Genomic DNA, 57671 nt, shown 5'->3' with positions numbered 1-57671 from the left:
CCTGTAAAATTATATTTGCCGTCGACGATGGCCCGCCACATTTCCGTATGATTGAGGCTGTCGTCCACAGGGTTCTCCACGGAAGGCAGTCCATCTTTACCTGCGGTCACCAAGCCCGGTCCGCCATTGCTGGAGCCTGTGTGGCAGCTTACTCCGCACATATGCCCGGATTTTCCCATATGCCCGGTCATGGCTCCGATGGTCATCACCAGTTGGGGAAGGCTATCGGCATTCTGAGTTCTTGCTGACGCCCAGCCAAAGATAATGGCTACTTTCTTGTTTTTACTCATGGCTCTGGCCAGGTAACGAATGCGTTGGGGTTCCACTCCACAGATTTCAGAGGCCCATTCGGCATTTTTAGGTGTGCCATCATAGGTTCCCAGGACATAATCTTTGAAATTATCCTTAGGATCGGCACCTTCCGGCATGCTGTCGGCATCAAAGCCGATGGTATTATTCTTCAGGTACTCCCAGTCAATCAGGGGATTGGTAGCAGGATCATCTTCCACAATCAGAGTATGGGCAACTCCCAGAAGCAGGGCGGTATCTTCCGAAGGGCGTGAGGGAATCCAATCCGCTTCCAGTAAAGCATAGGTATCATTGTAGTATGGGTCTACGGCAATGAACTCCGCACCGGCCTTTTTAACCTGCATGAAATTGTAGGCTGGGTTGCCCGCCGAGCTCCAAGCCGGATTCATGCTGAACATGATCACGGTTTCGCAGTTTCTCATATCAATCCGGTCATTGATCCCTTCAACAGCGGAAGGTCCAATACCCACAGGGCCATTGGTTCCATGCCAGGTTCCGCGGGATGTGGTGCCCCAATTGCTTACATAGCCGCCATACAAGGCCAGCACTTTGGAAGCATCTCCGCCATCGGCAAAGATAGCACGATTGCCATGCTCTTCTTTAATCCTTTTCAGCTCACCGGCAATCGACTCAAAGGCTTCCTCCCAAGAAATTCTTACCCATTCATCTTGACCACGGAGTTCTTTTTGCCCGCCTCCTGGTGCCCAATTCTTCCTGCGCATTGGGTATTTCAAACGATCGGCGCCAAATACCTGTTGTCTTTGGGAACGCCCACGGAGGCAAGCTCTTTGCTGGGGAAAATCAGGACTGTCCGGATGAGTGTCGTCTGTTTTTTGGCGGACAACCACACCGTCAACGACCAAAGCCTTATTTAAACATCGGCTGCCACAGTTATGCCAACAGGCCGCTGTTCTCCACTCACCTTCCCCATTGGCCATCTGATCAGGGCTGGCCGTGGTCAAGGTGTTCGCGCAGCCTCCCAAAGAAAGGGCGGCAGCGGCGGCGGTGCTGGCTTTAAGAAAGCTTCTGCGGCTTAGATTCAATTCATTAATCTTATCTAATAAATTTACCATTCCTTTTCTTAACCTCCTTGACTTCGTACATCGATAGTATTAGTGCTTAGATTCCTGGGGAACCCATCACCCCCTTAAGCATAGCTTGACCATTAGATTACACCCATTATTTCCTGTATAACAACCTTATCCACTTGCAATATCTTCTCGGTCAGGGCAGCTAACTGGGGATAAAAGTAATGTGTCTTAGAATTTTGGATCTCCCGGGAAAAGTCCTTAATCCAGACCAATAAATGTTCCTCCAGGAACTTCTTTTGACTGGATAATATCTTTTGAGTATCTTCATGTCTTTCTTCCTCGAATCGCTCCAGGGCCAGCTTACTCAAATGAACCATAAAGTCCAGCTCCATCGCTAAATGATCATCCGCCTCATGAGGATAATTTGACGGTAGAAACCCATATTCCAGATAAGCTCGACGTACTCTTAGTGTACTTTCTTGAAAAATCATTCTTTCCTCACTGCGGTAAACAGATTCCCAGGGAGGAGCAGGCAGCCTATTAGGACCAATAAATAAAAAGGTGTATTCACTTTTTAAATGCTCCAGTGTCTTTTCCCTATCATTATTCAAGGCCATTTTCACTTCGTTCAACAAGGAAAGATAGGCACTTGGATCACTATCCTCATTAAGCCATAATTGCAGGGCATCCTGGGTGTGTTCACCGGTAACGGCTTCAAACAATTGGCTACTAGGCTCATTTCCAAAAGTGTGTTGTAGTAGTCCATAAAGGTAATGACGATTGGCAAGTAGTATCGCAATAGTATCATTTTGGGTAGTTTCCATCATGAGACACCTCATCCATTGCTTTTGTGTAGTTTATCACAAAAATATTAATTCTCAATGTGTAAATATTAACAAAAGATTAACGTAATATTATTTTTCACAAACTTTTCTAAACCAATATTTACAAAGGCGATTAAGCACTTAACAAAACACCAACTTGTATGATAAACTTTTGTAGACCGTACTTTTTTATGGTCGTAATTATTTTTTCTTATAATCAAGATAGTTCTCACAAGAATATGAACTATAAAAGGGGGTTGAGTTATGAGCGGCATCAAGAAAAAAATCAGGACTCCCGATAACTTAACCTTCAGCTTTATGCTGGCTACTGTGATTGTAATTATTATGGTTATGGGTGCCAAATATTTTTGGGATTATCATCAAGAGATGAAGCAGGCTGAACGAGAGATGCTTGAAAAGGCCCAGATTATCACCCAACAGCAAAAAGCCCTTTGGGAATTCATGGCCATTAACCAACGTAAAATCAATTATGATCTCGAAGGTAATTTAGAATATAAATTTCTCAGTTGCTCGACAGTGGCTATGGGGGTAGGTGCCATGCTGGCTGCCGAAACAGATTATAAATTGAAACCTACAAATATTAGCTATCGAAATATACTGAATGCGCCGGATGAATTTGAGATTCTGGGAGTCATCCATCTTAAAAAACTTCCTACGACCACTGAATATTGGGCTATAGAAGATATGGATGGCAAGCCTGTTTTCCGTTATATGACTCCCCTGGTCATTGATAAGTTCTGTTTGGATTGTCATGGAGAGCCGAAAGGTGAAATCGATATCTCCGGCTATGCTAAAGAAGGTTTGAAAATCGGAGATTTTGCGGGAGCACTGAGTTTGACCATGCCCATGGATATTTATCTGGAGAATATGCATGGTAGTCAAAGGAGCAATGCTTTCTTTTCCTTGGTGCTTATTTTGGTGTGCATTACCTGTATTTATTTATTAGTGACTAAAATGGTTACAAGCTCCCTTGGGGAATTAGAGCAGGCTGTTTCCAAAGTGGGGGCAGGCCAATGGGATGTTAATCTAAAAGACCTAAAGGCCAGAGGTGAAATCCGCAGGCTGACCAATCATTTTCAGAATATGACGGAACAGCTGAAGGATCTCTACAGCAACCTGGAATTGAAAGTCGAGCAACGGACGGATGAATTAGAAAAGGCTAACTCCATCTTAAAGAAACACCAATACGAACTGGAGCAAATGAACCTACGCCTTAACGAAACCAATATCTATAAATCTGAGTTTTTGGCCGTGATGAGTCACGAACTGCGAACTCCTCTCACCTCTATTATTGCCTTTACCGAACTTATGTTAGTGGATTTGCCGCCCCAGGATGAGAATAATCTTCATATCCTTGAGGAGATACAGACCAATAGTCAAATCCTGCTCCGACTGATCAATAATATCTTGGATCTGGCAAAAATCGAAGCCGGCAAGGCACAATTGAATCTTGAAATCGTCGATATGCAGGATATTATCGCTTTAGTAGAAAGTGTCATTACTCCCTTAGCTAAAAGCAAAGGCATTGATTTAAGTGTTCATGTGGATCCCCATGTTCCTTTAACCAAAGCGGATCCTGAAAAAATTCGCAGAATTATCGAGAATCTCGCCGGTAATGCGGTTAAATTCACTGACTCGGGAGGAAGAATTGAGATTCTTGTTGAATATAATTCTCTCACAAATGAAATCATTCTCAGGGTCAATGATAATGGCATTGGGATAAAAGAGGAGGATCAGAAATACATCTTTGAAAAGTTTACCCAAGCAGATAGCTCCGCTTCTCGAAAATATGGAGGCACCGGATTAGGACTCTCTCTTGCCAAAGAATTGGTTGAACTGCATCAGGGTTGGATTAAGGTAGATAGCCAATTCGGCGGTGGAAGCAGCTTTATCGTGGGTATTCCTATTCAAAATTTAGAATAAGAGAAGAGGGGAAACTATGGAAAAGCAGCTCAAAGTAATGTTAGTGGACGATGAGGATAGCATTCGCAAAGTCGTTGCCCATCTCGCTCAAAAGGAAGGCTATGACTTTTGCTACGCTTCCGACGGGGAAAAGGCTTTACAAATGTTTGCCCAAGAGAATCCTGATCTGATCATTCTGGATGTTATGCTACCGGAACTGGATGGGTTTGAAGTGTGCCGTAGAATTCGTCAAGAAAGTGCCGTCCCCATTATCCTCCTTTCCGCCAAAGGGGATATTGTTGATAAAAGTGTAGGATTCAATATGGGGGCCGACGATTATATGACTAAGCCCTTTAGCCCCATTGAGCTGGCCTTGCGTATGAAAGCCATGTTCCGCAGAGCCTTTAGACTTTCCACTGAGAGTTTGGCAGAGGATAAAGATCGTTTGATCTTTAAAGATTTGGAAATTAATAATAAAACCTTTGAAGTTATCGTCCGTGGCAAAAAGGTGGACCTCACTTCAAAGGAGTTCGAACTTCTATCCTTTATGGCCAATCACCCTGGTCAGGTTTTTACCCGTCAGCAGCTTTTCGATAATCTGTGGGGAGAAAAATATTTAGGGGATTCTGGTACCATCACTGTGTTTATCCGCAAAGTCAGGGAGAAAATCGAGCTGGACCCCGGCCGTCCGGAATATATCCTAACCGTCTGGGGTGTGGGGTATAAATTTGCGGGTTAAAAAGACCCGCCTTCCAAAGAAAGCAGGCCTAGAGGAGGTTGCGTATTCAGAGCTCTTCAAAATGAATCATACGTGTACAGACTTTTTCAGCGAGGGCGCGATTATGGGTGACGGTTAACAGACCCATGTTGCGCTCTTTTGTGATCTTTAACAACACATGCCAAATCTGGGCCTGAGTAATAACATCCAGCATAGTGCTTATCTCATCGGCAAGCAGAAAGCGCGTAGGTTGACCCAGCACCCGGGCAATACAGAAGCGCTGCAACTCCCCTCCCGAGAGTTCATTGGGATAGCGCTTTAACCATTCGCTCTCAATTCCCAATTCCTCGAGTGTCTTTTCATCAGGCTCCCAGCCTTCCGCTAAGGATGCTTCCAGCTTCCAGCGGGGATTGAGAGCTTTTTCAGGATGTTGATAAATTAATTGAACCGGACAATAGCCCCTTGACTGTAAAGGCTTACCATCAAGCAATACCTCCCCTCGGGTTGGCTTAAGGTAACCGGAGAGAATTTTGGAAAGGGTACTTTTGCCACATCCTGAAGGCCCAATCAGCCCTACCCTCTCCCCTTCTTCTATTTGAAGATTGACGTCCTGAATAATCCAAGGCTCTTTGCCATAGCGGAAGTAAATATTTCTCGCCTCAAGAAGCATGAACACACCTCACTTCGCAGTCTCCTACTCTACGCATAGGCACTTCCCCTGCACATTCCCCGCTGATCCACTCACAGCGTGGGGCGAACCGACATCCTGTGTGAATGCTTCCTGCATAGGGTTGGGAACCGGAAATAGGATTAAAACCATTTTGAGGGAGAGCATGCCACAAAGCCCGGCTATAGGGATGACGCAGTGCATCTCCACCCTGCAGAAAATTCTCTACCGGTGTGACTTCTACTGTGGTTCCCGCATAGAAGACAGCAATCCGATCAGCGTATTTTAAAGCCAAATCAATATCATGGGTGATGAGCATCACACCACAGCCTTGGTCTGCCAGTTCACGAAAAATCCGCATGGTCTCCTCGGCAATTTCCGGATTGAGTCCAGGAGTAGGCTCATCGGCTATGATGAGCTTGGCATCACTGAGCACTGCGGTGGCAACCAAGACTCGACGAGCCATACCACCGGAAAGCTGGAAGGGAAATTTTTGACCGGCCTCCTCTTTGAGGGCAAAGCGTTCAAAAACTTTGCGCTGCTGTTCCTGGGTTCCTTTCTCACCACGAACCTGTTTATCAACCCGCATGAGAGGATCAAGATAAGATACGGATTGAGGAACCAACGCGATCTCATGACCGCGCAATTTCTTCTGACGTTTTGGTGTCAAAGGCTCTTCATCATAGTTTAAGGTACCTGCCATCGTCGCATTGGCAGGGAGAATTCCTAATATAGCATGAGCCAGCAGGCTCTTGCCAGAACCGCTGGAGCCGACGACTGCCAAAATCTCTCCTTTATGGATGGTGACATCCAAATGGGAAATGACCTCCAGCTCCCGTTGCTTAAGGCCTTTTTCATACATTCGAAATCTAACGGATAGATTATTCACTACCAGAAGAGGGGATCCTTTTTTTTCTACAGTATCCGGCTTCCCCTGCGCTTTATTTACTGGGTTTGATTCTTTAACGGATAGTTTCTCCAGGATAAGGCTCATACCCATCCCCTCCTATTCTTGAGCACTATAGGGATCGATCAGTCGTCTTAGGCTTTCTCCGATAGCTTCAAACATCATGACAATGATCAAAAGCATCACGCCTGGGAAGAATGCCAACCACCACATCCCTGTGGCTAAGTGTTTCATAGCTTCCGAAAGAATGATCCCGACAGCGGGCATATCCAGAGGTAGGCCGTAACCTAAAAAGGTGATCGCCGCTTCATGAAGAATAGCATGGGGAAAAAGCAAAATCAGCCCGATCACAAATTGAGGAAAAACATGGGGAACAATGTGAGTTTTGGCAATAGTCCAGTTGCTTTTACCTAATTTTTTTGCCGCTTGCACATAGTGTGCATTGCGGATCTGGAGGACTTCAGCCCGCATCACCCGTGTTAAAGAAGGCCAGTGAGTTACAGCTACGGCGATGATGACTCCCTGGAGCCCCCTCCCCAGCATAAAGGATATCAACATCAGTAATACGATATGGGGAATTCCCATGCACAAATCCACGAGCCAGCTGACGAATTGATCCACCTTGCCACCCGCCGTTGCTGCCACAATACCCAGAATCAGGGCAATTACCGCACTGACCGTAGCCGCTAAAAGACCAACCAGAATACTGGTGGACAAACCTTTAATCGTCCGGGCAAACATATCCCGTCCCAGATAATCGGTACCAAACCAATGATCTACTGAGGGAGCCAGCTTCTTAGCCCCGTAGTCCGGCGCATAGGCTTCCGGACTCATAGTCAATCCCATGACCGTAATGGCAATCAAAATTGCTGCGCAAATCCCTAACATAAAAAAGGTCTTCGTCCTTCGATTCAATCCCCCATCCCGTATAAGTTCAGCCGTCATTGTGTAGTTATCCATGGGGATTCGCCTCCTTTATGTGGGGATCGACGATGCCATAAATCAGGTTGGCAATGAAATTCCCTGCGAAGACGAAGACTGCACTGAACAAAGCAATCCCCAAAAATAGAGGCACATCTCCACGAAGCCCTGCTTGAGTCACCGCATTGCCCAAGCCCGGATAGGTAAAGACTTGTTCAGCTAAGACAGAACCCCCAAACAATTCACTGAAAGAGGCAAATTGCAGGGTAATAGCCGGAAGCATAATATTGCGAATTCCATGTCGTTTAACAATACTATAGGTAGATTCTCCCCTTGCTTTGGCAAAGAGCACATACTCTGACTCGAGAACGTCGATCATTTTCTGACGGGTATGAAGAGCGATATTCGCCACTCCTATAATACTTAGTGTAAAAGCAGGTAAAATCAGATGATGTATGCGTTCCCAAAGGGTTACCTCTGAGGCAAGCCTGCCGATGGGAGCCGCCAGGCCAATAGGAAACCACTGCAGATTCACGGCGAAAACCATCAGTATCAACAGCCCAATCCAAAATGTCGGAGCTGAGGATAAGGCCAGACAAAAGGTTTTTATGAAGCGGTCCATCAGCTTCCCCCGGTTCACTCCGGCCAGGATACCAAGGACAAAGCCCAATATCCCGGAGAGAACCCAAGCTACTCCCATTAAGGCTAAGGATGCTTTCACCCGTTCCCCTATCACTTGGGTGACAGGTAATCGATAGGTGGTGGAAATTCCCATATCCCCCTGGAGTACATTGCCTGCCCAAGTTAAAAAGCGCTCCACCGGGGGCTTATCCAGCCCCCAGTAACGAGCCACATTGTCCCTTTGTTCCTGTGAGACATTGGACTCTGAGCCCACAAATGCATCAATGGGATCAACAGGTGAAGCCATAACCAAGGCAAAAGCAATGACACTCATAGCAATGAGCAAAGTGATCATGCGCAGGAAGGATGGCCATATTAGTTTCTGTAAGACCTTGTTTCTCTCTCTCATCTATGCTTCCTCAAGTCTCTTCATTTTTCACTCATGGAGTTCCATCTTAAGCTGCATCATCGATAAATGAAGCTCGTTGCTCGGGTCGTGTAGCTTTACGTACATCCGCTCACTCATTAGCTCCAGGGCTGGTCAACTTGCTTTCTTAACAGTCGAGCCAAACCCCAGGGTACTACCTGATGTGAACCGGTGGCTCGCCTATGTTAAGAAAGCTTCGTTAACACAGCCGCCCTTCCGCTAAAATCGTTCTCTCCTGTACGCAAAGCTACGCTTATAGGGCATTAGAGCCATCATTTTTAATGTTACTCCTTAGGCGGGCTTTTTATCAATTGTGCTCAAAGGTCCACTCATTCATATTGGCGATAACCGGCACTCCATGTCCATGGGGATGAATCCGTTGTTCCCCAAGGCTTAACCCATCCCGTACAAAATAAGTATGGTCGATATTGACAATCCATAAGAAGGGATAATCGACGCTGGTTCCTGTCTCGCCATCCCATTGCGAGAGTTTCCAATACTCTATGGCTTCTTCCATGCTGGTAGCTGCCAAAGCTTTTTCAATATATTCATCCACTTTAGGATTGGAATAGGAAGCAGGATTGCTGGTCCCGACGCCAATCATTTTGGAATAATGAGCATTGTAAAGGTCGATAGGATTATAGTCACCGCTTCCCCAGCAGGTGGGTATATTGCGGGTCAAAGCTTTACAGTCGGCCCAGGCCACGGCTTCAGCCATAAGATTAATTCCCAGTTTCTTAGCATCTTCGCTTAAAGCCACGGCCAAATTATAGCGTTGCAAATCATCTGTTCTTCCCGTGATTTTAAACTCAGCCTTGATTCCATCCTTCTCCCGTATTCCATCTCCATCGGTGTCGATCCAGCCTGCTTCTTCCAACAGGGCCTTTGCTTCTTCCACCCGGCCATCCTCAAATTCTGGAGTGTTGTTCCAGGGTAAAGCATCCACTCGGCCATAGGCGGGAAACCCTATACCATTAAGAGCATTCTGGATGATGGTCTTCCGATTAATACCAATGTTTAGAGCTTTGCGTACGGCATAATCACTGGTTACGTTATTTCCGATCACATTGCCATTGGCATCCGACCTTTCCGGTATGGTGGGTAAATTAAATCCCCGATTATCCACAGTCTTAATGCTTTCCATAGTCATACCGGAAACCTCTTCGTAAGCATACTCAGGATTAACCATGACTACGTCTAAGTTTCCTGATTTTGCTGCCGCTAAGGCGGCTTCCTCATCCAAGTTCAGAATAGTGATCTTCTTAAAGCTAGGCTTGGTTCCGTAATAATAATCATTGGGGACGACGATAAGCTGTTGTTCTTTATCCAATTGGGCTACTTTGAAGGGGCCCGTCCCAATCGGATTGTCCCCATACCCCTGTCCATAAGCATGCTTGGGGACAATTCCCAGCAGGGCGGTGGTAGAGACAAATGCTGACCATTTTTTATTCAAGGTAAAGACGACGGTCGTATTATCTTTGGCTTCCGCCTTTTCCAGCATGGTCAAATCCACACTGGATCCACTTGCTTTGGCGGTCATATAGGTAAAGGCTACATCGTCAGCGGTTAAAGACTGGCCATCAGAGAATTTCACATCGTCGCGAAGAGTGTATGTATAAGTCAAGCCATCGTCACTAATTGTATAATTGACAGCCAGATCCGGTTCCACTTCAATTTTGGCATTGAATTTCAATAAGGCACTATGGAAGATTCCGTCTCCATAGATTCCATAACCGGTGCAGGGATCATAACCGCCACTGGTCATCCCATACCCAATATAAATAACCAGTTCATCTTTGGCAGTCTTTCCCCCAGTAGTTACCGGATTGCTTCCTCCACAACCCGCCAGAAGGAGCGCTATACACATGATAAGTACACCTGAAATCATCCACTTCCCATTTTTGCTTTTCATCTTAATCATCCTCCACTTCTTTGCCATAGCCCTCGAAGAAAGACATTTAGATTTTTAACACTTACTTACCATTTCCTTAATTAAAAAGTTCTTATACTCTATACCTCAAAAATAAAAACACCATGAAGGCACGTTTTTAACGACCTCCATGGTATTAAGGCAGGTTCATCCTGCTTATATTGTGTATTTGATTATTGAGATTAAATAATTGTTTAAGAACGTAAACATTGGTCAACAACAATCAATTCAGTACTTAATGAAAGGATATACTATAGACCCACTTATTGTCAAGATAATTCAATCGAGATTTCTAACAAGTCCGAATAATCAATATAGTTATTTTACTATTTTAAAATTTAAATATATTAGTACGCTCAATTAGTATACTATTATTCCATTCAGATTAAAAAAGGATCAAATCAGTAATTTACACCTCCTTTTAAAGTCCCAATTTTAATTATATCCATATTCTCCTTGTTCGGTACTTTCTGCCAAGGCCCTCGCATATTTCTCACTCATATGAAGAGTAGAATAGAAGTATCGGATGTTGTTTCCTGTAAGAAGTTCTTTTATGTCTTTGTATCTTTCATCCTCTCTCAACTTATTTAAAGCTATCTCTATTTCCTCATCGTTATAAGAATACGGCGTTTTACCAAAATAGTAGATAGGTGTGGGACAAGGATAAGTCTTACAATTCCACCTTACCATTTCAACTATCGTTTTTGATAAATCCTTCTCCTCAACTAACATAGCAATCATGGCATAGTTATCGCTCATATATTGATTTGAATAATAATATACATCCTCATTACCTTTTATAGACACTATGTCTTGAGTATCTTCCTCACCTCCCATTTTTTCTATGGTTTCTTCCACTGTTTCATCCTCTTCAACTAAGGATTTTTGGCTTGTGAGCATGGAGCCAATACTTCTTTCTCTAATAAAGTCTGCCAAAAGTATATACTTTGATCCACCTACTTGCTCACCTTGTTCCTCCATATCCTGGGATTCCGCGTCAACTAAATCTTCTTCATCAAGCAGATCCACTAAATCTATCTTCATTCTTAATTCTTCTTCTGCTCTGTCCGCATTAATTTCATTGGATTCATTTCCAAATTCTTTTTTGTTAATCTCTACGGCAAATCCTGGTTTTCTTCTTCTAAACATCTTTATGTCTCCTTAATTCTAGGCTGGCAGCAGCCCTCTCTTTTCCAGATCATCTGCCATATAACCAAGGCTTAGTCTCTCCAGGGTTTTCCTAGTAGGTATTCCTGTTTCCTTATCCCAGCCCATCTCCTCATAGAACATATCTCGTGCAATTTCCATATCATCTCGATCTAATTTGTCTGTTCCTTCTTCAAAGGCTTTAAAGTCAGGATCCTTATCAAATACCCATTTAGTAATTTCATCATGATCTTTTCTTAAGTTCTTACTTCCTAAATGAATATTATAGGATAGAGCTGTTATTACCCTTAGCATGTTGCTAACTCTCTCACTGGCTAAATCCACATCTGCTCTTGTCCATTTTTCACCTGTAACAGCTGTCATATATTTGGCATCCAGTTCTAAATCCCCTTTATATCCTCTTGCTTTAACCGGAGACAAAGTCATGGGATACATCCAGTTGCAAAGGGTTGCCATATCATGCCATTGCTTACCAATAAAAGCCCATTTGGCAAATTTCGCTTTGCTTCTATTCATAGGCGTATAGTGTTTAGGCGGATCTATTACACCCTCACCAAACTCTTCTTCAAGTATTCCCTTATATAGTTCATAGGGTGATCCGGAGGATGTGATGCAGGTAACATGATGCACCATACAGTCCCTATTGTACATCAGATTATAAAGCATCGCTGCTTGCCCTGCTTCACTAGGTCCATGGTGGTTAGGATAGCCATTGTAACAAAGATTGCCTTGGCCTTGATCATCAAAATATTCTTTTCCTAATCCCCATTTTTCTACCATGAGATAGGTTCCCATACCTATTGTTGCTATTTCACCCTTATTCGATGCTACTCTCTTTACTATTTCCCATATCCATCTCGGATCACCAGATTCCAATAGTTCCCATGGTATGGAATCATATTCCTCTTTCGGGAGCTTTTCCTTTAGTATTCCTTTTTTATAGCAATATGCAAAGTCCTTTTGGATATTTCCATAGTTATCCCAAAGACCATATTCATCTACAGCTCTCGCACCCGTAACATTGTTTACAAAACTGCCATCATTTTCATCCACATGTTTCATTTTTCCGATATTTCCCGCATACCAATTCCCTACTGAAATAATAGGCATACAAGTATTAGAAACCTTTGTCGGTAAATCAAAATCAGCCAATGGATCGACATCATATTCGGCATAGCATCTGATTGGGCAAGATGAACATCCTCCGACTTTAACCATATATTTATCGGCAAGATCTCCGTGGTCAAAATGTCCTTTATGTGCTCTAAAGCCTATCTTATTTAGATCTCCCGGCGGCTGCTCACCCATGTCAACAAATCCGCCTGGTGCTTTATGCCATCCTAGTCCTGAAGCCCCTGACCATCTGTTTTTTCCGGAAGGCGCTGAGTATTCCGCCCAAGATTGTGGAGTTGCCGGTACATTATGGTTATTGTTCCCTCCAATCAACTCTTTTAACATATAATTACTTTGTTCTCTTAAGTCCTTCACATTGGCAATTTTTATATTTCCAGTACCTCTTACCGCAATACCCTTTACCTTCTTAGAGCCAAAAATAGCTCCACATCCTGCTCCACCTGAATTCCCAAACGAAGTAATCAGGTTTGACATATTTACTAAGTTTTCTCCTGCCGCACCTATAACTGCGGCGCAAAAATTCTCTCCATTTTCTTTTACTAACATTCTATTGGCTTCGAAGGTACCTTTTCCCCATAAATGGCTGGCATCTTCGATGGAGACCTTATCATCATCTATCTTTAAATACACGGGTTTAGCTGATTTTCCCTCAAATATTATCGCATCATAACCAGCATACTTTAAAGCATGTGCAAAATGTCCACCCATATGTCCATCTACTATTGAAAATCCTTTTGACCATGAGGATAAGCAAGTAATATTCATTCTTCCTGAACAAGGAACTCCTGTAGCAGTTAACGGGCCTGTGGCCATGACGATTTTGGAAGCTTCATCATGGGCATGGGTTTCCAGTGGAACTTCGTCATAAATAACTTTATAACCTATTCCCATTCCGCCGACATAGTCTTTATATTTACTAGTATCTTCAGTATTTATATTGCCTGTGGTAAAATTGACTCTTAAGATCTTTCCCGCCCATCCATATACGCTCATTATTTTATCCCCCTATTATTTTCTAGTTTTCTGCAAAGCTGCAGTTACACTATCCCAGTCTACAACGCTTAATGCACCTGTAGGGCATCCTGTTGCACAAGAACCACATAGAATGCACTTGGACGACTTTCTAGTTTCTGGATTAACCGTTGGCATTTCCCATGGACATTGCGCAGTACATGTACCACAGCCTACACATTTAGACTGATCGACTTTTTTTACTCCCCTATCATCTGAGGATATTGCTTGTACTGGACATGCATTTCCACACGAAGGGTCTTCGCATTGACGACATGTATCCGGGAAATACACCCAGTTATCTGTTAATAACCCATTACCCAAATGGCTTAACATTAAGTTTCTGCTAACCTTAGCCCTGGAAACATAAGAAGATACATACCCATCATTCACTTGAGTACAGTTGATTTCACAGCGTTGACAACCGGTACATTTTGCTTCATTCACGACAAGCAGTCCTTGGGGCGTACTCCACACCCTTACTTTCCCACTGGTTACTTGTTCCTGTGTACATCCTATTAGAGACAGAAATGATGCTGAGATGGCTACACCCACGATACTTTTTCCTGAGACCTTCATGAATTTTCTTCTTGTCATTTCGCTGTTCAATGTTCGGTCTAAAAAATTCTCGCTTTTTGATACTGTCATCCTTGTTTTTCCTCCTTTTTATTTTTGTTATTTATAAACTAAAAATAGTTTATAAAACAGAGATATTGTGCATCATTTGGATATCAGTAACAATCAGTAACAATTGTCAAAAATTTGTGTCAAAAATTGACGACACGCAATTCAGATTATAAAGTATTTGTTGAATATTCGGAAAATTAATTATATAAATTAATTGTTGAAAATTGCGAAAATTCCTGTTATACTGTTAGTAGTAATTATAAATTAAATAGATCATGGTTATGTTTGTTTATTTATGCTCATATTTTCACTTGAGTGTATTTTGTGAATATTCTATCATCCCTTTTGAAATCGGTCAATAGCGCTTTTAATTTTTATAAGATTAACGGAAAGAGAAATACCTCCATTGAATCAGTCAGAATTCAATGGAGGTGTTTTTATGCAAGAGCCGTCAAAAAGGATAACTGCTCAACTGTCAGCTCAAGTAGAGAATGCAAAAACCCTCATGATCAAAAAAGGATATAACCCCAAATCTGTTAAGCCACGTCAGCTGGAAGCCCTCTTATTCAGCCGATTGGCTAAGGAAATACCAAGACCAATGATGCTTTCACTATGTAACATGGGCTCTATTGAAGGATCAAAGAGGATTGTGGCATTGGCCTTCACCTCTTCGTCCCCTTCCCAAATGACCACACACACAGGGATTTCTGGAAAGGCTTGAAACATCACCGATGAATCACCCATATTAGCGGGTTGCCCACCTAAAGAGGCTGCCAAGGTTCCCAAAAGCTTGGCCTGATGACCAAATGCCTTGATTAATGGTGAGATGGCTGTTTTAAGAAAAGCCGAATAAAAAATCATCCCTCCCGGTATTTCCTTAATACTCACCCACCTGGGCTCTGATTCCACTAGCGGCTGCGCATAGGCTAAATAGTTAAGAATAATGATTGCATCCATGATATCCAGACTATGCCCATCTGCTTTACGGTATACCGTTTCCTGATTGCTATCCACAATGTACTCTTGATTAAAAAACATAACTATAAATTGCTTGGTATCCACGTTATAAGATACCGCTCGTGTAGATGTAATCTCCACCGGCTCTCTCTTTTTTATGTCTTGCCAGAACTTATTATAGGCAACACGGTAATTCGTATCCATTCTTATCCCCTCCACTCTCATAATTCATCCCCACACCACTATGTACTAATTGCTCTTAATCCCCCCATGGTAACAAATATACTTGTCTGCTTCAAAGCTTTGTAACTCTGCCAGGGATTGTGTAGCGCTTTCCATATCCAAGGTAAACTGAGGGTTGGCAATAACCAATTCATTGTTCTCCAGCACTGCAGCATCACCGGTTATTATGGTTCTATGTTTCTTCAAATAGAGAGTTATATGCCCGGGTGTATGACCCGGTGTGCTTATAATTTCACACCCCCCGCACCAGTCCATGATTTGTCCATCATGAACGGTGATATCCACTGCAACCGGTTTAACACTTCTCAGGATATTGCAAAAGGCTTCACCAAAAGCCTTCTGCTCCTCAGTTAAGGCAGCATTTTGCAAGGCTTCAGCTTGCTCCAAGCGCATAGACTTCGTTTCTCCGGCTATAAAAGGAGCTTCTATGGAACTTGCTACAACTTGGATCTGAGGGTACTTCTGCTTGAAATCTGCTAAAGCCCCCATATGATCGTGGTCGTGATGGGTAATAAGGATTTTGGTGAGTTGACTGCAATCTAAGCCCTGAGCTTGGATAGCACCCTCAACCTTAGGCATAAAGCCTATATACCCACAGTCCACCAGAATCATTTCCTTGGCATCCATTAAAATCACTGGGTGGATCACTTCCTCTATGTCGCCAAACTTAACGGGAATATTCAAAACGATAATCTCTTCCATCATATCCTCCTTGACACACTGGGAATTTAATGAGACAGAGCTATTTCCAACACCTTTCTTGTGGTGTTGGCATTTCTAATGGTAACGGATTTATACGCCTTGGTCCCAACGATTTTGGTCCACCGAGTGCGGGAAAAGGTCTTTAACTGTGCTGACCAAAATATCACGGGACCATAAGCAAATACTTGTTCATACTCAGGCTTCGTGGACCCTACCTCAGCAACTATGTCTATGGCTGTGGCGGGATGTATAACAAATAGTGCATTATGCTTTGCATTGGGGTCCTCTCCCCACCAATCCGGCGCATGCTCTATAGCTTCTCTCATGCTTTCCCCATCGATAAGTGCTAAGTCTATAGGAAATTTAAATTCCTCCTCTAAAATTTCTTTGCATTTTTCAATAAGCACCGGAGGATCCTGTGCCTGATAATCAAAGATTACATTCCCACTATTAATGTAGGTCACCACATTTTGAAACCCGGCTTTCTCCAAGCATTGTTTCAATTGGTTCATGGGGACTCTATTTTTCCCTCCCACATTAATCCCCCGAAGTAGGGCGATATACTTCATACAAATTTCCCCCATCATATTAAGTAATACTTGCTTCGTATGGATAGTTTTACTCTTATGGCGATGTATAATAGCTCTGGACGGAAGGAAGCAAAGTAATCGCCTGAATAAGTAAAGCCCAAAAAATATAGCCTAAATGAATGACAGCAAAGCCCTGAATAAAGTAAGCTTCAACTGCAATCCAAATAATTAAAACAAAACCGATATAGAGTGAATAGGTCCAAGCCCAGTGTTTATCTGAAAACAAGTTGAGCCGATTAACTACTGCCAAAGGCTGATTTTTTACTAAACCATAAGCTACAGCCAATGGCAAAATTCCCAACAAGGTGAGAAGAATTATACCGGGTAGCAAAAAATCACTAAAGGGGGAATGTTCCAGCATCGTCGCCGGCATCTGAATCAATTCACCACTGGGATCGATAATAAGAACCGTCCCGCCAAAAATTGCTCCTAACCCTAAAAAAGCCTGCAAGAATATTAATAATTTGATCGAAAAAGACTTTCTTTTAATTTGGTCCCCCATGCTTATCCCTCTCTTCACGACTGGATCCTTATATCATTAATTTGTCATAGGCTAAATTATTCCTTAAGGTTAATTCGCCGGCGGTCAATTGTTTAGGTTTTTAGCCGGCACATCATGCTTAATGTTGGCATGTTAAACAATAATAAGCATTCCTACCCCCAACTATCTTTTGCCTTATTGTATCACCACATTGAAGACAAGGTTGTCCCGAACGATCATAAACCTTGAAATACGGGATCATTCCCCCACTTAAATTATCCCAGAAGGCAAAAGGTTCTTCGATATAGCCCCCTTTTTCAATAGCTTGCCGAAGCAAATCAGGGATAACTGAATACAACCGTTCCTTCTCCCCATCGGTTAATGTCGGAACTTTTCGTTCCGGCAGTATTCCCGCAGCAAATAAAATCTCATTGGAATATGCGTTTCCTATCCCTGATATATTTTTTTGATCCATGAGCAGGGGCTTAATCATTCCTCTTTTTGCGCTAAGGATTTTCAGAAAAGCGGTAAAGGAAAATCCCGAATCCAAAGGATCAGGGCCCAACCCATCCTTAATAGCTTGTACTTGGGATGGGTCGAGGAGCTTAAGATAACCTAATCTTAAATCACAAAAATGGAGAATAGAGTCATCTTCAAACCTCAGCTGAATATGTGAGCTACCCGGCAGCTCTACAGGCTCTCCAGCCACCTCATAATAGATTCTGCCATCAAGCATCATATGAGCGCAGAGGGCTTTCCCTGAGCTCAGGGAAAGGATGAGGTATTTTCCACATCTTAACACCTGCTCAATACTTGTATCCTGCACCCATCTTACAAACTCATCAGGAGGAACATTGGTGCTACGCTCCCGGACGATTTCAGTTCCTACAATTTTCTTACCGAGAACGGACAACTGCAAATAATCCTTGTACGTTTCCATTTCGGGAATTTCCGGCATGATGCTCACCTCAAGCATAGTGTTGCCAAACAAGCTCGGTCCGACTCAAATATAAGCCTATATATTATCAGAAACCGCTTTGTCGAACTGCCAATTTCTCCTTGACACTCGGGAATAAATCCATATTCGTGTGAGGTAAAAACCGACTTCCGCAGTATTTGTCCATAAACATATTGTTTGCATTCATTTCGAAATAAGTAATCTTATTGGCAATTTGCTCTATTTCTCTGCGCTTTTCATTAGAAAGCAGAACCTGACGCGCTCCTTCGCCTGAGCTATTCCCCAGGCGCATCATATGTTCTCGTGGAAGATCGGGATAGAGCCCAATGGTAATTGCGGATTCAAGAGGCAGATACTGGCCAAATGCACCTGCCGCATAAAACTTAACAATCTCTTCCCACCGGCAGCCCACACTTTCAATTAATACTTCAAGTGCAGCGTTTACGGCCCCCTTTGTACGCATGAGACTGCTAATGTCCTTTTGACTTATAAATATCTCCCTGCCCTCTGCACTTTCGTGGGCAGGAACGATAATGAAACGCTCTCTCCCATCTGTAAATCGGGCAGCCCGATCAATGATCCCATTTAAGAAAAGTTCCGCTAATATATCAATTAATCCTGAACCACAAATTCCTCTTGCGGGGGCATTATCGATGGTTGTATATCTTACACTATGTTCAGAGTCTATCTCAACATGATCAACAGCCCCTTGTTCAGCTCTGATTCCACACTCCGTTACTCCCCCTTCCAAAGCCGGACCAGCCGCCCCTGCACATGCTACCAACCATTCATGATTTCCCAGAATGAATTCTCCGTTTGTCCCGATATCCACCAAGAGTGACGTTTCTTCCTGCTTATGCATACCACTTACCAGAATCCCCGCTAAGACATCACCGCCAATATAACTGCCGATGCTCGGCAAACAATAGGTCGGTGCGAGGGGATTGACATCTAAGCCAATGTCCTTAGCACAAAATACTTCCGCATTATTAACCACTGGTTTATAGGGTTCCCGGCAAATTGAACCAGGGTCCAAACCTAATAGCAAATGAACCATAGTCGTGTTTGCCCCAATACATACTCCATTTATATCATGCGGCTTCAGTGAGAATTGAGTACATAAATTTTGAATAAGCTCATTGAGTGTATTTACAATCAAGGCTTGCAGCTCTTTTAAGCCTTTTTCTTCTCTGGCAACCATAATGCGGCTAAGTATATCGTCCCCAAACTTAATTTGGCCATTATAATCCGAGGCTTTACCAATAATGTCTCCATTAATCATGTTTACAAGATAAACAACCACAGTGGTTGTTCCTATATCAATGGCTAACCCCACATTAAAATCGGTATGATCTCCAGGTTCTAGATTAATTAATTGATAACTTCCAGCTTTTCCTTCTTCATTGATATCATGACTTGCAGTCAGTGTAACCGTTATGGCCTCATTCCCATCACGGCCAAACTTTAGGACATCATTCATGAGGGGCACCGGAATGGATACAGGAACCCCTAGCCTTTGATGCAAAGTTTGACGGAGGCTGTCAACCATACCCTTATTACTTTGTTCACCGCGTCGGGATATATCTATGCTTATTTTTCTTGTAAGTGGATCGAGTTCAAAATCATTGAGGACTGTCTGTTCTGCCAAGATGACGGGTCTATAATTATTCATTTTCAATCCCCCTTTGTCTATTATAAATGGAAAGCCAAAAAATTGTTAGAATAATTAAAAAACAAAAAAGAGAGTTGCGGACTGCAGTTCTCCCTGATTATTTGTATTCTCAATTCTTCAGCAATCTCTATGAATGTGGATTCACCGGCAAAAGCCTCAGCTTATATATGTTATTCTCGGTGTGAATCTCTACATACTCCGTAGCTTTAATAACATTTGTGATTCGACTTAAATGAGTGCTTGAACATTGACCATCCTGGATGTACAAAAATCTTCCTTGAGAGCCAATCTCAATATCCTGCAGCCATACTACTCGTCCCCATCTATGAAGGGATGTGGGAACTTTAGGTAGAGCAATGTCATAAACGCCCTCAATAATTCCTACATCATGATTTATGCTCATACATATCTTCCCTCCTTGAGAATGGACACTCAACTAAAAAGTTGTTTAAAAAATCTGTCCGGATTATCGAGAAAGGCCTTGGTCAAGCGATAATGATCCGTCTCTTCATAATCAATGGGGATAATCCCATCCTCATTGCATTCGTAGATCTGTGCTCCCGGGTAGGCCATTAAAATCGGGGAATGGGTCGCAATAATAAATTGGGCGCGATCTGCCATCTCCAGATCATTTATGATGCCTAAAAAAGCCAATTGACGCTGGGGCGAAAGTGCTGCTTCAGGTTCATCCAGTATGTACAGGCTCCTACCGCCAAAACGATTGGCAAAGAGGGAGAGAAACGCCTCCCCATGAGATTGCTGGTTTAAAGATTTTCCTCCGTAAGCGTCATAAACCTTTCTGCCGCCGGCATATGGATCTTTTGAACGTTCATCCAGATGCTTGGCAAAATCAAAGAAGGTCTCAGCTCGTAAAAAAAATCCCTGATTGATTTTAGGCATCCAGGATAATGTTAGAATCGAGGCCAGGCGGACACTTTCATCAGACAATCCGATATCAACATTTCTATCCCCACCGCCAATTCCAAAGCCGCACTGATAGGCTATGGCTTCGAGCAACGTTGATTTTCCTGTCCCGTTCTCGCCCACAAAAAACACGACATTGTGATTAATATCCAGCGATGCACAATTTACCAGTGCAGGGATATTAAATGGGTAGATATTTCTGTTGTCTGCACGTTCCCAATTCAGTGTCACCTTTTTAAGATAGGCCAATGCTACTCTTTCCCCTTTACCATCTCATCAAATTACTTCCCTGGCGACCACCTTAAAACAGGCCAGGGCAAATCCAAGGGCTTAATTGACCTCTTATCACCAACATTTTTTATTTTAGCGTTACAATATCCTTTATCCTCTAACATCAAAAGCTGTTTGACATCAATATCCATGATGGTCCCCGTATAATCCGTTACCCGTATGGCGGTGATCCGATCCCCTTCTTTAAAAGTTCCTACGATGATGTACTTATCATTTTTTATACATTGTTTTGTATGTGAGTCAATAACAGGCAACATATCTATTGTCCCTTCATCTGCGACCAATGCTACCCCTGAGGCATGAGCATTGCGGCAGCTATGTTCTTTAATGTATTCCAAGGTGCTCGCTAAACCCATATCCTGTACTGTCGCCGTGACTTCATCAAGTATGCGGCAACCCATGGTTCTGTGTCGTTCTTTAATGATTGCTATTACTCTTACCAATATAAAACACCTCTTTTTATTACTTACCCTATCAACACAACCATATTATCCCATCATAATTACTAAAACTCAATGTCCATTACATACAAAAGCCCTGATTTTTCACTAAATACTCTATTTGATCACCTCTGACAAAGCATAATCCACTGCCCCTATGGCATGAATGAGTGTCGTATCAAATAAAGGCACGAATGAATCCTCTTGTTTAATTAATAAGCCGATTTCTGTACATCCAAGCACTATTCCTTCAGCACCCTGCTCGACTAAGGATTGGATCATTCTTTTGAATTGATTTCTCGATTCATTACTAATTTCTCCTAAGCATAGTTCATGATATATTACTTCATTGACGATTCCTCTATCTCCTTCTTCCGGTGTCAAAACTTTTAGCCCCTGAGTCTCTAAACGTGATGTGTAAAAATCCTGTTCCATGGTGTATCGGGTTCCTAAGAGTCCTATGGTTTTTATGTTATGTGTTAAAGCCTGTTTAGCCGTAATATCAGCGATGTGCAGCAAGGGTATCCGCATCCCCGCTTGGATCTCATCAGCAACTTTGTGCATGGTATTTGTGCAAAGAACAATACATTCTGCCCCTGCGGCCTCCAGGCTTCGAGCCGCATTGGCAAGAATTTCCGCCGCCTTATGCCATTCACCGCGGCTTTGACACATTTCTATTTCCTCAAAATCAACACTGTATAGAATACACCTGGCTGAGTGTAAACCTCCCCGCCGTTTCTTCACTTCTTCATTAATAATTCGATAATATTCGGCTGATGATTCCCAGCTCATTCCTCCAATTAAACCTATTGTCTTCATGGTTTTCTCTCCTATAACACAGATTCAATTTGCTTTAACGCTTTCTTGTCAAGCAGTCCACCCGTAAGGGCATTAAAAATATAGGTCTCAATCTCTTCAGAGTTCTGAGATTTTCGAATAAGCACAAGAATATTGAGCATGTCCATGAGTATCAGTTTTCTCATTGTCGGTTTTACTCCTAAGATATCAATGGCCATGAGCTCTCTGGACACTTTATCTTGCAGGTTTGGTTTATGGGTAACGATTTCACTTAACGCCTGGATACACTGCCTAACTGTAACCGGTTTTTTATCCCCAAGAATCTTTAAGTAATCATCTATTGTGGAATCCATTCTGTCATCCTTATCCCATTTCGCATTAGCCGCAATAAGCATTACCCCAATGCTTCTTTGGTATGAGTTGGGACTTTTTAGTTTTTCACAGAGAAGATCCCAATAAGGGTACACATCTCCGTATTCCTCCGAACGATGTCCTAGTAAAAGCAATGAATGGTATCTCAATTTGTCATCTTTTTCATTCAACCACTTAATGAGCTGAGAGATATCCTCTTCGTTTAAAGTTTTAGAGACTTCTAGCAGATCCTCTTTTCCAAATGCCAATAGCTGATCAGCGATAATCATTTTTACCCTTCCTTCTTAGTCAGCTGCACTATTGAGGCACATCCAACCGCTTTGGCCTTACCCTGATTGCTATTAAGCTCTTTACATCATTGAGTACAGGTTGCTCCCTTACCTCAATCATAAGCCAACGTCCGCCACAGGAGAAAGATGTTTTCCGGTATAAGCTTTGAACATACGAAGTAAATGTTCCTAGAGCCATTTCTACTGTTTCTTCCTCCTTTGCCCCTACCACAACGAGTGCAATAAAAAATCCCTCCATTGGATATAGAGTACATAATGATTTACCACTCTTTTGATACTTTACATTCCACCCGGGCTGTGCCGAACATTGACTAAAGGCCAATTTAGGCTTAACTTGATAAGCAGCATCGATATAAGAAAACAGTTCAGACCATAATAGCTTTCCCTGACCGATAAACGCTTTAATGTCATCATCAGACGGCTGTCGATTGGCGTTAAATGCCTCACTCCAATTCATATACTTACGCTCCTTTTAAAATCCTGTTACAACCATTCGTCAAAAACTGTGAAGAATCCGCTTTAAGTTATCACCACGGCCCTCTGAAGCATAGAAAAATTAAGAGTGCTGCCAAGCTTCTCTTAGTCTTTTCAATTTATATCACCGCCAAAGCGTTCTCCAAAGCTTCCTCCAAGTCTGCGTACATATATTCAAAGCCAGCGCTCTGTATTTTCTTGGGCACAGCCCGTTGTCCATGTAATAGCATTTCTGACATCTGACCCAAAGCTATTTTCAGGAGTATTTCTGGAACGGGTAGCCATGATGGTTTGCTTAAAACCTTGCCCAGTGTTTTACTGAAATCTCTCATTCTTGCCGGATTTGGAGCGACAGCATTAATAGGACCGGATAACCCCGGATGTTCAATAACACATCTTATTATGCTGATTAAATCTTGGATATGTATCCAGGAAAGCCATTGCTCTCCCGTACCCAAGGGACCGCCTATGTAGAATTTAAATGGCATGGTCATTCTATTGAGAGCACCTTCATTTCCTAAGACGACTCCAATCCGCAGGGTGACTACTCTTGTCAAAGGAGCTTGGGCCTTGTAGGCTTCCTGTTCCCATTCCCGGCATACTTGTGCCAGAAAATCCTTTCCGGCTTCCTCAGACTCGGCGAGCTCTTCATCCCCACGGGGGCCATAATAGCCAACAGCCGATGCATTGATGAACACTTTAGGCTGAATCACACCATGATCAATGGCTGTAACAATTGCGCCAGTTGTTCTAAGCCTGCTTGCTATAATCTCTTCTTTTACCGAAGGGGTCCATCTGCGATTGCCGATGGATTCACCGGCTAGATTGATCACAACATCAATCTGCTCCAAATTTTTAAGCGAAGACAATGAGGACATATTATCCCATTCGATTGCCTCTACTCCACTTCCTAGGGTGCTGACCATTTTATGAGAGTTTCTGGTTACAACAAACACCTGATATCCATTCTCAAGCAATTCCTTGGTCAGATATTTTCCCACAAAACCTGTTCCGCCGAAGATTAAAACCTTCATAGCTTCGCCCCCTCTATATGGCCTCATTACATACATTCAGACATCCTTATGCGCGCAAACCAAATTAGCAGTCAAATATGTAAAATAAAAGGCTAACAGTACCTGTCAGCCTCGTATTGCTAAATCGTATTCTCTTCAGGCTTCTTCGGTAATCCGGCATTTACTCTCCATCCCTAAGATGATTATACCCCGGATGACCTGCTTTGGAAATACTTCCATTTCTCAAGTCCGGCATTTTCTCTATCAGCTTTTCGTTGGCTTGGAGCATTTTCATATAGTAAGCATCATAGGAAGGACTTAATTTGCGCATAGCTGGGATAAACACTTCATAGTATCCGCTTGTCTCACCAAATTGACGAAATAAATGCATAAGTTGTGCCATCCCTGAGTTTTGATAGCTCTCTGATTTTTTAAATTCTACATATTGAGCTATACTTTCTTTGTAGTTTTCCCAGTAGGTTTCAAAATCGTCAAAAGCGATCTGCACATTCAAAGATAGGGTTTCAAGCCTATCATCCGTGTACTGATCCACCTGATCCAGAAAGGGCTGGAGTTCATCAGGAATTTCCAGTGATTCCATGTTATCTAAAAACTCAACTATGACTGCATACATTCGTTTCTGTTCGTCCGTTTTTATTGGCTCGTTCAGAAATTGGCCAAAATGAAAACTAATATAATGTCCATAGTACCCGGGAAAGGACATTAGCAATTTTTCTTTAATGGAAGCCTGTTGCTCTAATATACTGATCTTATCCTGAATCATCTCCATATTTTCATTATGAACCAGTTCCTCAAGCAATTCTATCTGGGTAAGTCTGGCCTTTGCTTGAATTTGCTTTACTTGCTTAACCATCTTCAGCGCGGATTTCTTGTCATTACTCTCTAACACTTGCTTAATCTCATCTGTGGTTAGATCCAGCTTTCTAAATAATGCTATTACCCTCAGCTTCTCTACATCATCATGGCTGAACTCCCTATATCCATTCTCTTGTATTAGGGGAGATACTAATCCTTTGCCCTGATAATATTCGATGGCTTTCTTGGTTAACCCGGTTAGCTGACAGATTTCACTAATCTGCATAGTGGTCACCTCCAAATTAAGCTTAAGGCATCCCCTAAGGTGACGGTCAAGCATCCTCTCTAAAAACTAATTCTTTTTATAATCCAAAAGGTTATATCCCTTTATCTCTCCATCATTAAGTTAACTCCTCCCTTTGATTTTGATACTTCAAACCACTTTTCATTTCTTGCTTGAATAATAGTCTTCCGCAACAAGTCCATACATTGAGCAATCGCAGATTCCTTGATTGCACCAGTCCCCTTGCTTCACAGTCCCTTCGTACACCAACCCGCATTTTTTCATTACTCTTCCTGAGTTAGGATTGCGCGGATCATGCCTGGATTCAATCCTATTCACTTCAACCTCTTCAAAGAAAAAACGTATTAACTCTGCAAGTGCCTCAGAGGCAACACCCTTACCCCACCATCTTTTACCTAGGCAATAACCCACATGAACCATGCCAATACGCTCATCCATTTTTACAATGCTGATACTGCCAATAGGCTCAGGCCCATTTTCTTTGCACACAATTGCCCATTGATAGAACTTATGGTCTTTATATTGACTAATCCAGTCCTTCAATACTTCCAAGGAGACCGCGACATTGTCATGGGGAGGCCATATCAGATATTTCGTTACTTCCGCATCACTGGCCCAATTCCTAAACATCGCTTCTGCGTCATTTAGTTCAAACTTGCGTAAGATCAACCGCTCGGTTTCCAGTTTTTTCGTTCCAATATGTCTCATAGCATTACCTCCTATCTCAGCTGCCCAATGGCAGTGTCAATCATTACTTCTTAACAGCTTCTTATCAAGCTTACCCAAGGAAGTATAAGGCATTTCTTGAACAAAGGTTATTTCCTTGGGAACCTGAAATCGTGCAACTCTTGGGCGCAGCCATTCCAAAAGCTCCTCCTCGGTTAAACCGGCTCCCTCTTCAGGAAGTACAAACGCCTTCAGCCTTTGCCCAAATCCTTCATCTCGGATTCCGATTACCGCCACCTCTTCTATGTGAGGATGATCTCTTAGTACCTGCTCCAGGTCAGCAGGATAAACATTTTCCCCTGCCGAAACCACCATGTCATCGGCCCTGCCACATAAAAAGTAATATCCTTGATGATCACAATAGCCTAAATCACCTGTTTCAATCCATGGATTGCTTTTGTTTCCCATGGACCACCTGTTTTTAATGCAGAATTGGCCCACACTGCCAACAGGAACTTTATTTTTGTTTCCATCCATTATTTTTAGCCGAACACCTTTGATTTTTTTCCCAAGGGTATTTGCCGAGCACCTTAAATCCTGGGGTGTGGCTATGATATTTAAACCCGCCTCTGAGGTTCCATACAAATTATACAAGACATCTCCTAATTTCTCCGCCGTCTCCCTGACCACTCTGGGATTGAGTTCCGCCCCACCTGAAACAATGCAAGCAAGGGATTTCAAATCCTCAGGGTTTTGTTTTAACATTTTATAGATCATTAAGGGTACAACGGTCACCACTTCAACCTGGTGCTTGCGAATAAGGTGGCATGCTTTGACCACATTGAAACCTTTTTGGATGATCACCTTTTTCCCCAAAATGATGAACACCAGTAAAACTGCTATTCCATAGCCATGATAAATTGGGGTGGCTATATAAACAGTACGATAATTTACGAGCTTCAGTCTGTTTATTAAAGTTACGAATGGATTCAAATAGTTGCGAAGTGAAGGTTGATGGACTGCTGCCTTGGCATTCCCCGTTGTACCTCCCGTTAATATCACCAGCTTTCCGGTTAAGGAACGCTTTATTTTCGGATTTTCAGGGAGGCTTAGATTAAGCAAGTTATTGATCGCTGGTAAATCCTCGTGATAACTCAAAAGCTTATCCTTTTTATACGCTGAACCTTCAAGCAAAGGACTTGATTCAAAATCATAGATAAGCAAGTGGAAATCCGTTTGATCTAATAAATTATTAAACTGACTGCAGCTCATTTCAGCATTAAGCAAATAGATATCCGCTCCTGATTGAGAAACAGCGAATATAGCTTTCACTAAGGAAGCATGGTTTTTACATATAAACCCTACCTTATGGCCCCTTCTCAGTTGATATTTTTCTCTCAAAATAAAAGAAAGCTCTTTAGACTGTAAATACAATTCTTTGTAAGTCAATGTTTCGTTGTCATCGACCAGCCCTATCTTTTTCCCATATGCCTTTTCAGCAAAACTCAATAAAGCCATGATGTTTATTCCATATTTATGGAGAGCACTAGCAAAGCTATAGAGCCTTAAGGGTGAAAACAGTCCTATTTTAAATAAAACATCGATCAATCTAACCATGATGTCTACCTTGTTTTCGCTTTCTTAAAATAGCCGGTGCAGCAAATTCCCAGATTCCTCTAAACATAATTGATACGAATTGTCCGGGCAGCAACCACCAGGGCCTGTATTTTGGTTTTTGTGTATATATTAACTTAGAAACAATTTTCCCTACATGCTCCGGACTCATGGCAGGAAGCTTTTGATAGGCCTCTGTAGGCAAAATCATAGGAGTTCTAACCAGGGGCAGATACACTGATGACGTGGCAATCCCCATAGCATTCAGCTCCGAAGCTGCCGCTCGAAACCAGGTATCAAAGGCTGATTTTGATGCCTGATAGGCGGCCCAATGGGGCACAGGTAAGAGCAAAACATTGATCGTAGAGAGATTAATAATATGTCCCTTATTTTTCTCAAGGAGAGGAATAAGGGACAATAATAATTGAACCGGTGCAAAATAATTGATGGCCATGGTTCGGGTAAAGTCATGATAGCGGTCTAAAGAATCGTTAATCGATCGCTTTATTGATAAACCGGCATTGCTGACGAATAAGTCCAAACCATCGGGCAATTGATGAATGAACTTTAATAATTCCATCACCTTTTCAGGATCTCTAAGGTCAGCTCGAAAAATGCTTACTTTGGCTTCTTTTTGTTCAATTTCTTGTTTCACTCTGATGAGCTTTTCCTCAGTTCTTGCCACTAAAATCAAATGACAATCTATCTCTGCCAATTGGTAAGCTAATTCTTCCCCTATGCCGGAACTGGCACCTGTAATAAGAATTGTCTTGCCCTTAAGTTTTGCTTCAAGCCTTCTTCTGTCTATATGTATAGGAGGGAATAAGAAAGCTTCCCATAAACTCTTGTTATACATAATTGCCCCTTTTTTCCAAAGTAATTGTCAGCATTCTTTTAAGTCATCTTTATAGAAATCAACCTTTATTTTTGAAGCTAGGGTCTATTGGGGACTGGAAACCAGTTTAACAAGAACGATTTCTGGCCGACTGCAAAATCGTAATGGCAAGGTACTCTCTCCTAAGCCGCCATTAATGATCATATTTGTAGAACCCGTCGTGAAATGTCCATAATCGTATTTTGGAAAAAGTCCTTGACCTGGAGCCACTATCGCCCCTATTATAGGAAGCCTTACTTGACCACCATGTGTATGTCCCACTAATACCAACTCAATATCGGACTCAGCTGCAGACATAAAAATATTTGGTGCATGGGCCAATAATACTTTAGGCTGAGAATCTGCGATGCCATGAAGTGCCTGATCCAACTCATCTCTATGCAAATAGGGATCATCGACACCTGCTATCCAAAGATAGGAGTTCCCCTTTGCACATTTATAGTTCCTGTTGTCTAAAATCTTTACCCCATGACCCTCTAAAATAGGCTTAATTCTAAAATCATGCCTCCACTCGTGATTCCCCGGTACAAAGAAAATAGGCTTGGATTCTAATCCACGAATCAGATCCAAAGTAGGTTCAACATCAGGATTATCTTTATCTATAAAATCGCCGGTCATCGCTACCATATCGAATTTCTGGCGATTAATCATATTGATAAGCTTATCCTGCTTATCACCATACTTTTTGGCATGTAAATCCGTCAAATGAAGAATTGTAAAGCCCTCAAACTCTTTGGGCAGATCATTAATGACAATAGTATAGTGTTTTACGGCAACGGAATGGACATTAAAGTACAGGTAGGATAGCAATCCTATCCCACCGATGATAAATGTTCTGCGTGATATACGTTTATTTGCCAAAAACGCTCCTCCTGCATTTCATTTGGTTTGATAGCTACTCTCTTCCCTCTTCAAGCAACGGCTCAACCATCATAATAGCTTTAGTATCACCTCATTAAGCTTTCCACATGCCAGCTTCAAGTTCGTTACTTTATTTTCCTGCAGCCACATATCAACATTGCGTAATCGTCTGTATAAGGGTGCTTTGTGGGCCGCCACAACATTAGAAAAATCACTCTCTCTTGAGGTTAAAGCATATCGGGTGGCTCGGTTTAATAGCCACTGTAAATACCGCCGCCAGGTGAAATATAGCTTACCTGAAAATGTGCGTAATCTTAAACGGGGCACCGGCCTAGCGGATTGATATTGGCAGTTCAACGCAAATGCCCTCCTTCCTCACATCCCATAGAAACTGGCAATAATTTTTGCTGCCGGCAGAAATATCGCTTGTCCCAGCATTGTGCCAATTAACTTAGAGGCGATCAGCAAAATGACCAGGGCTTTCACATCACCATACGGCCTGTCTCCCCTTAACGCTTGATCCGTAATTACAGCGGATTTCGGGTCAATAAACAATGTCAGCAAAATTGTCGCAAAGCCATTAATCATCCCCGAGGAACCTACTGCCGCGATTCTGTACTGTTCTGCCACTAATAATGCCGAATAGTTAGCCGCAAGAACCCCGACTGTATAAATTCCTGTTACCAATGAATTTATGATAAGCAGTCTCTTCGGAATTTCCCGATATCTGAGCCTTTCTAACATCGTTTTGTTGGGCCGGGTAGCTCTTTTTAAGATGCGCTTCACATTATTAATATGCAAGGCTTCGATCACTAACAGTGGAACCGAACCGGTTGTCTCCAGCCGTTTTACAGCGACCTCAAATAGTCTCAAAAATGTTGGGATCAATAGAATTCCAAACAATGTTCCTATTGTCGAAGCGAAAATTACCTTCCGTATGTCGTTCATAGGGTCAATTCCTGTTGAAAGGCTTTCCCCAATGATCCATCCGATTAAAGGGGCTTGAAACATATTAGCCGTACGGGAAACAAGCACAAACAGGTTGAATAAGGAAAACGACAAGGCGAACTGTCCACTTTTGACCGAGTTAAGTCTGACCGAGTAGGAAAGGGTGTCAATAAGGTGGATAATAAACGTTAAAATCATCAATTCCCATAAAATAGTTTCCATTGTATTTTACGACACTCCCCTACACCCCTGAAACTTCACCCTTACCTTCGTCCCCTGGGGGCTGGATTGAAAGCCAATCGTGGCATTATGCCGGGCAGCTATGCTGTAGCATATGGCCATACCGAGACCGGTACCATTGAGTTTTGTGGTAAAAAAAGGGGTTCCGATCTTATCTTTTATGTCATTGGGTATTCCTGTCCCTTGATCTTCTACTTCAAGTATAACATTCCCTTGTTGAGAATAGGTAGCTATAGTAAGGGTGCCTTTGGCCGACATGGCTTCCAGACCATTGCGGGCCAGGTTCAGGATGAGCTGACGAAGCTCCTTCTCATCCAGATATAAATCGGGTATGGAACCTAAATTCAGTTTGATATTCATATCTTCTATCTTCGTATGAACGGATAACAAGGGATATAAATGATGGATAATGGTGTTTAGATTCAGGCGCTTGAAATCGACCACTCTGTCCTGGCTTAGAAATAAATATTCCGTGATGATTTCATTAGCCCGGTCAAGTTCTTCAATCATCAACTGGAAGGTCTCTACTTGGTCGGAGTATTTGTCCTTTTTAGAAAGATATTGCAAATAACCTCTTACAGTCGTCATGGGATTGCGGATCTCATGGCCGATGCCCGCTGCCATTTGACCGATTAGGTTAAGACGCTCTAGGCGTACCATTTCCTTTTCTAAACGCTTCTTTTCCGTAATATCCTGGCTGACCAGCAATAGACACATTTGATTCCCGATCATTATCTTTTCAGCTGAAAAAAGGCCCTTTCTTTTCGCCCCGGATTTGGTAATCATCTCAATCTCACGATTAAGTACACTACCATACTGACTTAAACATTCATAGATACGTTCATAGTCACTTGGTCGAACCAAGCTTGAAAGTTCATCAATGTTTATATTAAGCAATTCATTTCGGTCGTAGCCTAGAGCTTCAATAAAGGTTTTATTGACATCGATTACTCCTCTTCCTTCTATAGATAGTATCATCATCAGAGCAGGACTCCCTGCAAAAGCAGCTGATATCAACTGCTCAGAGTTCTGACGCGCGATCTCTGTTTGTTTCCTCTGGATAGCGTTGAATATTACTTCCCCCACTATTTTTATGAGGCGACTATCTTCATCAGAAAAGGGCTCCGCTAATTCCTGAGTTGAGGATGGAGTTATCCCCGACGGATGATCAATGAATATGCGGCCTGCCTTTAAGAACTGACCAATCTTTTCTAAAGCGCTGATTATTTCTTCATCGATTTTGTCTACCGGGCAATTGATAAACCTCGTCGACATCGTCGTAACAAATCTTTCAAACTCTACCCGATAGCTTAGATCGTCCTCCATGCGCTTTCTGGACGTTATATCCTGAATCTGTACTATTGCATAGAGAGGATCTCCTTTCCCATCACGAACAAGAGAGAAGCTGAATAATCCCCATTTTATCTCGCCCGATTTATGAAGAAATCGACTTTCCAAATGGAATGTAGGTATTTGCCCTGACAGAAGCTTTTTAATTTCTTCGATGACCATCGAGCTATCTTCGTGATGGACCAGCTCCGTAAATGTCATTTCAGCAAATTCATTGCCATTATAGCCAAAAAACTCATGAAAATTAGTATTAACCTTTAAAAATTCTTCATCCAAGGACAATAATGCCATACCAATTGCTGCAAAATCGAAGACAACCTCATAGTCTTCAGGCAATTTTGTGCGCATTAGTCGTCTCTCTCCCTCCCTCAGCTATGCTGAGCTTTTAGACTAGTTTCCGACATTTCATGGTGTGTAAGAACATTACTTCTAAAATACAACATTTACCATACTTTTGCACTATTTTCCTTGTCCTAATTGGTACTTTTTTACCAGTCAATTGGTCCCCTTAATACAATTCTGGTCTGAGAGCTGCCTAAGAGATAACACAGCAAAAAACCCATAAAGAGTATGTTTCTTCTTCTTCATGGGTTCATGGGTACTTTTAAGGATATTTTATTAGAGCTGTTTCATATTTAGGCAATCTTCTCATCTGCGCTGAGCAGGCCCTACCCTATTCTGCCAGTGATATAATCTTCCGTCCGCTTATCTTTCGGGTTAGAGAATATCTCCGTCGTTTTATCAAACTCAATAAGGTCTCCCATAAGGAAAAAAGCCGTATCATCGGATATCCGGGCAGCCTGTTGCATGGAGTGGGTTACGATGGCGATGGTATAGTGCTTTTTCAAGCTCTCCATCAGTTCCTCGATCTTATAGGTGGCTATGGGATCTAAGGCCGAAGTAGGCTCATCCATCAAAATGACATCAGGCTGCACTGCCAAACATCTTGCGATACATAAGCGCTGCTGCTGACCTCCTGAAAGACCGTAAGCATTATCGTGGAGCCTATCTTTTACTTCATCCCATAATGCCGCATTTCTCAAGCTGGTCTCTGCAATATCCATCAAAAGCTTTTTATCCCTGATCCCATGGATACGAGGTCCATAGACCACATTGGCAAAAATAGATTTCGGGAATGGATTGGGTTTTTGAAAAACCATGCCGACTTTTGTGCGCAACTCCTCCACCCGAACTGAATTATCAAAAATATTTTGTCCTTGATAAATAATTTCTCCGGTGGTTCTGACGATAGGTATATTTTCGATCATTCTGTTAAGGGTTTTGATAAAGGTTGACTTCCCGCACCCGGAAGGACCGATAATCGCTGTGACCTTATTCTTTTTAATCTGCATCGTGATGTTTTTCAGGGCTTGATCGTTTCCATACCATAGATTCAGCCCTTTAACATCAAAAACAACATTCTCATTCTTACTTATAACTTTCGTCATTAATTTCCTCCTGTTAGAAGCGTTGTTGGAACTTGTTCCGTATGATAATTGCCACAGAGTTCATTAAAAATAATATGATAAGCAAGACAATAATCGTTGCCGCAGCCAGATTAGCATACTCGGGTTTTAACACAGAATCCAAGGTCCAATAATAGATTTGGATCGGTAATACGGTGAAATCATCCAGCACTGAGGATGGAATCTTCATGATAAGTGTAGGAATTCCTAACACAACCAAAGGTGCCGTTTCCCCAATTGCTCTGGATATAGCTAAAATTGTACCGGTCAAAATACCTGGAATCGCCACTGGGAGAACAACCTTTCTCACTGTGGTCCATTTGTTGGCACCCATGGCATAAGATGCCTCTCTCAAAAAATCCGGTACGGCCCGGATGGCTTCCTGTGCGGCTACTACCACAATAGGGAGCACCAGCAGAGACATTGTAAGGCCCCCGGCTAAAATGCTTGATCCCAGATTCATCAGTCTTCCGAACACCGTCAAACCCAATAGTCCGAAGATAACAGAAGGTACACTGGCTAAATTCGATATATTGACATTAATCAAATAGTGAAGCCTGCCCTTTTTCGCGTATTCTTCCAGATAAATAGCCGTGGAGACACCGAGAATCGTGGTGACAGGTATGACAATCAGCATCATCAGTACGGTTCCAATGATAGCTCCGTAAATTCCAGCCTTGTGAGGAAATATGGAAAGATTGCTCGTCAGGAATTGAAGATCAAGCCAGCCAACACTATCCAACCCGACTTGATAAAGGAGAACGCCTAATACTAAAATGGAGAACACTGTAGAAAAGGAGAATACATGCTTCAAAATATTGTTCAGTCTTATTCTGTTTCCAATACGTTTACTGTCGATCATGAACTTAGGGCGATTGCTAAGTTCGTCGTTTTCCAACTCTGTGCTTTCTGCTTGTGACAACGGGCTTTCATGACTTATGCTCATGGTCAATACACCTCCCTGTACTTACGGGAAATATACTGGGCAAGAAGGTTGATCCCCAAAGTAAAGATAAAGAGCAGCAAACCTACCGCGTAGAGACTGTAATAGCCTAAGGTTCCGCTTCCGGCATCCCCACTGGTAAATTCCACGATATAAGCAGTCATGGTCTGCATGGACTGAGTTATATCAAGAGTGAAATTCTTAGAGCTGCCGCTGGCGATGGTTACAATCATGGTCTCGCCTATGGCTCTGGATATTGCTAAGACAATGGAAGCCATGATTCCGGAAATCGCCCCGGGAATAATGACCTTGAAGGTGGTTTCCAGCCTCGTAGCACCTAAGCCTAAAGAGCCCTCCCTAATGATTTCCGGCACTGAGTTCATAGCATCCTCCGATAAGGAAGCCACCATGGGTATAATCATAATTCCCATAACAATTCCAGGACTCAATGCGTTTTTAGCCTGTAGTGAAGGAATGATGTTCATGAGCAACGGAGTAACAAAAGAATAAGCAAAAAATCCGTACACGATGGTGGGGATACCCGCCAGGATTTCCATCAAAGGCTTAAGCAGTCTTCTCAATTTGTCTGAAGCAAATTGACTTAAAAAAATCGCCGCCGCCAGACCTATCGGCACTGCTACCAACATGGCAATGAGCGTGGTCATCAGGGTACCGCTGATCAACGGCAGCATCCCGAAAGAAGGGGTTTCTCTTAAAGGTGCTAATTGAGTACTGAATACTTCCTTTAAGGGAACCGCACTAAAAAATTTGCTGGCATCCGTTACTAAGATAATGACGATACCCAGGGTTGTAAGCACGGATATGGATGCCATGAGTAAGAAGAAGCCCGGCATAACCTTATCGGAGGTATGTTTCTTATTAGCAATATTGCCTCGAATCGTATCTCTTACTTGTGTATCCTCCATAATTCACCTCTAGCTCTGTTCATTATGAAACACAAAAATTCTAGGATGAGAAATTCGAGAAACTTCCCACCCTAAAATTATGTGACGGCTCGATTACTTAAGTGCTTTTAAGGCTGAAGCATACTCTGCATAAACTGAGTCAGGCAGGGGAGCAAAACCGTTATCTGCTGCTAATTTACCCGCACCTTCGGGAGATACCACATATTTGGCAAAATCCAATACCTGTGGCTTTTCTTTAGCATAGTTAAGGTTCAGATAGGTGTAGACAAGTCGGGTAAATCCGGCATAGTCAAGATCTTCACCAATCGTATTCAGGGCTGGCTCAACAGGTCCTTTGCCAAAATCTACTTTAACAGCGGCTAATTTATTGGTGTTCGATGCATAGTATCCATATCCGAAGAAGGCAATGGCATTTTTATCTTGGGAAACCAAGTCCACCAAAGTAGAATATTCTTGTTGCAGGTTTACGGTGGACACTAAGTCTTTTTTCTCCAGGATAGTTTCATAGAAGAACTCGTAGGTTCCATGGTTTTCATTGGGTCCATAGAATTTGATTTCTTCCTTAGGCCATTCGGAGCGAATATCAGACCAAAGGACTTTGTCGTCCGCTTTAACCGCTTTAGAAGTAAACATTTTGATGATTTCGTCATCGGTCATCTCTTTTGCCCAGTCGTTGTTTTTATTGATGACAATGGTCAATCCGTCGTAAGCGAGTTTAATCTCCATGACGTTCTTGTCCATTTCCATTCCTTTACCCTTCAGTTCTTCAACTTCAGCATTCTTGATTTTTCTTGAAGCATCGGCAAAATCCGTTTCTCCCGGAATGAACTTTTTAAAACCAGCACTGGATCCGGCACGTCCGACTTGTACACTGACATTGGATTGAACATTGGTCATGTATTCTTCAGCGATATGAGCCATTAAAGGATAAACCGTACCTGAACCATCAATGATGACGCCACCGCTTAATTTTTCAACTTGGGCTTGATTGTTATTGGCTCCCGAGGGTTGGTTGGTTTGTTCATTGGTTTGACCGCAGCCGGCTAAAGAGAAAACCATACCCATTCCTACTATTGCTGCCAGAACTTTCTTTTTAAACATCAATTAAAACCTCCTGTTTTCAAATCGTTCTTTTCCTTTGCGAAGGTGCCTTCGAAATTTTGCACTCTCATCTTCAGCAAATGGTATTTTCCTCATTTGCTAATCCAAGTATAGCAAGTCAATGTTTTCTTGAAGTTAACGCTTTGTTAAGTTTAAGTTAAGATTTAAATCGCTTATTTCAAAGGTTAGAGCCCATTTTTGTATCTTTTATGTATATTACCCATAAAAACCAAGAGAATTCAGAAGCTATTTTTGACAAAGTTTTTTCCATATAAAAGCAGAAACCTGGCTTCGGCAGGCCAGGTTTCTATTTATGATGAGGCAATGGCTATGGTTTCGGCACCCACTATAATTATATGCCATGTCCGGGAGAGTGTTACAAGCACTGGCATAATTACCATATTGTGGCAAACCCTATAGACAAAGCATATTATACACTATCTAACGGCAAAGGAGGTTATTTTGATGGCATTTGGTTTTGACGGAGCAGGTCACCATGGTGAGAAATTTGCAGGAATTGCAATCGTAGTTGTAATCATTCTTTTGCTCATTGCTATGGGTATCGTATTCTAAGCTTAAATTAAAGATTGAAAGGAGGTCACTTTATGTACGGAATGGGTTCTTTCGGAATGGGCGGAGCATGTTGTCCTGGCGGCGGATTTGGCAGTTTTGTCGGCGTTGGGATCATTGCTATTGCGATTCTTATCCTGATTGCTCTTGGTGTAATCTTCTAAATCAATAAAAGAAAGGAGAAGGTCCTTATGGTCGGATTTAGACGTTCCAGATTTTCCCCGTTTTTCTTCCCATTTTTCTTCCCGTTTTTTCCATTTTTTCCATTCTTCCCATTTTTCGTGTGATAAACGTGCACGGCCAGGGCAATTTGCCTGGCCTTTTCTTTGTCAAAAGCGACTAGTCTATAGTTCACCTAGCCGCTTGAGAAGAGGAAAGGAAATGTACTCTACAGTTTAAATTGGCTCACCAAAACCTGAAGATGTTGCGCACACTCATCCAATATTTCCGAAGCACTTGTAATCATCTGTATCGATGCCGCTTGTTCTTCCATTGATTCCGATACTTTACCTATGCCTGCGGAATTCTCTTCTGTCATATGAACGGATTGCTTAAGTTTCTCTTCAACTTCAAAACGCATACTATCCATATCCAGACTGGATTCATTCAAGATCCGCACTCTCTCCTCAACTTTTTTGATAGCTTTGGCGATTTCTAAGTACTTCTCTTTAGTGACTCTCACACTCTCCACTTGTTCATGATTAATGTTCACTAATTTCGCCATCGTTTGCACAGCTTGAGCATTATCCCTTTTCAATTCCCTCACGATTCTATCAATAATGTTTGTGGATTCCTTCGATTGCTCAGCCAGCTTTCTGATCTCATCAGCAACCACCCCAAATCCTCTGCCATGTTGACCGGCCCTTACTGCCTCAATGGCCGCATTTAAAGCCAGTAAATGGGTCTGCTCAGCAATACTCGTGATCAGCTGACTAGCTTTTTCGATCTTTTTAGAACTTTCATTGGATTGGGTAATACTTGAATAGACTTCATTGTTTGCTTCACTGGATTCATTTGTAATAGTTGATAAAACTTCAATTATTAAAAGTCCGGAGTTTATTTGTTGATTTACATCATTCGTGGCTTTAGTCATTTCCTCCAAATTCCCAATATCCTCCATGATGACATTGCTTAATTCCCTGGATTTCTCGGAGCTTTCGCGAACAACTTGAGCCTGTTCCAGAGTTCTTTCGCTTATTGTTGTAGTATTCTTAACGACCTGCTCTATTGCCTGAGAAGATTGCTGGGCATTCAGCTTAAGCTCCTGAGATGAAGAGGCGACTTCGCCGGCTGATTTCTCAACCTCTTCAATAATACTTTTTAAGTTATCTCTGATTTTTGTAATTGCTCTCTCCAAGTCCCCTATCTCATCTTTGCGGGCTATCTCCACCTCATCTATATTGGCGCTTTTCAATTGATAGTTGGCAATTTCATTGGTGACTCCAATAACCCGACCGATGGGCTTACTTATGGATCGTGCCAAATAAATGGCTAAACTAATGGCCACTAATATAATGAATGCAACCATTATCCCCAGGCTTCTTCTCAGGTCGGCTATACTGCTATAGGCCTCCCCCTCTTCGACCTCAATAACTAAACCTGCGGGATAATCGCCAATCCTAGCTACGGATAGAGTGCCGATAACCGATTTTCCCGAATAACTTTTATAAGTAGTGGTTTTGTTGAAATCCGCCGTTTCATTGAGGAGTGGTTCAGTGAGACTATTTACTGCTTCAGTTGCAATTGAATCTTTTAGAGGAATATGTACGGAAGCTTGCTCTTTCATCGTATTGGTGAGAAGTAATCCTTTAGCATCAATTAAATAGGATTCTCCTGATATCCCCAGCTTATCGATGCCATTTTGAACTATTTCGTTGATTTTGGCTTGATTTAAAACAATATTAAGAACACCGCTGGGGGTTGTCTCATTCGGATTTAAATAGATAGGAGTAGCCAAAACAATGAGATTATCATCAATGAAGGTGTTCCTGAATATTGGCGACCAATTTTGCTCTCCCTTCATTGCTTTCTGATTAAAATCCCCGGAGAAGATGACGGGGGCTATGTCATTTTTTTCATAGTTATTGCTAAAAACTATCTCTCCGTACTTATTTGTAATAACGATATCCGTATAATCATGACTTTCTAAAGCGACATTGAGGAACTCCTTAAAATTCTGGTTTAACTCTTCCAATTCAAGTTTGGTATAATTGAAACCATTAAGTTTGGCAATTCCTTCACCGATAACCTTTGAGCCGGCTAAAATCCGGGCATCGGCTTCCCGGTTGTAAAAATAATCATTCATTCTTTCCTTGGTTAAGGTGGCATACAACTCATTGGCATTGATGATCTGTTCCTTGATTTTATTACTGGCATTATTCATAAATATCAGGCTTAAGACCATTAGGGGGATAAGTACAGTAAGCAGTACCATAAGTATTAATTTGTTATGAATTTTTAAATTATCTAAATGAATACCCTCAGCTTTTGAACCTATTTTTTTCATTTTGAACCCCCAACCCTAAACTATCCTCAGGGTCAGTGTAGCATTGGATTGTATGGGCTTCGTTTCTTTCATGTAAAGTTTGTGTAAACTATATGGCGATAATCTGGGCATTGACTTTGCAGGATTTTATATTTACATAATTTTTATATTTTTAACATTTAGATTTAACAATTGGCTGATATAGTAATGACAACAACATCCTTCTTACTTTTCATATAGATGAGGAATCTTCCTCGCACCGCTACCGCTTTATTTATAGCGGTATTTTTTTATCCATATTTTTTCCGAGAAATAAAAAGAGAGCTTATACTCCTTTTCAGGAATCGCAGCTCTCTTTTTCCGCTTATTTACGATTACGTAATCTGCTAGACTCTTTATTTAGAGATTGAGATCGGATCTTTTTCCAGTTTCCACATAGACGACTTCTTCAGCAATGTTCGTGCAATAATCCCCCATACGCTCCAGAAATCTTCCCACAAAAATAAGGTAGGTGGCTTGATTAATCGTTTTGGGCTCTTCCATCATGAACACGAGCAGTTCACGAAAGACTTGTGCATAGAGATGATCCACTTCATCATCCATTAGGGCCATCGCTTGGGCCGCTTCAGCATCTTCCGCCTTATACGCTTCGATTCCCTTGAGAACCATTTGCTGAACTATGTCGGACATTCTCGGTAAATCCACCAGGGGTTTCAGCAATTTCTGTCCACCTGTGCGAAGGGTATGTTTCGCCACATCAACTGATAAATCTCCTATTCTTTCAAGGTTGATAGAAATTTTGAAGGCCGCCACGATTTTGCGCAAATCCTTAGCGAAAGGCTGCTGTTGGGCAATTAAAAGCATGCATGTCTCTTCAATGTCTGCTTGAAGCTCATTGATCTCCAAATCCCCTGTCACTACTTTATTGGCCAGCTCGAAATCTTGATTAGCCAGAGATTTTACGGCAGCATCTACCCGGGAATTTACTTTTCTCCCCAATTCAAAAACTTTCTCATTAAGTTCTTCTAATGATTTGTCAAACATTTGCCGGTTAGCCAAATTATAAAGCCTCCTTTTTCAACTCATTGTCTCAAACCTATGCTCAATCTACCTATAGTAGATGCTGAACGCATCTCAAATACCATAATTATTTCTTAGTTAAGAAATATATTTATTATACCATATATCTTAACTTCATAAACACAACACTAGTGTTGCTCTTTAATTCCTATAGACTCTTAAAAATCTTTGGACTTGCTATAGTTTATAGCCAAACGGTAACCGACACCCCGCACTGATTCAATAATTGGGGAAATAGATTTAAGTTTACTCCTCAGGTTACTTATATGGACATCGACAGTTCTTGTATCCCCGCTTATGGTATATCCCCAAACTTTTTGTAAGAGGTACTCTCTGCTGAAGACCTGGTTGGGACGTTTCATAAAAATATGCAATAGATCAAATTCCTTGCCTGTAAGGGTGACATACTCTCCTTTTACCGTGACCATATAGCTCTCCGGCCAGATCTCTAAATCCCCCCAAGTAATAGAAGTGGGCTGGGGAGTTGAATTACGTTTTTCTTCTCTCAATCGAGCCTTAATCCGCGCTAATAACTCCCGAGGGCTGAAAGGTTTTGTGACATAATCATCAGCACCGAGTTCCAAACCAATGACCCGATCAGCCACCTCATCCCGGGCACTGAGCATAATGATAGGCAGGCTTGCTGTCTCCTGGTTCCCTCGGATTTTTTTGCACACTTCCAGACCATCTAATTCTGGAAGCATAACATCCAAAAGTACAAGATCCGGTTTCTCCTTGCTTAATAACTGTAATGCACAATTCCCTTCTTCGGCAATAATTACAGTATAGCCCTCACGTTGCAGATTGTAGGTTACAAGCTCTTGAATGATTACATCATCTTCAACGAGCAAAATCTTAACCATAATATCCTCCAAGACAATCCATTACCTATCAAAACAAACTTAGTTTATTCTTCTTATTTATCATAATGATTTCTTGTTAAGCCAAAATTAAGAATGCGTTAGCTTTATGTAAAGGTTTTGTGTTTTTTTACTACTATCATGGAAAATTGTCACCTTGTCCTTGTGACAGGCATAGATTATATCAGGTCCGGTTTGTCTGCCTTCATCCTAAACGTATTACTGTTCCCTCTTTTCCATTTAAAGCGGCTAGGCAAACTATAGACTGGCCGCTTATGACAACAAAAAGGCCAGGCAATTCGCCTGGCCTTCCTTTTATTGTTTTAGAAAATTACACCAAGAGCAATCAAGATAAGAATCGCAATAGCAATGATCCCAACTCCTACAAAACTACCAAATCCGCCGCCAGGACAACATGCTCCGCCCATTCCGCCGTAACCCATTCCGTACATAACGTGACCTCCTTCCAACTTTTTAATTTAAGCTTAGAATACGATACCCATAGCAATGAGCAGAAGAATGATTACAACTACGATTGCAATTCCTGCGCCTAAGCGTCCTGTTCCTGTTCCGCAAGCAGCTCCGTCAAAACCACCGAGTGTCATTTGAATTCCTCCTTTACCCGAAGATACTATAGCTTATGATGTCTCTATCGGAATTGCCACAATATGGTAAATATTAAGGCGTGATACAGTTGTGAAGATGTAGGTTATATGAACCCCACGATTACCAACACACTTTCGCTACTATAAATTTATCGTTCCTTTACACACTATTAACTCTAATTTGAGGTTCTACCGATAGAATCTATGTTAATATGAACTATTTAACAAATCGATCAGAAAGGATTCTTACCTATGATCAGAACCTCAAGTGCTCATAAGGAAGAACTATCTCATCTTCTTCAGGGTGGTTATTCTCTGTGGATACTCTATTTAGATATCGCCAAGTTTCACGAAGTCGAATTTCGGCAAGGCTATCGAGTCTGCGCTCAGATTTTGGATGAAGTGGTCAAAGAGATGAACCATACCCTTCATAATCATCTCCATCTATTTCATACCATCCTCCTGGATTATCAAGGGGGAGATGACTTTATCTTTTATTTTTCTCCCACTGAAGACACTCCCTGGTCCATATCCGAGCTGGTTTCGGAATTTGTCCCCCCTTTAGAATCACGAATCAATAAAAGAATCCAACGATTTGTTCAGGAAGCCTTGACTCTTCATGCAGGGTTAGTGGAATGCAACTCTCAACCAGGACGCAGTGTGGATTACTTACTCTATGGAGCTTTAAAAGAAGCCTTTCTCTTGAATAAATCTGAGCCCGATCCTTTATACTTTCCTCAGCGCAAGGAAGTCGATCGGATTCTGGAAGATCCCGATCACTATGTGCACTCTGCCTTTCAGCCTATCTTAGATGTCATCAGCGGTGAATTCTTCGGCTTTGAAGCTTTAGCCCGTCTGAAACAGCCCAGCTCTTTCACAAGCATCGCTGACCTTTTTCCTTTTGCCGATAAGATTGGCAAACTCTATCCTGTGGAAACGATTTGCCGTCGAACGGCTATTGCTAATTCCTCGCAAATTCTTCGCTCCAATGAGTTTCTTTTTCTTAATGTAGAACCACAAGTGATTACCGACCCTGAGTTTTCTTCAGGGCAAACACGAAAACTTCTTGATGCCCAGGGTTTAACCCCCTCAGATGTTGTCCTGGAAATTACGGAACGCAGTGCCATAGAAAATTACGAGACCTTTCGTGAAGCTTTAGAGCATTACCGAAAACAAGGGTATCTTATTGCCTTGGATGATGTAGGGGCAGGATACTCTTCTCTCCAATCCATTGCAGAACTGCATCCCGATTTTCTTAAAATAGACCGCTCCTTAATTCAGGGAATTCATCTGGATCCTACGAAATGGGCACTCTTAGAAACTTTCGTAACCTTTTCCCGGCGGATTGGCTGCCGGATTCTCGCTGAAGGAGTGGAGACCCCGGAGGAAATGCAGACCGTGGTCCAGCTGGGGGTAGACTACGTACAAGGTTATTTTATCGCTAAACCCTCCTTTACCCGTCCTGAACTTAAGGATCAAGTCTCCCGAATTGTGAATTCACACCAAAGGCTTAGCTTTAATTCTGAGAAGACCGTTTTGAATATTCTAGAACCCCTGCCCCTGGTTGCCCCTCAGACCACTGTCAATGTTGTCAAAAATTATTTTGAAGTACATTCCAAGGTTTGGTTAGTCGGTGTTGCGGATCAGGGAGTGCTGCTGGGAGTGGTCCAGCGTGACAAATTATATACAGCCCTAGCCACACCTTATGGGGTCAGTCTTTATAGTCAACGGCCCATTACAAGTCTTATGAACAACAAGCACCTGCTCATTGAAGAAACCACCCCCATCGAGGTTGCCTCCAGTTTAGCCATGGCCCGCTCCGACGCCCATCTCTATGATGGTATCGTCGTCGTTCAGCAGCAAAAACCCATCGGCATGATTCGGGTAGCTTCCCTGATCAAAGCCATGTCCGATACTCAGATTCAAATCGCCCGGGGAGCAAGTCCACTAACCGGGCTTCCCGGAAATATCGCTATTGAACAGCAATTGAAATTACGTCTGGCCGGCAATAAAACCTTTGGTATTATTTACGCTGATCTGAATCAATTTAAGCTGTTCAATGATACCTACGGCTTTCAGCATGGAGATTCTATTATTAAAATTCTTGGAGAACTTCTGGTCCAAGAATCTCAGAAAATCGACCCTCATGCTTTCACCGGTCATGTGGGCGGGGACGATTTTGTGATACTTTCCAATGACTCGAATATCAGATTTTTAGGAGAGCATCTCTTAAGCCATTTTCAGCAACGGATTGAATCGATTTATGGAGCTAAGGATTTAAGCCTGGCCTTAGCCGGACTGGTCGTGGATGCAAATTCCAGTGCTCCTTTGACGGCAACTATGATCTCAGAAGAATTAGCGGTATTAAAAAAGGAAGCTAAGTACCATAAAGGGAACTATCTTATTCTTAAAGACTATAAGAAAGCATAAAGGACTTAACCCCTTCATTGCTCTGAGAGGGTTAAGTCCTTCTTAAATTCAGACACTCATGTCTAGTCTTTGGTGTCAAGCTTTACACTTTTCAAATCGCTCTGCTACATCAGACCAATTGACGAGGTTCCACCAAGTCTCTACCCAGGCTGCCCGCTTATTTTGGTATTTCAGGTAATAGGCATGCTCCCAGACATCTACCGTAAGCAGTGGTACAGCACCCCATTGAGTGAGATTCTGATGTTTTTCGGCTTGAAGTATTTCCAGTTTTCCAAACTCAGGATTCCAGACCAATACTGCCCAGCCGGACCCTTCAACAGCCACGGCGGCAGCAGAGAATTGTTTCTTAAACCCTTCAAAAGAGCCAAAGTCCTGGCTGATTCTTTCTCCTAAAGAGCCGGATGGAGTCCCGCCTCCATTGGGGGTCATGTTCATCCAGAATAAGGTGTGCAATAAATGTCCGGAGCCATGGAAAGCTAATTCCCTTTCCCAGTGCTTGACCAGACCAAAATCTCCCTTTTCGCGGGCTTCAGCAAGCTTAGCCTCTGCATTGTTCAGTCCATCCACATAGCCTTTGTGGTGGATATCGTGGTGAAGTCGCACTGTAGCTTCGTCATAATGGGGCTCCAAAGCGTCGTAAGCATAGGGTAGTTCCGGCAATTGATATGGCATATCCTTTCCTCCTTATATATTATTTTCCAGTTAACTCTGATGCTATTATCTTCAATTTCACTGGAAATATTAAATAATAATGCTATACTAGGGGAAAAACTTGTATTATAGTATCCTTATATACAAAGAGTCCCTTACCAACATACTTTAGTATTCTTTACCAGGAGCTTTTCTCCTCCTTCATTCTTCATTAAAGGATGGATTATCCACAATTTTTTATATCGACAGCAAGAGATTGACCTAAATTATACTGCTGGGAGGAAAACAGAATTGGAAGTAAAACCGCTAAAAAAACTAAAACTCTATGGGTTTAACAATCTTACCAAAACCCTGAGTTTCAATATGTATGATATATGCTATGCCAAAACTCCGGAACACCGGGATGCGTATATACAATACATTGACGAAGAGTACAACGCTCAAAGACTGACCAGTATCGTGACAGAGGTGGCTCGTATCGTTGGAGCCAACATTTTAAATATTGCCAAACAAGATTATGATCCCCAAGGGGCCAGTGTAACCATGCTCATTGCCGAAGAACATTTGGACCCGGAGAGCCCGAACGATAATCCCTTTGATCCCATGTATACCGATAAAGAGGGGCCTCTGCCCGATGCAGTGGTCGCTCATTTGGATAAGAGCCATATTACCGTGCACACCTATCCGGAAAGTCATCCCCACGGTGGGATCTCCACCTTCCGGGCGGATATTGATGTCTCCACCTGTGGGCAGATTTCTCCATTGAAAGCCCTTAACTTCCTTATCGAAAGCTTCGCTCCGGATATTGTGGTGGCCGATTATCGCGTACGTGGCTTCACGCGGGATGTGGATGGCAAAAAAGTCTTCATTGACCATAAGATCAATTCTATTCAAAACTATGTCGATCGAAAATACCGAGATCTATACCAGATGATCGATGTGACGGTCTTCCAGGAAAATATTTTCCACACGAAAATGATACTCAAAGACTTCGACCTGGACAATTATCTCTTTGGTACGGCTAAAAAAGAGCTTTCCATCAGTGATAAACGAAAAATCAAGCAGCGGCTTAAGAAAGAAATGGCTGAAATATTCTACGGAAAAAATATGCCAAGAATCTAGAATGCTTCATCGTCAGAGGTCCGATCGAAAACAATACCCTGCTCCAATTCTGGAGCAGGGTATTGTTTTCGATAACTTTTATCATAGTTTAGCTTGTAAAGATTCTGCCTTTTCATCAGAGTTCAGGGGAGTGGCAATGCGCTCCAGGTTAATCTTCCCTGCAGCCATGGAGATATCCATTTCTATCTTGGTCCTGGCCTCTTCATAGTTCGGACTTACCCAATCTTCTGAACTCAAGATCAGGCCCTTTCCGGCAAAATTTGTTTCACTGGCAAACCCACTGATCTTGATCTTTAATCCTACACTCTCCGGCACGACAAGATTAAGCTTGGCAGCGCCTGTACTTAGATCCAGCTTAGTCCGTCCCCCGGTATCACCGAATCTCAACTCTATATCGCTGGCACCGGTGCTGACTTCCAAGTTTTCGATCTGCAACCGGCTAAAGTCCATAGCTCCTTTGACAGCGCCTGCATTGAGCTCCACTTTAGTATAGTATACTTGATCGGAAAGATTGAGCAGAAGCTTATCCTCACCTGAACCGGCTCTTTTTTCCGAATTGAATTGTAGTTTCGTGGTATCCCCATTGGTTTTATAGTTAAACTCAGGCGCACCGAAATTTGCGCGTCCACTCCATTCATAAGTTCCTTCAACCAATCGATTCGTATCGTATCTTCCGTCCACTCCCCGGACACTCATATTCACTCCCCCCAAATTCAGGGCGACAGTGGCCTTTTCAACATGAGGATCTAAGGGAGCGTATAGTCCCAGAACATTCCCTGTTCCGTGAGGACCCGGGATCGGTTTATCCAGTGAGGGATTTCCCCAAATAACCGAGTACCCTACAAGCCCGATAAGAAAGGCCACGAGAACAGCACTGAAAGGAATACGCTTATTAAAGAACAAGGCAAGTCCCGCGAAAATCAAGAGTAAAGGCCAAAGGTCAAAAACATTAATCCAGAAGTTCCAAGGCAAAAAGCCATACATATTGGCAAAAAAGACAATCCCCAGCAGAATCAAAAAGATCCCTCTAAACACAGAATCCACTGTTTGGCGCATCTTAGTCCCTCCTCAAAATAATCCCAATACCGATGACGATCAAAATGAGGGGCCACATTTTTCCCCAATTGAAGACATAGGGGAACCACTGATCCAATAAAAATATGACTCCCAGAATCATCAGCCCAATTCCTATATACCGTTTTCTCTGGGATGGGTTGGCTGCCCTTAAATCCTGGGCAAAACTTTGCGCAGAATTGCCGATATCCTGAACACTTTCTTTCATCTCATCCACCACATTTCCACTAGGGTGATAGGATACTCCTGATCTGTACCCCGGATTCACAGGAATCACAACCCAGGCAATGATATAAAGGAAAAAGCCCACTCCCCCCATGAAGAAGGTAAGCAGCACCACCAGTCGGATTAAGGTGGAATCGATATCAAAGTAATCTGCAAGCCCCCCACAGACCCCACCCAATTTTTTGTCTGTTTCTGAGCGGTATAATTTATCTGTCATGATCATCCCTCCGAAGCTTATTTATCATTTACATCCTTATTACGTAAGATGATTCGCAATTGTTTCAGTCCGTTCTTAAAAACTTTTTATTTAAGAAGAATGTCCACTGTTCTGCTACAGCTATTGCGTTCCTATAAAAATATGATTAAAATTTAAATATAAACCATTTTAATCCGTGCCGCTCTTAGAGAAGGAGGCCCCCTATGAAAATTAAAGAACCGATGAATACCTTGACTCATTTTATCCCCTTTATTGCCGCTTGGTTTGGACTTGTTTCCTTAATACTCCTATCCTACGGAAGCCTCTCCAAAACTATTACCATGACCATCTACGGAGCAAGTATTATCGCTTTGTATGGGACCAGTTCGCTGTATCATGCCCTGAGAACCACCCCCAAAAAAGAGCTTACTTTACGTAAAATCGACCATATGATGATCTATGTACTTATTGGCGGCTCCTATACACCCGTGTTTTACTATGGTTTGAACGGAGCCTGGCGTTGGGTCATGCTCATCGCCGTCTGGATCCTTGCTTTGATCGGTATCGTTCTGAAGATATGGCTTATTAACGCCCCGCGCTATGTGTCCACAGCCTTTTATGTAACCTTGGGCTGGATCGCCCTGGTCCCCATTGTGCAATTGGTCCATAACCTCCCTTTGGGTGCCCTCATCATGATGGTGGCTGGTGGGGTAATGTATACTTTAGGGGCTATTATCTACGCTGCCAAAATCCTTCGGATACCCCGTCTGCACCTTGGCTTTCACGAAATCTTTCATATCTTTATTGCCACCGGGACTCTGATTCACTTTCTCATGATCCTGATTTATTTTGTCCCCATGGCAAGCTGATATTAACTCTATAGGCCTAAAAATCCCCCTGGGCATACTTAAACCCAGGGGGATTACTCTTTCCGAAAAACTTATTGAGACTTGCCTATTCGAGATTTTCAGCCAGACGCTTACCTAACTCCACGCATTCAAGAAGATTCTCTTCGCTGGGGGTCCAAAGAATACGGACACCATCGTCGATAACCTCAAACCCAGCTTTCTTGAGCTCTTCATTCAGTTGCTTGATCACTTCGCCGCTCCAACCATAGCTGCCGAAGGGAACCGCTTTCTTATTCCTAAATTTCATCCCTTTCATCTCTTCCAAAATCGCCGCTATCGAAGAGAGGTAACCATTGTTGACCGTCGGAGAACCTACTGCAATAGCCTTGGAGCGGAATATCTGAGCGATGACATCAGTGTGATCGGAACGAGCTACATTATAAAGCTTGACTGTAGTATTGGGGTTAGCCGCACGAATTCCCTGAGCAATGGACTCCGCCATTTTGCGTGTGGAATTCCACATGGTATCGTAAAGAATCGTAATTTGATCCTCTTGATATTCATCAGCCCACTCTAAGTATTTATGCACAATCTGGAGAGGATTGTCCCGCCAAATGACCCCATGACTGGGGCATATCATGTTTATTGGCAGTTCCATCTTTACGATCTCTTGAATTTTGGCGGTGACCATTTTGCTGAAGGGGTTCAGGATGTTGGCATAATATTTGAGGGCTTCAGCGTAAAGCTCGCCGGTGTCCACTAAGTCGTTATACATATGTTCGGAAGCAAAGTGCTGGCCAAAACCATCATTACTAAAGAGAATATTATCCCCGGTTAAATAGCAAAACATAGTATCAGGCCAGTGAAGCATTCTGGCTTCAATGAAGACGAGCTCCCGGCTTCCGATATTCAGGCGGTCCCCGGTCTTGACCTCAACGAAATTCCAATCCTTGTGATAGCTCCCTTGAAGAATCTTTTTTCCGTTGGCAGTACAATAAATCGGAGTATTGGGAATCTCCTCCATAAGAAAGGGAAGGGCTCCGCTGTGATCCACTTCATTATGGTTCATGATAATATAATCAATTTCTTTTAAATCAATTTCCTGCTTTAATTTGTCTACAAACTCACGCCCGAAGGGTTCCCAAACAGTATCAATCAATACGGTTTTTTCATCACGAATGAGATAAGAGTTATAAGATGAGCCCCGTTGAGTAGAATACTCTTCTCCATGGAAATGGCGCAGCTCCCAGTCGATTTTACCTACATATGTAATGGTCTCATTGATTTTAAAGGACATATACATTCTCCTTTGTCTTTTTGAAACTAATGTAATATAGATTGTCCAAAAATGCAAGGATTTCAGGCATATTCGAAATGAGTTATTGATCCTTTTTAATAAGTAAGCTCCAGCTAGAGTAAAACTCCACCTGAAGCATTTCTCATTGATAAGGTTTATATCTATCACTAACAAGTCGTATGATTTAGGGACTTGTAAAGAAAACCAGCCCCATAGAAAATGAAAAGACCAGAAACAGAACCTGGATAGCGACTAATATCCTTGCTGTGATGGATTCCGGGAAAACAGAGCTGCCTGTAGTAGCAAATGTCGTAATACTAAAATAGAGAAACGTAATAAACTCCTCAATAGGGTCATCTTCCACTTTCACATCAAAGCTGCTCTCATCCAAACGGTAAAGCCAAGTATACACTGCTGCAAAATATAACATTTGGACAGCAATCGTACCGGTAATAGACCAGTATACATCCATAAGATGTCCATCGGCTAAGACAAGAACTGAATAAATATAAGAAGCGAGTCCAAGTGTCACAATACTGGTAAATACAACGCTGCCAATCTTACCCGATGCAGATTTACCCTCTTTCTCTTCTCTTCTTACCCCCCTGAATATCGAAGTAAACAAATAATATGCCACCGTCCCTGCCATGGCCGGAACCAGTAGCCAGACATTTGATCTTGCAGCTAAGCTTGCAGCTATTTTCTCATTAGGTTGCTCTGCTTCCGGGGAAAGAATCGGAGTAACCCGCTTAGTATGACCGAGGAAACTAGGTCTTGGATAACTTGAGAAATAAGAATCTGAGCGAGATGAATAATCTCCTAAAGGTCCACCATACACTAATCATCCGCCCTTCCCGTCCGTACTTTATATGGTATTATATTCCTCAGAAAGGGCTAAGTTACTGCTTTTGGCAGAAATTACACATTTTATAGTGGACAATTCGGTCATTATCCAGCGACTCTCAATCCGTTTTTTTTACTTTTGTACTTGTTTCACGCTTTCAAAATTCCTAAGTTCGGAAACGGGGACAAAGCGATATCCCTGCTCCCTCAGCCGATCAATGATCGGCCCTAAAGCCCGGATGGTTTGCTCCCGTTTCTCGCCTCCATCATGAAGCAGGATGATTCCCCCAGGAAAGCTGGCATTTACCACGTTCTGAACAATCCGTGCCGGTCCCGGATTCGTCCAATCTTTACTGTCTATACTCCAAAGAGTTAAAACATGCCCTTGTGACTTTACTCCTGCCACCACCGCGCTTGAGACAACTCCCCCCGGAGGCCGGTAAAAGGTCGTGCGTTCCTGAAGCAGCTCATACAAAACCTCGTCAGTGCGTACGAGCTCCTGAACAAATTTACTCGTCGTATAACTGTGGGAATAGCCATGATTGGCAATCTCGTGTCCCTCTTCACGAATCCGTTTTAATAAATCCGGATTATTTTTTGCATTCTCCCCTAAGACAAAGAAAGTGGCTTTCACATCCTTCTCCTTGAGTACATCGAGAATATATCCCGTATAGAGAGGATCCGGTCCATCATCAAAGGTTATGGCCATCACTTTTTCTTCCGTATGAACTAAATAATAGGTTTCCGGATTTTTCGTAATGGTCGGAAAAGTCAAATCCATAGTGCGGACACCAATCCCCAGCAGCACGAGCCCCAGAACCATAGCGCTCAACCGTATACCCTTGCGGGTAAAGATTATGACACGCAAATCCACTCCCCCTCTTAGCCCATGTTTAAACATATGCACTAAACCCTTTTCCAAATACAATTCTCTAAAATAAAAAATCTACAAGGGGGAACCTCCTTGTAGATATCTTAAATCAACATTATACTATTACTATGGTTTTAAAAGGCTAATATCCGTTATTGAAATACCCTAAATTGCAAGGAGTATCGAAATGACCTCAATCCTTATTGCCATAGGCGGTGCTCTCGGAGCACTCTCCCGCTATGAACTAGGTCTTTGGATTACCAACCGCTGGAATCATCCTTTTCCCCTGCCGACATTTATCATCAATATAAGCGGAGCTTTCCTGCTAGGTTTTCTTAACATCCTTTTTATCGATAAATTAAACCTATCCCCCCATTGGCGTTTGGGTATCGGTGTAGGCTATCTCGGTGCGTTTACCACCTTTTCCACCTTTGGCTTTGAGGTTTTTACTCTATTAGAAAAAGGGCAGTATACTACTGCCCTCTCCTATGTTCTGTTAAGTATTCTGGTTGGATTATGCGGGGTTTCTTTAGGGGTCGTCCTGGCACGCTGGTTATTCTAAAGCTATTGACGGGGTGCCCACAGCATCACAGACACTCCGACCAGACAAATCGCTGCCCCGACCCAATCATAGGTATCCGGCATCTTCTTGTCCACAGCCCATCCCCATAACACGGCGAGAATAACGAAAACACCCCCGTAGGCGGCATAGACTCTGCCAAAGCTGGGGAATTTCTGCAGGGTAGGGATAATCCCGTAAAATACCAAAATGATGGCTCCAATCACACCGTACCAATAAGGTCTTGCTTCTCTCAGCCAAAGCCAGACCAGGTAACCTCCGCCTATTTCGGCCAATCCGGCAAGAATAAATAAGCTGGCAGCCTGAATCATAGGCATTAACCCTTATAGGTATGCCAATGGATTTTTTCCCTTAGGAGTTCATCCTCGGTGTGCTCTCCCCGGGTTTCAGCGGGATAGCCCAAGGATACGATAGATTCCACCTGAAGATTGTCCGGAATATCCAGAAGCTTTTTTACATACTCCCCGGCAGGAGTGCCGTCCTGATAGTTCCGTTCTCTAATCTGGATCCAGCAGGATCCCAGCCCTAAATCCTGAGCTTGCAACTGGAGAATGATGGTGGCAATCGAAGCGTCTTCAACCCATACATCGCTTTTTTGAGGGTCTGCACAGACGACAATCCCCATCGTGGCACCTTTAATGGGTTGAGCTCCAACTTTAGCCATTGACAGCTTTTCCAAGACTTCCCGATCCTCCACCAAGATAAATTCCCAGGCTCTTGTATTGCGCGATGTGGGGGAGAGTAAAGCTGCACGAATCAATTGCTCCACTTTTTCCTTCTCAATGGGGGCATCCGTGTATTTGCGAATACTCCGGCGCTTTTGTAAAAGCTCTTTCATATCCATAGCTATCATTCCTCTCTTGCTTTTATCTTGTCTAGCACTACAGGTGGAGATTCACTCCACCTGTAGTTTTATTATATCATAATTAGCATAGGCTTACTAAAATTCACAGAATTTTGTACTGAGGTAGTTTTATCATACTTACCCCAGATTTGAAGCATCCATAAGATGAAGCATCTTCAGGCCCATCTCCAGTTCAAGACGATTTTTACTGTCTTCTAAATCCAATTGGCCAACTTCCTTTATCCTCTCCAAGCGATAAAGGATGGTTTTATAATGGATGAACAGTTCTTTGGCAGCCTTACTGGCATTTCCGTTGCACTCCAGAAACACTTCCAAGGTTTTTAGGAGCTCAGCTTCATTTTCCTTATCATATCTGAGAATTTTCAGAAGTGCTTTGGGAATAAATTCCTCCAAGGAGTTTCTCTCGGCAAATTTACAGAGAATACGGAAGACCCCTAACTCCGAAAAAGCCACAATGGAGCTTTCATTATTGATCATACCTCCATAGCTCAAAGCATCTAAGGCTTCTTTATAACTGCGGGGTATTTCCTCTGCTCCGTGAGCCAAATCTCCGATTCCTACTTCAACAACCAGCTTCTTCATCCGTTTCTTGACCTGCTCTTGTGCTTGCTTAGCAATTTTCTTGATCTTTTCCAAAGAATTTTCCTGAGGATTTGTCCCAACTGGCCAAAGCAAAACAATAATATCCACTTTATTGCCGATAATGAAGTCCCGAGTACGAGTTTTTATGACTCCCGAAATAGTTGACGTGATTTCAGATTTAATGCTCTGCAAAGCCATCTTTTGTTGGGCGCGATGCTCCACATGATAAGCATCAAGATTCTTTAAATCAAAAAGAACCACATAGTAAGGACGATTGAGGTCCCATTCCATGAGATTGATGCGTTCTTGCGCATTGGTTGAACTCAATTCTCCTGAAAGAATATGCTCAATTAAATCATTCTTAAACTTATACTCCACTTCTTTAACAGCAAAGCGCTTCACCATATCCAAGGTCGTTACGGTGGCGGCCTGTTCAATACTAATGAAATCCATCTCCACAATAGGTTTATTAAGCTCCACAATGGTCAAATATCCTTTGAGCTGATTGAAAGCCTGAATAGGAACGACTACCTGGGGAATACACGGTCCGTCAAGATCAGGGTAGCATACTGCTTGACGGTAATAGGAAAATTTGTCATTCAGATTCTCCCTTAAGGCAAATTCTTCAGGTTCCTCAAACCGCTCTATTTGGGAATTGGTGCTGTGAAGACATTTAAAATTTTTATCGTAGACGACGACCGGATTGCCAACCAATTCTTCAAGGGTTTGGCAGATCGCTGCCAATCCCTCACACTGCAAGGCTAAGGTTGTAAAACGTTCCTGAACATCTTTATAATACTTAAGCTTTACTACCTGGGAGTTAAAGAGCTGCTCCATAACCGGATACATGATATCCACAAAACGAACACTGCCATCCAGCTCAATGACAGGCAATCCATACTCGTTGGCCGCCTCAATAATCTCAGCCGGAATATCATTGACAAACCGTCGTACTTTTATAGCTAAGGCCGAAACCTCTTTCGTGGCCATTTTATGAATAAATTCCCGGTAGTCCAGCCCTTCACCGGGGCCGGAGTATAAGCTGGTGAGCAGAAGTTCTCCTCCCGATAGCCAGTTGACAATATCCGGCGCTTCGATGATAGTAACACCCTTGACTATATTATCAAGTTTTTGATAGCCCGCAACCACTTGGGAGGTCTTCAGGGGGCCCACCTTCAGCAGATCCTTGACTGTAATCTCCAATGTTACCACCTCTTGCACTGTATTATTTCTTGTCAGACTCTAAGGCTCTTCTATGAGGCATCCAGTATTCGCGTCATGCTGGGGGACGCACAGTAGAAGAAAAAGCTCTTCGGGTCGGGTAGCTTTACGCACAACGAACCTTCGGGCGTGAGCTCCTGAAACCCACCTGCGCCGCTTAGTTCATCTTTGTGGCCAGGGCGGCTTGGGCGAAACCATTCACTGGATGGTTTCGTCACCGGAGGCTTTCTTCATCGGAGCTCACGTACTCCATAGCTCCGGGGCTGGTCAACTCGCTTTCTTAACAGCATCTGCAGCGGATAAGTACCCTTTGGGGTGTGCCGCTTTGAGCGAAACTGTCCACCGGACACTTTCGTCGCCAAACCCCGCTGCTTTCTGCATGTGAACCGGTGGCTTCGCTACGTCAAGAAAGCTTTGTTGACCCGACCGCTCCTCCGCTTAAAGAAAGCTTGGCTTATGGTGAGTGAAGCGAAGCAGAAGCCTTAGCTGCCTTATACACAGTGAAATCCGTTCGCTTTTGTGCGTAAAGCTACGCTAGTAGGTCTTTTTCAGCTCTCTTTTGAGGCCTTCTCCGGCTTTTTTTCCATCATCGGCTATGCCGCGGAGCGGCACCAGCCGATGATGGAAAAGCTGTCCGGGTCGGGTAGCTCCGCGTAACTCAGACCCAAAAGAGTTGCCCAAGGATTTTGCTTTCAGGCAGAGAACGAATTTAAGCGAGCAGGGTAGCAATCTTCGCGAAAAGACTGCAGCGGAGTCGGGTTGGAAACAGGACGTTTCCAACCGGCTATGAGGCAGGAGCCGATTTAGCCGGGTACCCGACGCAGCGGAGGTCTTGAGCGATTAGATTGCTCCGCGCAGCTTATGGAGTGAACGCCGAAAGCAAAATCCTGGAGAATCAGCTTTCGATTCTTCTTCAGAACCCGACTCAACTACCCCGCTTAAAGCTTAATATCCCGATTGCAATCCTTAGTATAGATATACGTAAAAGGAGTACGCCCAACACCATAGCAAGCTTGAGGAACATAAGGACCAAACCAAATGAAGTCTTCCTTCTTCACCGGAATCCACTGGTCATCGATAAGATAGACCCCTTCCCCTTCCAACAGGTAAAGTCCATGCTCCTGGACATGAGTCTCAATAAAGGGATGACATCCCCCCGGCAAAAAGCTTAAGACGTGGAAGTTGACATCAAAACCTAAATCGGTAGGGAGTAAATCCTTAATCCGTACATTCTCCATCCCGTCATAAGGTGCATAAGGCATATCGTTGAGACGTCCCACGACAATCCTCGCTGAATATCCTTCTACAGGACGATAACGCTGTTTATAAAGAAGCAGTTTCCAGGATGCATCCGAATCATTGCGAAGTTCCATCCCCAGGGATGCCGGAGCGAAGACATAACCGCTTTCATCAATGCTATACTCTTTTCCTTCCACCAAGACCTTGCCTTGGCCGCTCAAGCAGTAGACAAAGGTCTCGATTCCCTCTTCCATAAAGGGCTTCACTGTGCCGCCGCCAGGCAACACCTCCACAGTATACATAGCGAACTGTGGGCCATAATGAGGAGAGGCAATAATACTTACATGACATTGCTCAAGATTGGGAAGCACATTTTTCACCCGCCCCTCAGGAGGGATCAAGGCATACCTTCCATGTTCGACTACAGCTCGTGTGGATAAGAGATCATTAGGATAACCCATTTTAAATTCTCCCTTCTATTTTAGCATAAGAAGTTTTCAAATTGATATTATATTCTTAATGTTCGCCATAAAGTTAAGTTCCCCTTTATCCTAAGATGATAAAGCGATTCCCTATATTACGAAGTTATCTTGCCCTCATTTCCTAAAAAAGATGAAAAACTTAAGAAATTCAGCTTCTTTCTTTATCTTAAAATGATAAAGGAAGATGAGAGCCCATCACGAATATTCAAAAAACAATGAGTCATTTGCTGAATAATGAACTCAATTACCCTGCAAAGGAGATGACCTGCCCATGAGCCGACTGCTTAAAGTTGAAACCTTGACCAAAGAAGCCTTTAGTCCCTTTGGTTATCTACTCTGTCCTAACCCCGGCATCCCCCCTTTCAAAAATACCCCTCCGGTCTTTACCGATCGGATGCCTTTTGAGGTGGATGAAGGCCAGTCTGAATTTGTCTATGCTTTGCTGGATCGCAAAGAATTTACGTTTTCCAATCTGGAGCGCCATCTTAAAATGACCCAAGGCTTCTTTATGATGACCGGGGGACCGGCCATTATTACTGTAGCGCCTGCTACGGATCCCCATGACCCCGAGTCTTTGCCCTCTTTGGACTCGGTACGTGCCTTCCTTTGGGAGCGGGATATGTGCTTTGTTCTCCATCGGGGGGTATGGCATGGTCGAATCCTTCCACTTGAGCCGAAATTTGCCTATATCCTGGCTACCCGCAAGGAGACTTCAGACGAATCCATCGCCCCTCTCTATGATGGTGATGTCCAAATCCGCGAATTAGGAGAAACTTTTGAATTGCAGCTTTAATTTCGCCTCTAAAGACAACTGTTCACTTTCGAACAGTTGTTTTTTTTTATAAAATGAGCATGAGACAATCCGCATCCGGATCATCTCACGCTCTACTTTATTTTATCCTTTTCCTAATCCCTAGACTTCAACCACGCACATGATTTCGACTGCAGCTCCCCCTGGGAGTTGGTTCGTGCCCAAAGCCATGCGGGTATGCC

General features: G+C 42.8%; 57 protein-coding genes (2 of these 57 running past the window's edge). 8 read left to right on the top strand and 49 right to left on the bottom strand.

From position 1 onward, the window contains the following. Positions 1 to 1382: the 5' portion of a molybdopterin-dependent oxidoreductase gene (locus tag DESDE_RS05870; protein ID WP_014793127.1), read on the bottom strand. 1195 nt of this gene lie to the left of the window's left edge; only the first 1382 of its 2577 coding nucleotides appear in the window; it begins with the start codon at positions 1380 to 1382; the stop codon falls past the left edge of the window. Between the two features lie 92 nt (positions 1383 to 1474). Further along, positions 1475 to 2167, bottom strand: a complete 693-nt coding sequence (locus DESDE_RS05865) for a TorD/DmsD family molecular chaperone (RefSeq protein ID WP_019849750.1) — start codon at positions 2165 to 2167, stop codon at positions 1475 to 1477. A gap of 261 nt (positions 2168 to 2428) precedes the next feature. Between DESDE_RS05865 and DESDE_RS05860 the strand changes: the two genes are divergently transcribed. After that, on the top strand, positions 2429 to 4108 hold the full coding sequence (locus DESDE_RS05860; protein ID WP_014793125.1) for an ATP-binding protein: 1680 nt from the start codon (positions 2429 to 2431) through the stop codon (positions 4106 to 4108). 16 nt (positions 4109 to 4124) lie between these two features. Further along, a complete protein-coding gene (locus DESDE_RS05855; RefSeq protein ID WP_014793124.1) occupies positions 4125 to 4826 on the top strand; it encodes a response regulator transcription factor in 702 nt (233 codons plus the stop codon). A gap of 46 nt (positions 4827 to 4872) precedes the next feature. Here DESDE_RS05855 and DESDE_RS05850 read toward each other — a convergent pair whose 3' ends face one another. The 32 genes from DESDE_RS05850 to DESDE_RS05695 form a co-directional block, all read right to left on the bottom strand. Then, positions 4873 to 5475, bottom strand: a complete 603-nt coding sequence (locus DESDE_RS05850) for an ABC transporter ATP-binding protein (protein ID WP_014793123.1) — start codon at positions 5473 to 5475, stop codon at positions 4873 to 4875. Further along, positions 5465 to 6334, bottom strand: coding sequence for an oligopeptide/dipeptide ABC transporter ATP-binding protein (locus DESDE_RS05845; protein ID WP_172637645.1), 870 nt, complete (start codon positions 6332 to 6334; stop codon positions 5465 to 5467). The genes DESDE_RS05850 and DESDE_RS05845 overlap by 11 nt, the downstream gene beginning before the upstream one ends. Positions 6335 to 6478: 144 nt before the next feature. Then, positions 6479 to 7339, bottom strand: a complete 861-nt coding sequence (locus DESDE_RS05840) for an ABC transporter permease (RefSeq protein WP_014793121.1) — start codon at positions 7337 to 7339, stop codon at positions 6479 to 6481. Then, entirely contained in the window at positions 7332 to 8330 is a 999-nt protein-coding gene (locus DESDE_RS05835; RefSeq protein WP_014793120.1) for an ABC transporter permease, read from the bottom strand. The genes DESDE_RS05840 and DESDE_RS05835 overlap by 8 nt, the downstream gene beginning before the upstream one ends. Before the next feature lie 325 nt (positions 8331 to 8655). Next, the gene (locus tag DESDE_RS05830) at positions 8656 to 10260 is read right to left on the bottom strand and encodes an ABC transporter substrate-binding protein (protein ID WP_014793119.1); all 1605 of its coding nucleotides are present in this window, start codon (positions 10258 to 10260) and stop codon (positions 8656 to 8658) included. Between the two features lie 453 nt (positions 10261 to 10713). Beyond that, positions 10714 to 11427, bottom strand: coding sequence for a hypothetical protein (locus tag DESDE_RS05825; RefSeq protein ID WP_014793118.1), 714 nt, complete (start codon positions 11425 to 11427; stop codon positions 10714 to 10716). Between the two features lie 18 nt (positions 11428 to 11445). Beyond that, complete coding sequence (locus DESDE_RS05820) at positions 11446 to 13572, bottom strand: aldehyde ferredoxin oxidoreductase (protein ID WP_014793117.1); 2127 nt, start codon at positions 13570 to 13572, stop codon at positions 11446 to 11448. Between the two features lie 15 nt (positions 13573 to 13587). Beyond that, on the bottom strand, positions 13588 to 14238 hold the full coding sequence (locus tag DESDE_RS21025; RefSeq protein WP_014793116.1) for a ferredoxin-like protein: 651 nt from the start codon (positions 14236 to 14238) through the stop codon (positions 13588 to 13590). A gap of 525 nt (positions 14239 to 14763) precedes the next feature. Beyond that, positions 14764 to 15378: a DUF3786 domain-containing protein gene (locus DESDE_RS05815; protein WP_014793115.1), complete on the bottom strand. Its 615-nt coding sequence runs from the start codon at positions 15376 to 15378 to the stop codon at positions 14764 to 14766. A gap of 45 nt (positions 15379 to 15423) precedes the next feature. Beyond that, positions 15424 to 16122 carry an MBL fold metallo-hydrolase gene (locus DESDE_RS05810; RefSeq protein WP_371200404.1) on the bottom strand — a complete coding sequence of 233 codons (699 nt, stop codon included), beginning with the start codon at positions 16120 to 16122 and terminating at the stop codon, positions 15424 to 15426. A gap of 23 nt (positions 16123 to 16145) precedes the next feature. Then, positions 16146 to 16688, bottom strand: a complete 543-nt coding sequence (locus DESDE_RS05805; protein ID WP_014793113.1) for a DUF1697 domain-containing protein — start codon at positions 16686 to 16688, stop codon at positions 16146 to 16148. Between the two features lie 55 nt (positions 16689 to 16743). Beyond that, positions 16744 to 17211 carry a hypothetical protein gene (locus DESDE_RS05800; protein ID WP_014793112.1) on the bottom strand — a complete coding sequence of 156 codons (468 nt, stop codon included), beginning with the start codon at positions 17209 to 17211 and terminating at the stop codon, positions 16744 to 16746. 118 nt (positions 17212 to 17329) lie between these two features. Continuing rightward, positions 17330 to 18166: a DNA-formamidopyrimidine glycosylase gene (gene mutM / locus DESDE_RS05795; RefSeq protein ID WP_242831342.1), complete on the bottom strand. Its 837-nt coding sequence runs from the start codon at positions 18164 to 18166 to the stop codon at positions 17330 to 17332. Between the two features lie 49 nt (positions 18167 to 18215). After that, entirely contained in the window at positions 18216 to 19820 is a 1605-nt protein-coding gene (locus DESDE_RS05790) for an ASKHA domain-containing protein (RefSeq protein WP_014793110.1), read from the bottom strand. Between the two features lie 127 nt (positions 19821 to 19947). Next, positions 19948 to 20223 carry a hypothetical protein gene (locus DESDE_RS05785; protein ID WP_014793109.1) on the bottom strand — a complete coding sequence of 92 codons (276 nt, stop codon included), beginning with the start codon at positions 20221 to 20223 and terminating at the stop codon, positions 19948 to 19950. 29 nt (positions 20224 to 20252) lie between these two features. Beyond that, positions 20253 to 20993 (bottom strand): AAA family ATPase, encoded by a 741-nt coding sequence (locus DESDE_RS05780; protein WP_014793108.1) that lies wholly within the window; start codon positions 20991 to 20993, stop codon positions 20253 to 20255. A 32-nt stretch (positions 20994 to 21025) separates the two neighbouring features. Beyond that, positions 21026 to 21478, bottom strand: a complete 453-nt coding sequence (locus DESDE_RS05775) for a hypothetical protein (protein ID WP_014793107.1) — start codon at positions 21476 to 21478, stop codon at positions 21026 to 21028. A gap of 114 nt (positions 21479 to 21592) precedes the next feature. Then, on the bottom strand, positions 21593 to 22294 hold the full coding sequence (locus DESDE_RS05770; RefSeq protein WP_014793106.1) for an aspartate/glutamate racemase family protein: 702 nt from the start codon (positions 22292 to 22294) through the stop codon (positions 21593 to 21595). An 11-nt stretch (positions 22295 to 22305) separates the two neighbouring features. Beyond that, complete coding sequence (locus DESDE_RS05765; protein ID WP_014793105.1) at positions 22306 to 22914, bottom strand: hypothetical protein; 609 nt, start codon at positions 22912 to 22914, stop codon at positions 22306 to 22308. A gap of 28 nt (positions 22915 to 22942) precedes the next feature. After that, on the bottom strand, positions 22943 to 23392 hold the full coding sequence (locus DESDE_RS05760) for a DUF3788 domain-containing protein (protein ID WP_014793104.1): 450 nt from the start codon (positions 23390 to 23392) through the stop codon (positions 22943 to 22945). A gap of 136 nt (positions 23393 to 23528) precedes the next feature. Then, positions 23529 to 24443 (bottom strand): TIGR01777 family oxidoreductase, encoded by a 915-nt coding sequence (locus tag DESDE_RS05755; protein ID WP_014793103.1) that lies wholly within the window; start codon positions 24441 to 24443, stop codon positions 23529 to 23531. Between the two features lie 160 nt (positions 24444 to 24603). Beyond that, on the bottom strand, positions 24604 to 25524 hold the full coding sequence (locus tag DESDE_RS05750; RefSeq protein ID WP_014793102.1) for a MerR family transcriptional regulator: 921 nt from the start codon (positions 25522 to 25524) through the stop codon (positions 24604 to 24606). Between the two features lie 159 nt (positions 25525 to 25683). Beyond that, complete coding sequence (locus DESDE_RS05745; protein ID WP_014793101.1) at positions 25684 to 26250, bottom strand: GNAT family N-acetyltransferase; 567 nt, start codon at positions 26248 to 26250, stop codon at positions 25684 to 25686. A gap of 36 nt (positions 26251 to 26286) precedes the next feature. Beyond that, positions 26287 to 27825 (bottom strand): AMP-binding protein, encoded by a 1539-nt coding sequence (locus tag DESDE_RS05740; RefSeq protein ID WP_014793100.1) that lies wholly within the window; start codon positions 27823 to 27825, stop codon positions 26287 to 26289. Then, positions 27818 to 28678 (bottom strand): SDR family NAD(P)-dependent oxidoreductase, encoded by an 861-nt coding sequence (locus DESDE_RS05735; protein WP_014793099.1) that lies wholly within the window; start codon positions 28676 to 28678, stop codon positions 27818 to 27820. The genes DESDE_RS05740 and DESDE_RS05735 overlap by 8 nt, the downstream gene beginning before the upstream one ends. Before the next feature lie 84 nt (positions 28679 to 28762). Then, entirely contained in the window at positions 28763 to 29578 is an 816-nt protein-coding gene (locus DESDE_RS05730; protein WP_014793098.1) for a metallophosphoesterase, read from the bottom strand. A 375-nt stretch (positions 29579 to 29953) separates the two neighbouring features. Next, positions 29954 to 30748, bottom strand: a complete 795-nt coding sequence (locus DESDE_RS05720) for a lipid II flippase Amj family protein (RefSeq protein WP_014793096.1) — start codon at positions 30746 to 30748, stop codon at positions 29954 to 29956. 6 nt (positions 30749 to 30754) lie between these two features. Beyond that, complete coding sequence (locus DESDE_RS05715; protein WP_014793095.1) at positions 30755 to 32464, bottom strand: two-component system sensor histidine kinase NtrB; 1710 nt, start codon at positions 32462 to 32464, stop codon at positions 30755 to 30757. A 320-nt stretch (positions 32465 to 32784) separates the two neighbouring features. Beyond that, on the bottom strand, positions 32785 to 33564 hold the full coding sequence (pstB, locus tag DESDE_RS05710; RefSeq protein WP_014793094.1) for a phosphate ABC transporter ATP-binding protein PstB: 780 nt from the start codon (positions 33562 to 33564) through the stop codon (positions 32785 to 32787). 13 nt (positions 33565 to 33577) lie between these two features. Continuing rightward, positions 33578 to 34528 carry a phosphate ABC transporter permease PstA gene (gene pstA / locus DESDE_RS05705; RefSeq protein ID WP_014793093.1) on the bottom strand — a complete coding sequence of 317 codons (951 nt, stop codon included), beginning with the start codon at positions 34526 to 34528 and terminating at the stop codon, positions 33578 to 33580. Positions 34529 to 34530: 2 nt separating this feature from the next. Further along, complete coding sequence (gene pstC / locus DESDE_RS05700; protein WP_014793092.1) at positions 34531 to 35451, bottom strand: phosphate ABC transporter permease subunit PstC; 921 nt, start codon at positions 35449 to 35451, stop codon at positions 34531 to 34533. A 93-nt stretch (positions 35452 to 35544) separates the two neighbouring features. Further along, positions 35545 to 36552, bottom strand: a complete 1008-nt coding sequence (locus DESDE_RS05695; protein WP_014793091.1) for a PstS family phosphate ABC transporter substrate-binding protein — start codon at positions 36550 to 36552, stop codon at positions 35545 to 35547. Positions 36553 to 37157: 605 nt separating this feature from the next. Here DESDE_RS05695 and DESDE_RS22705 point away from each other — a divergent pair. After that, entirely contained in the window at positions 37158 to 37286 is a 129-nt protein-coding gene (locus tag DESDE_RS22705; RefSeq protein ID WP_014793089.1) for a hypothetical protein, read from the top strand. Between the two features lie 224 nt (positions 37287 to 37510). Here the strand turns inward: DESDE_RS22705 and DESDE_RS05685 are convergent, their stop codons facing one another. From DESDE_RS05685 to DESDE_RS22700, 4 genes are all read right to left on the bottom strand, one after another. Then, a complete protein-coding gene (locus DESDE_RS05685) occupies positions 37511 to 39628 on the bottom strand; it encodes a methyl-accepting chemotaxis protein (protein ID WP_014793088.1) in 2118 nt (705 codons plus the stop codon). A 378-nt stretch (positions 39629 to 40006) separates the two neighbouring features. Then, positions 40007 to 40666 (bottom strand): phosphate signaling complex protein PhoU, encoded by a 660-nt coding sequence (phoU, locus tag DESDE_RS05680; RefSeq protein WP_014793087.1) that lies wholly within the window; start codon positions 40664 to 40666, stop codon positions 40007 to 40009. A 179-nt stretch (positions 40667 to 40845) separates the two neighbouring features. After that, positions 40846 to 41550 carry a response regulator transcription factor gene (locus DESDE_RS05675; RefSeq protein ID WP_014793086.1) on the bottom strand — a complete coding sequence of 235 codons (705 nt, stop codon included), beginning with the start codon at positions 41548 to 41550 and terminating at the stop codon, positions 40846 to 40848. 320 nt (positions 41551 to 41870) lie between these two features. Further along, complete coding sequence (locus DESDE_RS22700) at positions 41871 to 41999, bottom strand: hypothetical protein (RefSeq protein WP_014793085.1); 129 nt, start codon at positions 41997 to 41999, stop codon at positions 41871 to 41873. A gap of 405 nt (positions 42000 to 42404) precedes the next feature. Here DESDE_RS22700 and DESDE_RS05665 point away from each other — a divergent pair, with 405 nt between their 5' ends. Continuing rightward, positions 42405 to 44582, top strand: a complete 2178-nt coding sequence (locus DESDE_RS05665) for a GGDEF domain-containing protein (RefSeq protein ID WP_014793083.1) — start codon at positions 42405 to 42407, stop codon at positions 44580 to 44582. A gap of 75 nt (positions 44583 to 44657) precedes the next feature. Here the strand turns inward: DESDE_RS05665 and DESDE_RS05660 are convergent, their stop codons facing one another. Next, on the bottom strand, positions 44658 to 45254 hold the full coding sequence (locus DESDE_RS05660; protein ID WP_014793082.1) for a superoxide dismutase: 597 nt from the start codon (positions 45252 to 45254) through the stop codon (positions 44658 to 44660). A gap of 270 nt (positions 45255 to 45524) precedes the next feature. Here DESDE_RS05660 and speD point away from each other — a divergent pair, with 270 nt between their 5' ends. Continuing rightward, positions 45525 to 46355: an adenosylmethionine decarboxylase gene (gene speD, locus DESDE_RS05655; RefSeq protein ID WP_014793081.1), complete on the top strand. Its 831-nt coding sequence runs from the start codon at positions 45525 to 45527 to the stop codon at positions 46353 to 46355. Between the two features lie 81 nt (positions 46356 to 46436). Here the strand turns inward: speD and DESDE_RS05650 are convergent, their stop codons facing one another. Both DESDE_RS05650 and DESDE_RS05645 read right to left on the bottom strand, forming a co-directional pair. Continuing rightward, the gene (locus tag DESDE_RS05650) at positions 46437 to 47411 is read right to left on the bottom strand and encodes a LiaI-LiaF-like domain-containing protein (protein WP_014793080.1); all 975 of its coding nucleotides are present in this window, start codon (positions 47409 to 47411) and stop codon (positions 46437 to 46439) included. 1 nt (position 47412) lies between these two features. After that, positions 47413 to 47871 (bottom strand): PspC domain-containing protein, encoded by a 459-nt coding sequence (locus DESDE_RS05645; RefSeq protein WP_014793079.1) that lies wholly within the window; start codon positions 47869 to 47871, stop codon positions 47413 to 47415. Positions 47872 to 48074: 203 nt separating this feature from the next. Here DESDE_RS05645 and trhA point away from each other — a divergent pair, with 203 nt between their 5' ends. Then, positions 48075 to 48719: a PAQR family membrane homeostasis protein TrhA gene (trhA, locus tag DESDE_RS05640; protein ID WP_014793078.1), complete on the top strand. Its 645-nt coding sequence runs from the start codon at positions 48075 to 48077 to the stop codon at positions 48717 to 48719. Positions 48720 to 48804: 85 nt separating this feature from the next. Here trhA and DESDE_RS05635 read toward each other — a convergent pair whose 3' ends face one another. The 3 genes from DESDE_RS05635 to DESDE_RS05625 form a co-directional block, all read right to left on the bottom strand. Then, positions 48805 to 49995, bottom strand: a complete 1191-nt coding sequence (locus tag DESDE_RS05635; RefSeq protein WP_014793077.1) for an anaerobic nitric oxide reductase flavorubredoxin — start codon at positions 49993 to 49995, stop codon at positions 48805 to 48807. Between the two features lie 184 nt (positions 49996 to 50179). Beyond that, complete coding sequence (locus DESDE_RS05630) at positions 50180 to 50833, bottom strand: hypothetical protein (RefSeq protein WP_014793076.1); 654 nt, start codon at positions 50831 to 50833, stop codon at positions 50180 to 50182. A gap of 138 nt (positions 50834 to 50971) precedes the next feature. Then, on the bottom strand, positions 50972 to 51712 hold the full coding sequence (locus DESDE_RS05625; protein WP_041917351.1) for a polysaccharide deacetylase family protein: 741 nt from the start codon (positions 51710 to 51712) through the stop codon (positions 50972 to 50974). A gap of 184 nt (positions 51713 to 51896) precedes the next feature. On the opposite strand from DESDE_RS05625, the gene crcB reads away from it, so the two are divergent. Further along, complete coding sequence (crcB, locus tag DESDE_RS05620; RefSeq protein ID WP_014793074.1) at positions 51897 to 52271, top strand: fluoride efflux transporter CrcB; 375 nt, start codon at positions 51897 to 51899, stop codon at positions 52269 to 52271. A gap of 2 nt (positions 52272 to 52273) precedes the next feature. Here the strand turns inward: crcB and DESDE_RS05615 are convergent, their stop codons facing one another. The 4 genes from DESDE_RS05615 to allE form a co-directional block, all read right to left on the bottom strand. Continuing rightward, on the bottom strand, positions 52274 to 52600 hold the full coding sequence (locus DESDE_RS05615; RefSeq protein WP_019849726.1) for a YnfA family protein: 327 nt from the start codon (positions 52598 to 52600) through the stop codon (positions 52274 to 52276). A 5-nt stretch (positions 52601 to 52605) separates the two neighbouring features. Beyond that, positions 52606 to 53133 carry a nitroreductase family protein gene (locus tag DESDE_RS05610; RefSeq protein WP_014793072.1) on the bottom strand — a complete coding sequence of 176 codons (528 nt, stop codon included), beginning with the start codon at positions 53131 to 53133 and terminating at the stop codon, positions 52606 to 52608. Positions 53134 to 53271: 138 nt separating this feature from the next. Then, complete coding sequence (locus DESDE_RS05605; protein WP_014793071.1) at positions 53272 to 54939, bottom strand: PucR family transcriptional regulator; 1668 nt, start codon at positions 54937 to 54939, stop codon at positions 53272 to 53274. Between the two features lie 956 nt (positions 54940 to 55895). Next, positions 55896 to 56657 (bottom strand): (S)-ureidoglycine aminohydrolase, encoded by a 762-nt coding sequence (gene allE, locus DESDE_RS05600; RefSeq protein WP_014793070.1) that lies wholly within the window; start codon positions 56655 to 56657, stop codon positions 55896 to 55898. A 292-nt stretch (positions 56658 to 56949) separates the two neighbouring features. Between allE and DESDE_RS05595 the strand changes: the two genes are divergently transcribed. Beyond that, complete coding sequence (locus DESDE_RS05595; protein ID WP_014793069.1) at positions 56950 to 57471, top strand: ureidoglycolate lyase; 522 nt, start codon at positions 56950 to 56952, stop codon at positions 57469 to 57471. A 120-nt stretch (positions 57472 to 57591) separates the two neighbouring features. On the opposite strand, the gene DESDE_RS05590 is transcribed toward DESDE_RS05595, so the two are convergent. After that, positions 57592 to 57671: the 3' end of a RidA family protein gene (locus DESDE_RS05590; protein ID WP_014793068.1), read on the bottom strand. Its footprint extends 382 nt past the window's final position; 80 of the gene's 462 nt are visible here — the last part of the coding sequence; the start codon falls outside the window, past its right edge — the gene reads right to left on this strand; its stop codon occupies positions 57592 to 57594.

It is taken from the genome of Desulfitobacterium dehalogenans ATCC 51507 (assembly GCF_000243155.2).
GTDB classification, from domain to species: domain Bacteria; phylum Bacillota; class Desulfitobacteriia; order Desulfitobacteriales; family Desulfitobacteriaceae; genus Desulfitobacterium; species Desulfitobacterium dehalogenans.
Note: the sequence above shows the minus strand (reverse complement) of the source record. Positions and strands in the feature narration are given on the sequence as shown.

Coding starts and splice junctions, on each gene's coding strand:
- DESDE_RS05865 (WP_019849750.1), bottom strand. CDS start 2,167: ATGATGGAAACTACCCAAAATGATACTATTGCGATACTACTTGCCAAT.
- DESDE_RS05860 (WP_014793125.1), top strand. CDS start 2,429: ATGAGCGGCATCAAGAAAAAAATCAGGACTCCCGATAACTTAACCTTC.
- DESDE_RS05855 (WP_014793124.1), top strand. CDS start 4,125: ATGGAAAAGCAGCTCAAAGTAATGTTAGTGGACGATGAGGATAGCATT.
- DESDE_RS05850 (WP_014793123.1), bottom strand. CDS start 5,475: ATGCTTCTTGAGGCGAGAAATATTTACTTCCGCTATGGCAAAGAGCCT.
- DESDE_RS05845 (WP_172637645.1), bottom strand. CDS start 6,334: ATGTATGAAAAAGGCCTTAAGCAACGGGAGCTGGAGGTCATTTCCCAT.
- DESDE_RS05840 (WP_014793121.1), bottom strand. CDS start 7,339: ATGGATAACTACACAATGACGGCTGAACTTATACGGGATGGGGGATTG.
- DESDE_RS05835 (WP_014793120.1), bottom strand. CDS start 8,330: ATGAGAGAGAGAAACAAGGTCTTACAGAAACTAATATGGCCATCCTTC.
- DESDE_RS05830 (WP_014793119.1), bottom strand. CDS start 10,260: ATGAAAAGCAAAAATGGGAAGTGGATGATTTCAGGTGTACTTATCATG.
- DESDE_RS05825 (WP_014793118.1), bottom strand. CDS start 11,427: ATGTTTAGAAGAAGAAAACCAGGATTTGCCGTAGAGATTAACAAAAAA.
- DESDE_RS05820 (WP_014793117.1), bottom strand. CDS start 13,572: ATGAGCGTATATGGATGGGCGGGAAAGATCTTAAGAGTCAATTTTACC.
- DESDE_RS21025 (WP_014793116.1), bottom strand. CDS start 14,238: ATGACAGTATCAAAAAGCGAGAATTTTTTAGACCGAACATTGAACAGC.
- DESDE_RS05815 (WP_014793115.1), bottom strand. CDS start 15,378: ATGGATACGAATTACCGTGTTGCCTATAATAAGTTCTGGCAAGACATA.
- DESDE_RS05810 (WP_371200404.1), bottom strand. CDS start 16,122: ATGATGGAAGAGATTATCGTTTTGAATATTCCCGTTAAGTTTGGCGAC.
- DESDE_RS05805 (WP_014793113.1), bottom strand. CDS start 16,688: ATGAAGTATATCGCCCTACTTCGGGGGATTAATGTGGGAGGGAAAAAT.
- DESDE_RS05800 (WP_014793112.1), bottom strand. CDS start 17,211: ATGGGGGACCAAATTAAAAGAAAGTCTTTTTCGATCAAATTATTAATA.
- mutM (WP_242831342.1), bottom strand. CDS start 18,166: ATGCTTGAGGTGAGCATCATGCCGGAAATTCCCGAAATGGAAACGTAC.
- DESDE_RS05790 (WP_014793110.1), bottom strand. CDS start 19,820: ATGAATAATTATAGACCCGTCATCTTGGCAGAACAGACAGTCCTCAAT.
- DESDE_RS05785 (WP_014793109.1), bottom strand. CDS start 20,223: ATGAGCATAAATCATGATGTAGGAATTATTGAGGGCGTTTATGACATT.
- DESDE_RS05770 (WP_014793106.1), bottom strand. CDS start 22,294: ATGAAGACAATAGGTTTAATTGGAGGAATGAGCTGGGAATCATCAGCC.
- DESDE_RS05765 (WP_014793105.1), bottom strand. CDS start 22,914: ATGATTATCGCTGATCAGCTATTGGCATTTGGAAAAGAGGATCTGCTA.
- DESDE_RS05760 (WP_014793104.1), bottom strand. CDS start 23,392: ATGAATTGGAGTGAGGCATTTAACGCCAATCGACAGCCGTCTGATGAT.
- DESDE_RS05755 (WP_014793103.1), bottom strand. CDS start 24,443: ATGAAGGTTTTAATCTTCGGCGGAACAGGTTTTGTGGGAAAATATCTG.
- DESDE_RS05750 (WP_014793102.1), bottom strand. CDS start 25,524: ATGCAGATTAGTGAAATCTGTCAGCTAACCGGGTTAACCAAGAAAGCC.
- DESDE_RS05745 (WP_014793101.1), bottom strand. CDS start 26,250: ATGAGACATATTGGAACGAAAAAACTGGAAACCGAGCGGTTGATCTTA.
- DESDE_RS05740 (WP_014793100.1), bottom strand. CDS start 27,825: ATGGTTAGATTGATCGATGTTTTATTTAAAATAGGACTGTTTTCACCC.
- DESDE_RS05735 (WP_014793099.1), bottom strand. CDS start 28,678: ATGTATAACAAGAGTTTATGGGAAGCTTTCTTATTCCCTCCTATACAT.
- DESDE_RS05720 (WP_014793096.1), bottom strand. CDS start 30,748: ATGGAAACTATTTTATGGGAATTGATGATTTTAACGTTTATTATCCAC.
- DESDE_RS05715 (WP_014793095.1), bottom strand. CDS start 32,464: ATGCGCACAAAATTGCCTGAAGACTATGAGGTTGTCTTCGATTTTGCA.
- pstB (WP_014793094.1), bottom strand. CDS start 33,564: ATGACGAAAGTTATAAGTAAGAATGAGAATGTTGTTTTTGATGTTAAA.
- pstA (WP_014793093.1), bottom strand. CDS start 34,528: ATGAGCATAAGTCATGAAAGCCCGTTGTCACAAGCAGAAAGCACAGAG.
- pstC (WP_014793092.1), bottom strand. CDS start 35,451: ATGGAGGATACACAAGTAAGAGATACGATTCGAGGCAATATTGCTAAT.
- DESDE_RS05695 (WP_014793091.1), bottom strand. CDS start 36,552: ATGTTTAAAAAGAAAGTTCTGGCAGCAATAGTAGGAATGGGTATGGTT.
- DESDE_RS22705 (WP_014793089.1), top strand. CDS start 37,158: ATGTACGGAATGGGTTCTTTCGGAATGGGCGGAGCATGTTGTCCTGGC.
- DESDE_RS05685 (WP_014793088.1), bottom strand. CDS start 39,628: ATGAAAAAAATAGGTTCAAAAGCTGAGGGTATTCATTTAGATAATTTA.
- DESDE_RS05675 (WP_014793086.1), bottom strand. CDS start 41,550: ATGGTTAAGATTTTGCTCGTTGAAGATGATGTAATCATTCAAGAGCTT.
- DESDE_RS22700 (WP_014793085.1), bottom strand. CDS start 41,999: ATGTACGGAATGGGTTACGGCGGAATGGGCGGAGCATGTTGTCCTGGC.
- DESDE_RS05665 (WP_014793083.1), top strand. CDS start 42,405: ATGATCAGAACCTCAAGTGCTCATAAGGAAGAACTATCTCATCTTCTT.
- DESDE_RS05660 (WP_014793082.1), bottom strand. CDS start 45,254: ATGCCATATCAATTGCCGGAACTACCCTATGCTTACGACGCTTTGGAG.
- DESDE_RS05650 (WP_014793080.1), bottom strand. CDS start 47,411: ATGCGCCAAACAGTGGATTCTGTGTTTAGAGGGATCTTTTTGATTCTG.
- DESDE_RS05645 (WP_014793079.1), bottom strand. CDS start 47,871: ATGACAGATAAATTATACCGCTCAGAAACAGACAAAAAATTGGGTGGG.
- trhA (WP_014793078.1), top strand. CDS start 48,075: ATGAAAATTAAAGAACCGATGAATACCTTGACTCATTTTATCCCCTTT.
- DESDE_RS05635 (WP_014793077.1), bottom strand. CDS start 49,995: ATGTCCTTTAAAATCAATGAGACCATTACATATGTAGGTAAAATCGAC.
- crcB (WP_014793074.1), top strand. CDS start 51,897: ATGACCTCAATCCTTATTGCCATAGGCGGTGCTCTCGGAGCACTCTCC.
- DESDE_RS05615 (WP_019849726.1), bottom strand. CDS start 52,600: ATGATTCAGGCTGCCAGCTTATTTATTCTTGCCGGATTGGCCGAAATA.
- DESDE_RS05610 (WP_014793072.1), bottom strand. CDS start 53,133: ATGGATATGAAAGAGCTTTTACAAAAGCGCCGGAGTATTCGCAAATAC.
- allE (WP_014793070.1), bottom strand. CDS start 56,657: ATGGGTTATCCTAATGATCTCTTATCCACACGAGCTGTAGTCGAACAT.
- DESDE_RS05595 (WP_014793069.1), top strand. CDS start 56,950: ATGAGCCGACTGCTTAAAGTTGAAACCTTGACCAAAGAAGCCTTTAGT.